The organism is Streptomyces sp. HD (assembly GCF_028369295.1).
Taxonomy (GTDB): Bacteria; Actinomycetota; Actinomycetes; order Streptomycetales; family Streptomycetaceae; genus Streptomyces.
In genome coordinates this window covers 1-57671 of sequence record NZ_JAQMYP010000052.1, presented here as the reverse complement: position 1 = coordinate 57671, position 57671 = coordinate 1, and the positions used below count along the sequence as shown (strand labels likewise).

At 70.1% G+C, this 57671-nt stretch carries 40 protein-coding genes (1 of these 40 running past the window's edge); 22 read left to right on the top strand and 18 right to left on the bottom strand.

Annotated features, from left to right (window positions below; translation table 11 throughout):
- The 3 genes from POF73_RS36600 to POF73_RS36590 all read right to left on the bottom strand — a co-directional run.
- Positions 1–834, bottom strand: partial view of a 6-phosphofructokinase gene (locus tag POF73_RS36600; protein WP_272123529.1) — the 5' portion only. 192 nt of this gene lie to the left of the window's left edge; only the first 834 of its 1026 coding nucleotides appear in the window; the start codon lies at positions 832–834; its stop codon lies off the left edge, out of view.
- 191 nt (positions 835–1025) lie between these two features.
- A complete protein-coding gene (locus tag POF73_RS36595; protein ID WP_272123528.1) occupies positions 1026–1754 on the bottom strand; it encodes a type 1 glutamine amidotransferase in 729 nt (242 codons plus the stop codon).
- Between the two features lie 23 nt (positions 1755–1777).
- Positions 1778–3016 (bottom strand): MurT ligase domain-containing protein, encoded by a 1239-nt coding sequence (locus POF73_RS36590; protein WP_272123527.1) that lies wholly within the window; start codon positions 3014–3016, stop codon positions 1778–1780.
- Positions 3017–3128: 112 nt separating this feature from the next.
- Here POF73_RS36590 and def point away from each other — a divergent pair, with 112 nt between their 5' ends.
- Positions 3129–3668, top strand: coding sequence for a peptide deformylase (gene def, locus POF73_RS36585; protein WP_272123526.1), 540 nt, complete (start codon positions 3129–3131; stop codon positions 3666–3668).
- 70 nt (positions 3669–3738) lie between these two features.
- Here def and POF73_RS36580 read toward each other — a convergent pair whose 3' ends face one another.
- Positions 3739–4383 (bottom strand): TetR family transcriptional regulator, encoded by a 645-nt coding sequence (locus POF73_RS36580; protein ID WP_272123525.1) that lies wholly within the window; start codon positions 4381–4383, stop codon positions 3739–3741.
- 185 nt (positions 4384–4568) lie between these two features.
- Between POF73_RS36580 and POF73_RS36575 the strand changes: the two genes are divergently transcribed.
- Positions 4569–5795 carry an acyl-CoA dehydrogenase family protein gene (locus POF73_RS36575; protein WP_272123524.1) on the top strand — a complete coding sequence of 409 codons (1227 nt, stop codon included), beginning with the start codon at positions 4569–4571 and terminating at the stop codon, positions 5793–5795.
- A 107-nt stretch (positions 5796–5902) separates the two neighbouring features.
- Entirely contained in the window at positions 5903–6523 is a 621-nt protein-coding gene (locus POF73_RS36570; protein WP_272123523.1) for a transcriptional regulator, read from the top strand.
- 63 nt (positions 6524–6586) lie between these two features.
- Here POF73_RS36570 and POF73_RS36565 read toward each other — a convergent pair whose 3' ends face one another.
- The 5 genes from POF73_RS36565 to POF73_RS36545 form a co-directional block, all read right to left on the bottom strand.
- Positions 6587–6823 carry a DUF6213 family protein gene (locus POF73_RS36565; protein WP_030054037.1) on the bottom strand — a complete coding sequence of 79 codons (237 nt, stop codon included), beginning with the start codon at positions 6821–6823 and terminating at the stop codon, positions 6587–6589.
- A gap of 25 nt (positions 6824–6848) precedes the next feature.
- Complete coding sequence (locus POF73_RS36560) at positions 6849–8243, bottom strand: NADP-dependent succinic semialdehyde dehydrogenase (RefSeq protein ID WP_272123522.1); 1395 nt, start codon at positions 8241–8243, stop codon at positions 6849–6851.
- 253 nt (positions 8244–8496) lie between these two features.
- Entirely contained in the window at positions 8497–8970 is a 474-nt protein-coding gene (locus tag POF73_RS36555; RefSeq protein WP_272123521.1) for an NUDIX domain-containing protein, read from the bottom strand.
- A 16-nt stretch (positions 8971–8986) separates the two neighbouring features.
- Positions 8987–10525, bottom strand: a complete 1539-nt coding sequence (locus tag POF73_RS36550; RefSeq protein ID WP_272123520.1) for an ATP-dependent DNA ligase — start codon at positions 10523–10525, stop codon at positions 8987–8989.
- Between the two features lie 141 nt (positions 10526–10666).
- Positions 10667–11602, bottom strand: coding sequence for an NAD(P)/FAD-dependent oxidoreductase (locus POF73_RS36545; RefSeq protein WP_272123519.1), 936 nt, complete (start codon positions 11600–11602; stop codon positions 10667–10669).
- A 76-nt stretch (positions 11603–11678) separates the two neighbouring features.
- Between POF73_RS36545 and POF73_RS36540 the strand changes: the two genes are divergently transcribed.
- From POF73_RS36540 to POF73_RS36515, 6 genes are all read left to right on the top strand, one after another.
- Entirely contained in the window at positions 11679–12251 is a 573-nt protein-coding gene (locus POF73_RS36540; protein ID WP_272123518.1) for a helix-turn-helix domain-containing protein, read from the top strand.
- Positions 12252–12354: 103 nt separating this feature from the next.
- Positions 12355–13332, top strand: a complete 978-nt coding sequence (locus POF73_RS36535; RefSeq protein WP_272123517.1) for an NADPH:quinone oxidoreductase family protein — start codon at positions 12355–12357, stop codon at positions 13330–13332.
- A complete protein-coding gene (locus tag POF73_RS36530; protein WP_272123516.1) occupies positions 13329–14510 on the top strand; it encodes an acyl-CoA dehydrogenase family protein in 1182 nt (393 codons plus the stop codon). The genes POF73_RS36535 and POF73_RS36530 overlap by 4 nt, the downstream gene beginning before the upstream one ends.
- Positions 14507–15610, top strand: a complete 1104-nt coding sequence (locus POF73_RS36525; RefSeq protein WP_272123515.1) for an acyl-CoA dehydrogenase family protein — start codon at positions 14507–14509, stop codon at positions 15608–15610. Before POF73_RS36530 ends, POF73_RS36525 begins: the two co-directional genes overlap by 4 nt.
- Before the next feature lie 196 nt (positions 15611–15806).
- A complete protein-coding gene (locus POF73_RS36520) occupies positions 15807–16670 on the top strand; it encodes a phosphatidylinositol-specific phospholipase C/glycerophosphodiester phosphodiesterase family protein (RefSeq protein ID WP_272123514.1) in 864 nt (287 codons plus the stop codon).
- A gap of 126 nt (positions 16671–16796) precedes the next feature.
- On the top strand, positions 16797–16991 hold the full coding sequence (locus POF73_RS36515; protein ID WP_031485866.1) for a hypothetical protein: 195 nt from the start codon (positions 16797–16799) through the stop codon (positions 16989–16991).
- A 3-nt stretch (positions 16992–16994) separates the two neighbouring features.
- Here POF73_RS36515 and POF73_RS36510 read toward each other — a convergent pair whose 3' ends face one another.
- Entirely contained in the window at positions 16995–18233 is a 1239-nt protein-coding gene (locus tag POF73_RS36510; RefSeq protein WP_272123513.1) for a phosphodiester glycosidase family protein, read from the bottom strand.
- A 75-nt stretch (positions 18234–18308) separates the two neighbouring features.
- Positions 18309–18686: a DUF779 domain-containing protein gene (locus tag POF73_RS36505; RefSeq protein WP_272123512.1), complete on the bottom strand. Its 378-nt coding sequence runs from the start codon at positions 18684–18686 to the stop codon at positions 18309–18311.
- 76 nt (positions 18687–18762) lie between these two features.
- On the opposite strand from POF73_RS36505, the gene POF73_RS36500 reads away from it, so the two are divergent.
- A complete protein-coding gene (locus POF73_RS36500) occupies positions 18763–21906 on the top strand; it encodes an ATP-binding protein (protein WP_272123511.1) in 3144 nt (1047 codons plus the stop codon).
- Here POF73_RS36500 and POF73_RS36495 read toward each other — a convergent pair.
- From POF73_RS36495 to POF73_RS36485, 3 genes are all read right to left on the bottom strand, one after another.
- Positions 21896–23155 (bottom strand): cytochrome P450, encoded by a 1260-nt coding sequence (locus POF73_RS36495; RefSeq protein ID WP_272123510.1) that lies wholly within the window; start codon positions 23153–23155, stop codon positions 21896–21898. The two genes, POF73_RS36500 and POF73_RS36495, sit on opposite strands and share 11 nt — an antisense overlap.
- Before the next feature lie 203 nt (positions 23156–23358).
- On the bottom strand, positions 23359–28356 hold the full coding sequence (locus POF73_RS36490) for a family 43 glycosylhydrolase (protein WP_272123509.1): 4998 nt from the start codon (positions 28354–28356) through the stop codon (positions 23359–23361).
- A 203-nt stretch (positions 28357–28559) separates the two neighbouring features.
- Positions 28560–29192 carry a DedA family protein gene (locus POF73_RS36485; protein ID WP_272123508.1) on the bottom strand — a complete coding sequence of 211 codons (633 nt, stop codon included), beginning with the start codon at positions 29190–29192 and terminating at the stop codon, positions 28560–28562.
- Between the two features lie 41 nt (positions 29193–29233).
- Between POF73_RS36485 and POF73_RS36480 the strand changes: the two genes are divergently transcribed.
- Both POF73_RS36480 and POF73_RS36475 read left to right on the top strand, forming a co-directional pair.
- Entirely contained in the window at positions 29234–29443 is a 210-nt protein-coding gene (locus POF73_RS36480; protein WP_272123547.1) for a hypothetical protein, read from the top strand.
- A gap of 98 nt (positions 29444–29541) precedes the next feature.
- On the top strand, positions 29542–29865 hold the full coding sequence (locus tag POF73_RS36475; protein ID WP_272123507.1) for a hypothetical protein: 324 nt from the start codon (positions 29542–29544) through the stop codon (positions 29863–29865).
- 127 nt (positions 29866–29992) lie between these two features.
- On the opposite strand, the gene POF73_RS36470 is transcribed toward POF73_RS36475, so the two are convergent.
- Positions 29993–31672, bottom strand: coding sequence for a glycosyltransferase family 2 protein (locus tag POF73_RS36470; protein ID WP_272123506.1), 1680 nt, complete (start codon positions 31670–31672; stop codon positions 29993–29995).
- A 427-nt stretch (positions 31673–32099) separates the two neighbouring features.
- On the opposite strand from POF73_RS36470, the gene POF73_RS36465 reads away from it, so the two are divergent.
- The 5 genes from POF73_RS36465 to POF73_RS36445 all read left to right on the top strand — a co-directional run bounded on the left by POF73_RS36465 (position 32100) and on the right by POF73_RS36445 (position 39864).
- A complete protein-coding gene (locus tag POF73_RS36465; RefSeq protein WP_272123505.1) occupies positions 32100–33443 on the top strand; it encodes a UDP-glucose dehydrogenase family protein in 1344 nt (447 codons plus the stop codon).
- On the top strand, positions 33440–34402 hold the full coding sequence (locus POF73_RS36460) for a UDP-glucuronic acid decarboxylase family protein (RefSeq protein WP_272123504.1): 963 nt from the start codon (positions 33440–33442) through the stop codon (positions 34400–34402). The genes POF73_RS36465 and POF73_RS36460 overlap by 4 nt, the downstream gene beginning before the upstream one ends.
- 5 nt (positions 34403–34407) lie before the next feature.
- Positions 34408–36027 carry a right-handed parallel beta-helix repeat-containing protein gene (locus POF73_RS36455; protein ID WP_272123503.1) on the top strand — a complete coding sequence of 540 codons (1620 nt, stop codon included), beginning with the start codon at positions 34408–34410 and terminating at the stop codon, positions 36025–36027.
- Between the two features lie 112 nt (positions 36028–36139).
- Positions 36140–39391 (top strand): M36 family metallopeptidase, encoded by a 3252-nt coding sequence (locus POF73_RS36450; RefSeq protein WP_272123502.1) that lies wholly within the window; start codon positions 36140–36142, stop codon positions 39389–39391.
- Between the two features lie 5 nt (positions 39392–39396).
- The gene (locus tag POF73_RS36445) at positions 39397–39864 is read left to right on the top strand and encodes a hypothetical protein (RefSeq protein WP_272123501.1); all 468 of its coding nucleotides are present in this window, start codon (positions 39397–39399) and stop codon (positions 39862–39864) included.
- On the opposite strand, the gene POF73_RS36440 is transcribed toward POF73_RS36445, so the two are convergent.
- Positions 39845–40117, bottom strand: a complete 273-nt coding sequence (locus POF73_RS36440) for an alpha-amylase (RefSeq protein WP_272123500.1) — start codon at positions 40115–40117, stop codon at positions 39845–39847. The two genes, POF73_RS36445 and POF73_RS36440, sit on opposite strands and share 20 nt — an antisense overlap.
- 268 nt (positions 40118–40385) lie before the next feature.
- Between POF73_RS36440 and icmF the strand changes: the two genes are divergently transcribed.
- Positions 40386–43610, top strand: a complete 3225-nt coding sequence (gene icmF, locus POF73_RS36435; RefSeq protein ID WP_272123499.1) for a fused isobutyryl-CoA mutase/GTPase IcmF — start codon at positions 40386–40388, stop codon at positions 43608–43610.
- 384 nt (positions 43611–43994) lie between these two features.
- Here icmF and POF73_RS36430 read toward each other — a convergent pair whose 3' ends face one another.
- Complete coding sequence (locus POF73_RS36430; protein ID WP_272123498.1) at positions 43995–44600, bottom strand: HAD family hydrolase; 606 nt, start codon at positions 44598–44600, stop codon at positions 43995–43997.
- Complete coding sequence (locus POF73_RS36425) at positions 44597–45829, bottom strand: MFS transporter (RefSeq protein ID WP_272123497.1); 1233 nt, start codon at positions 45827–45829, stop codon at positions 44597–44599. Before POF73_RS36425 ends, POF73_RS36430 begins: the two co-directional genes overlap by 4 nt.
- Positions 45830–45994: 165 nt before the next feature.
- On the opposite strand from POF73_RS36425, the gene POF73_RS36420 reads away from it, so the two are divergent.
- The 4 genes from POF73_RS36420 to POF73_RS36405 all read left to right on the top strand — a co-directional run.
- The gene (locus tag POF73_RS36420; RefSeq protein WP_272123496.1) at positions 45995–46759 is read left to right on the top strand and encodes a DeoR/GlpR family DNA-binding transcription regulator; all 765 of its coding nucleotides are present in this window, start codon (positions 45995–45997) and stop codon (positions 46757–46759) included.
- Between the two features lie 957 nt (positions 46760–47716).
- On the top strand, positions 47717–48508 hold the full coding sequence (locus POF73_RS36415) for a ParB/RepB/Spo0J family partition protein (RefSeq protein ID WP_443049697.1): 792 nt from the start codon (positions 47717–47719) through the stop codon (positions 48506–48508).
- A gap of 807 nt (positions 48509–49315) precedes the next feature.
- A complete protein-coding gene (locus POF73_RS36410) occupies positions 49316–50608 on the top strand; it encodes an MFS transporter (RefSeq protein WP_272123545.1) in 1293 nt (430 codons plus the stop codon).
- 235 nt (positions 50609–50843) lie between these two features.
- The coding region (locus tag POF73_RS36405) for a non-ribosomal peptide synthetase (RefSeq protein WP_272123495.1) at positions 50844–57671 on the top strand (6828 nt) is incomplete at its 3' end.

Genomic DNA, 57671 nt, shown 5'->3' with positions numbered 1-57671 from the left:
CGTACCACCGCGCTGCACATGCCCCAGAATCACCGGCCGCGCCTCCTTGCCGAGGCGCTCCTCCAGCTCGATGGACAGCTGACGGGCGATCCCGGCGAACCGCTCGTGCCCGTAGATGTCCTTGCCGCCCTCGTCGAACGCCATGGATCCGGGCTGCGGCTTGGCGCCCTCGGCCGCCACGACGATCGCGAAGCGCTTGCCCGCCTCGAACCGCGCACCGACCACCCGGGTCAACTCGTCGATGTCGAAGGGTCGTTCCGGCACGACGATGGCGTGCGCGCCGGCCGCCATGCCGGAGTGCAGCGCGATCCAGCCGGTGTGCCGTCCCATGACCTCGACGACGAGCACCCGCTGATGGGACTCGGCGGTGGTCTTGAGGCGGTCCAGCGCCTCGGTCGCCACCGTCACGGCGGTGTCGAAACCGAAGGTGACATCCGTGACCGCGATGTCGTTGTCGATGGTCTTCGGCACCCCCACCACGGGCAGGCCGCTGTCCGACATCAGCCGGGCGGCCTTCAGCGTGCCCTCACCGCCGATGGGGATGATCGCGTCGAGGCCGAGCTCCTCGACATGGCCCTTGGCTCGCTCCACACCGTCCCGCAGATGGGAGGGCTGGACCCGGGAGGAACCGAGGATCGTGCCGCCGCGGGCGAGGATGCCGCCCACCGCGTCGAGGTCGAGCTTGAGGTAGTCGCACTCCAGGAGGCCCTTCCAGCCGTCCCGAAAGCCGATGACCTCGTCGCCGTGGTCGACGACGGCGCGGTGCACGACGGACCGGATGACGGCGTTCAGGCCGGGGCAGTCGCCGCCGGACGTGAGGACACCAATGCGCATAGCCCGAAAAACCTTCTCAACGTGGGCCGGGACCGGACCACGCTGTCCGGCTTGAATCCCCGCCACCCTAGCGGCATCGGGTGGCGGGGCCGAACCGTGCGTCCGCCTGCTGGACGACCCCGCTCACCTGTGCGGACACCCCGTCAGACGGGCTGGTGACGGCGGGGCCGGCACCCGGCTGAGCGATCCCGTCAGGCAGGCTGCTGCGCGGCCGCGATGCGCTCGCCCCGCAGCGCCTCGTACCAGCGGTCGTCCGTCGGGGGCAGCGCGTTCACGTCGAGCGCCAGCTTCAGCAGGTGGTCGGCGATCAGCGGGTTCCGCGCCAGCACCGGCCCGTGCATGTACGTACCGAAGACGGTGTCGTTGTACGCCCCCTCCGTGCCGTCCCCCGTGCCGTTGCCGTTGCCGAGGCGGACCTGGGCGAGAGGCCGGGCGGTCGGGCCGAGGTGGGTGACGCCCTGGTGGTTCTCGAAGCCGGTCAGCGGGGGCAGACCGAGGCGCGGGTCGATGTCGGCGAGCACGTCACCGACGCACCGCTCGCCCTCGCCGCGCACGGACACCACGTCGATCAGGCCGAGGCCCGGTTCACGCTGGCCGAGGTCGTTGATGAACTCGTGCCCGAGGATCTGGTACCCGGCGCACACGGAGAACACGATCGCGCCGTTCTCGACGGCCCGGTGCAGCCCGCCGTCCCGGCGCAGCCGCTCGGCCGCCAGCCGCTGCGGGCGGTCCTCGCCGCCGCCGATCAGATAGATGTCCCCGGACGTCGGGATCGGCTGGTCGCTGCGCACGTCGAGGCGGGCCACGTCGAGACCGCGCTGCCGGGCCCGGCGCTCCACGACGAGGACGTTGCCCTGGTCGCCGTAGGTGCTGAGCAGGTCCGGGTAGATCCAGACGACCCGCAGTTGGTTGTCGCTCACTTAAGTCCCCTGAAGTCTCGTGCTCAGTTGCCGACCCGGCGGCGCAGGTCCTGGAACGCGGTGTAGTTGGCGATGACCTCGATCCGGCCCGGCGGGCACGCCTGCACGGCCTGGTCGAGGTTCTCGCAGACCTGGAACTGCTGGTTCGCGACCTCCAGGCGCACCGCGAGGTCGAGTCTGCGGTCGCCGATGACACAGATCGGGTGCCCGGTCAGCCGCGTGTAGTCGACGTCCCACAGCCAGGAGGTGTCGGTGCCGTCGGCGCCGCGTGCGTTGACCGAGAGGATCACCGGGGTCGGCGGCGGGTCGATCAGGGAGAACGTCTCCAGCCAGCCGGCCGGGTTCTTGGCGAGCAGCAGCCGCAGATCCCGTCCCTCGAACTGCACGACGTCGTACCGGCCGGCGACGGCCTGTACCTGGTACATCCGCTCCAGGGCGACCTGCGGCGGTACGCCGAACACGGCGGCGACGGCGGCCGAGGACGCGGCGTTGGCCTTGTTCGCACGGCCGGGCAGCTGCAGATGGATGGGCCAGGCGGACCCGTGCGGGTCGAGCACATGGTCACCGGAGAGCGCCCAGCTCGGCGTGGGACGGCGGAAGCCGCAGTCACCGCAGAACCAGTCGTCCCCGGGCCGCTGCATCACGCCGCCGCAGGACGGGCAGGACCAGGCGTCGTCCTTCCACATCTGGCCGGCGGCGACCCAGACCACATTGGGGGAGGAGGAGGCCGCCCACACGACCAGCGGGTCGTCGGCGTTGGCGACGACCACGGCCTTCGAGCCCGCGAGCCCCTCGCGCCAGTTCTCCGCGAGCATCCGGGTCTCGGCGGCGCGGTCCAGCTGGTCGCGGGAGAGGTTGAGAAGCGCGATGCACTTCGGATCCGTGTCCCGGGCGACCCCCGCGAGGTACTTCTCGTCGACCTCGATGACGCCGTAGCGAGCCTCGGAGCCACCCGCGAGCGCCGAGGTGATGCCGGCGGGCATGTTGGCGCCGAGAGCGTTGGACACGACCGGCCCGGCGGCCCGCAGGGCCTCGGCGATGAGCCGGGTCGTCGTGGTCTTGCCGTTGGTCGCCGAGACGAGGACCACGTCCAGGTTCTGCGCGAGTCGCGCGAGAAGGTCGGGGTCGAGTTTGAGCGCCACCCGGCCGCCGATCACCGAACCGCTGCCGCGCCCTGCGGCGCGCGATGCCGCCGCGACCGCCTTGCCCGCGGTCACGGCGATCTTGGCCCGCGGCGAGAGCGGGTCCGAGTTGCCTGCCATCAGTTCTCGATCCTCCTTGCGTACGCGCCGCGCCTGAAGCCCTACGGCAACGTGGTGGTGGTCAGCCTATCGAGATCCATTCGCACTCCCGAATCGCCGTACCCTTGCCGTCATGCGTAACGGCTCCATTCCGGGCACCCGCGGGCGTGTTCGGCCTCTCACTCTGCATGGTGCTCCCCTGTTGCACGAGCCCTGCCGCGAGGTGACCGACTTCGGTCCGGCACTCGAAGCCCTCGTGGAGGACCTGTTCGCAACGATGTACGCCGCGCAGGGCGTCGGTCTCGCCGCGAACCAGGTGGGGGAGTCGCTACGGGTGTTCGTGTACGACTGCCCCGACGACGAGGAGGTCCGCCACCTCGGACATGTGGTGAACCCGCGGCTGGTGGAGGCGGACGGGGTGGTGATCCGAGGGCCGGAGGGCTGTCTGTCCCTGCCTGGCCTGGAGGCGGGGACGGAGCGGTACGACCATGCGGTGGTCGAGGGGTTCACGGTGACGGGCGAGCCGGTGACGATTCACGGGACGGGTTTCTTCGCACGCTGCCTGCAGCATGAGTGCGACCACTTGGAAGGCGCGGTGTACGCGGACCGCGTGACGGGCCGGCGTCACAGACGCCTGATGCGACAACTGGCCCGAGCGCCCTGGCGCCGGTGAGGGAGACGCCCCCAGGGGCGCGGGGAACTGCGCGACCAGCCCCCACGCACCCGCACCCGGGATACGACTGTCAGAACCCCGGACCCCCCATTTTGTCCCCCGCAGCCGCAAGCCGACCCCACAGCAGGTCAGCCAAACTACGCACCAACTCCGCGCGTGAGCACGGCCGTTCGCCGAGCCACCAGTCCCCGGCGGCATGCATCATCCCGACGATCCCGTGCCCCCACACCCGGGCCAGCTGCTGACTGCCGGGGCCGAGGTCCAGCCGCTCCTCGATGACGGTGGCCAGCTCCTCGCCCATCCTGCGGAGCAACGGCGCCGAGTGTTTGCCGACGTCGAACCCCTGGTCCGCCGCCTGCCCGGCCTCCGCCGGATGCATAAGGAACCGGTAGACCTGAGGCCGCACCTCGATGGCGGCGAGGTAGGTGTCCAGCGTGGCCTCGACGCGTTCGCGCCGTTCCGCGGGAGCGTCCAGCGCGGCCCGCAGCGAGTCCAGCAGCGCATCCGTGTGTCTCTTGGCGAGCGCCGCGTAGAGTCCGCCCTTGTCGCCGAAGTGCCGGTACAGAATCGGCTTCGTGATGCCGGCCTCCGCCGCGATCGCGTTCATCGAAGCCTGTGGGCCGTCGCGCAGCACCACCCTGTCCGCGGCCTCCAGCAGCTCGCGCCGACGGCGGTCGGCGGACTTCTGCTGATCGGTCCGCTGCGTGGTGTCCATGAGCTCTCCCCACCCGTGCTGTTTCGATGACGCCTGCGCAAACTAACACTCATACGGCCCTGTCCATCGAACGGGCTGCCGACGAGGCATCGAGAGTTGACTTTACCTACCGACGGGTAACAAACTAGGGTTACCGCAAGTAACAAGCATGCGCGAAGCCATGCACGTACGCCGCTGGAGGGGACATGGCCGAGTTCACCATGGAGCTCAACGACGAACAGAAGGAAGTCCGCGACTGGCTGCACGGCTTCGCCGCCGATGTGATCCGCCCCGCGGCCGCCGAATGGGACGAGCGTGAGGAGACTCCCTGGCCGGTCATCCAGGAGGCCGCGAAGGTCGGCATCTACTCGCTCGACTTCTACGCCCAGCAGTACTTCGACCCGACCGGTCTCGGCATCCCCATGGCGATGGAGGAGCTGTTCTGGGGCGACGCGGGCATCGCCCTGTCGATCGTCGGCACCGGCCTCGCGGCCGTCGGTGTCCTCGCCAACGGCACCGAGGAGCAGATCGGCACCTGGGTGCCCCAGATGTACGGCGACGCGGGCGACGTCAAGCTCGCCGCGTTCTGCTCCTCCGAGCCCGACGCTGGCTCCGACGTGGCCTCGATGCGGACCCGTGCCGTGTACGACGAGGCCAAGGACGAGTGGGTGATCAACGGCACGAAGACCTGGGCGACCAACGGCGGCATCGCCAACGTCCACGTGGTCGTCGCGGTCGTCGACCCGGACCTGGGCTCCAAGGGCCACGCCTCCTTCATCATCCCGCCGAACACGCCGGGGCTGTCCCAGGGGCAGAAGTTCAAGAAGCACGGCATCCGTGCCTCGCACACCGCCGAGGTCATCCTCGACCAGGTGCGCGTGCCGGGCTCCTGCCTGCTGGGCGGCAAGGCGAAGCTGGACGAGCGGCTGGCGCGGGCGCGCGAGCGGGCCAAGGCCGGTGGGGAGCGGGTGAAGAACGCGGCGATGGCCACGTTCGAGGCGAGCCGCCCCGCGGTGGGAGCCATGGCGGTGGGTACGGCTCGGGCGGCTTACGAGGTTGCCCTCGACTACGCGAAGACGCGTGAGCAGTTCGGCCGGCCGATCATCGACAACCAGGGTGTCGCCTTCGAGCTCGCCGACATGCGGACGCAGATCGACGCGGCGCGGCTGCTGGTGTGGCGTGCGTCCTGGATGGCGGTCAACGGGAAGCCGTTCACCGCGGCCGAGGGGTCGATGTCGAAGCTGTACGCGAGCGAGACCGCCAAGAAGGTCACGGCTCAGGCGATACAGATCCTGGGCGGTAACGGCTACACCCGGGAGTACCCCGTGGAGCGGATGCACCGGGACAGCGCCATCTACACGATCTTCGAGGGGACGAGCGAGATCCAGCGGCTGGTGATTGCCCGTACGTTGGCGGGTATGCCGATTCGGTAGTGCCGTATGGGATCTGCGCGATTCGGTCCGCGGGTTGGTTGTGGCTGGTCGCGCAGTTCCCCGCGCCCCTAGGGGGTGTCCGCAGCCGAGTTCATGGAGGAACGCCGATGAGCGACCTGCAGGGCAACCCTCTCGTAACTCTGATCGCCAGTGGCGAGGCCGACCGGACCACCACTCTCGCCGCCGTCGCCCTGGAACAGAGCCGGGTCATCCCCGCTGACCGTCGTGCCTTCCTTCACCTGGCTCAACGCGCCACCCTCGACGCCCCCGAGTCCGCAGCCTTCTTCACCCTGCTGGCCGAGGGCGAGGTACTCGCGGGGGAGCGCCTGAGTGCGTTCGCGGTCGCGTGTGGGGTGACGGAGGCGCGGGCGGCCGCCTACGAACCGCTGCCGGGGTGCCAGGCCTACCCCTCGTACGTGGCCTGGCTCGCCCTGAACGCCTCGCCGCCCGAGGCGGTACTGGCCCTCACGGCCAACTTCTCGACCTGGGGCGGCTACTGCGCCACCATCGCCGAGGCCCTGCGCCGCCACTACGGCTTCACGGACGAGGCCTGCGCCTTCTTCGACTTCTTCGCGGAACCGTCCCCGGAGCTGGAGCAGAGGGCAACGGCCGCGGTCCGGGCGGGACGGGATGCCGGCCGGCTGGACGAGGAACGCGCACACCGGTACGGCGGACTGCTTGAGCACTACGAGGCGATGTTCTGGGCAACCCTGAGCGAACGCCCTTGAAGGGGCGCGGGGAACTGCGCGACCAGCCACGAACCGCCCGCACCCGGCGCCGCACCGCCACTCCTACGGCGTAGTCCCGCTGCTGTGCGCGATGCACGCCACGTCGATACGATCCGCGAGCTTCGCCAGCTCGATGGTCAGCGCGGCCACCGTGTCCTCGTCGAGTCCGTCCTCCCCGGCCTCGACCAGGTGCAGCCACCGACCACCCACAGTACGCAGCAGCTTGCTCACATCGGCGGCAGCGACCTGCAGCGTCCCCCGGTCATCGACGATCAGCGGCAGAGTAACTTCGCGGTTCACACCCGGGATCGTAGTCGCGCGGTGCTCACGCACCGTGCCAAACGGTGGTGATGTTGCAGAACTCCCGGATTCCGTGCCCGGACAGCTCACGGCCGAATCCGGACCGCTTCACTCCGCCGAACGGGAACGCCGGATGGGACGCCGTCATCCCGTTCACGAACACGCTCCCCGCCTCCAGATCCCGGACGAAACGGTCCACCTCGGCCTCGTCCCGCGTCCACACGTTGGAGCTCAGACCGAACAGCGAGTCGTTGGCGATGAGCACCGCCTCGTCCAGGTCACCCGCCCGGTACAGCGTGGCGACCGGCCCGAACGCCTCCTCCCGGTGGATCCGCATCTCACGGGTGATGCCGGCGAGGACGGTCGGCGCGTAGTACCAGCCGGGCAGCTCGGGACGGCGCAGCTGGTGACCGCCGCACAGCACCTCCGCTCCGCTGCGCCGGGCGTCGTCGACCAGTTCCTCCAGATCGGCCCGCCCCTTCTCGCTCGACAGCGGGCCGACGTCCGTCCCCTCCTGCATCGGATCGCCGACCACCAGCGCCTTCATGCCCTCGACGAACCGCTCGGCGAAGGCGTCGTAGACGTCCGTGTGCACGATGAACCGCTTGGCGGCGATGCACGACTGCCCGGTGTTCTGCACCCGCGCGGTCACCGCGATCCGCGCGGCGCGGTCGACGTCGGCCGACGGCATGACGACGTACGGGTCGCTGCCGCCGAGCTCCAGCACCGTCTTCTTGATCATCTCCCCGGCGGTGGAGGCGACCGCGCGGCCCGCGGGCTCGCTTCCCGTCAGCGTGGCCGCCCTGACCCGCTCGTCGCGCAGCACCTCGTCGACCTGGCCGGAGCCGATGAGCAGGGTCTGGAAGCAGCCCTCGGGGTATCCCGCGCGATGGAACAGGTCCTCGATGTAGAGCGCGGTCTGGGGGACGTTCGAGGCGTGCTTCAGCAGGCCGACGTTGCCCGCCATCAGCGCCGGGGCCGCGAAGCGCACGACCTGCCAGAGGGGGAAGTTCCACGGCATCACCGCGAGTACCGGCCCCAGCGGCCGGTACCGCACCCGCACCCGCGACGCGCCCGAGTCCTTCACGTCGGACTCGGCCGGCTCCTCGTCGGCGAGCAGTTCCTCGGCGTGGTCGGCGTACCAGCGCATCGCCTTGGCGCACTTGGCGACCTCCGCGCGCGCCTGCTTGATGGGCTTGCCCATCTCGGTGGTCATCATCCGGGCGACGTCCTGCTGGTCCTCTTCCAGGAGATTCGCGGCCTGGAGCAGCAGGCGGCCGCGGTCGACGAAGCTGGTCGCCCGGTAGGTGCGGAACGTGGCCTCGGCGAGCTGGAGCCTGCGCTCGATCTCCTCGGTACCCATGGCCTCGTACGTCTTCAGCGTCTCGCCGTTGGCCGGGTTCACCGTTGCGATGGGCATCCCTGAACCTCCTGGGAGCGGGCTTGTGCTTCGACCTTCCCGCGCGGCGGTGGGTACCGCAACGCGTGTACGGCTGCGAGAGCCTGTGAAGAGGCCCCCGTCGTCCGCCCGGAGGGCGGGCGCCGCGGCGTCTGGTGCGTGCGATCGCAAGGCGCCGGAGCGCCCTCGTGGCGGAGCCACGTGGGCGTTTCGGTAACGCGGCGAGCGTGCGTGCCAGACGCCGCGGCGCAGGCGGGGGCCTCTTCACAGGCTCTCAGGCCGAGTGCTCCGCCAGCCGGTCGAGAAACGCGGCCTGGGCCTTGACGACGACCTCCCGCGCCCGCTCGACGGCCAGCCACTCCACCCGGTCCAGCTCCGGGAACTCCTGCGTCCGGCCCGAGCGCGGCGGCCACTCCATCCGGAAGGTGCCCGGGACCACCGCCGCCGGATCGAGGTCGGCCTCGATCGCCCACGCCGTGACGATCTTGCCGCCTGTCTGCCGGATCTCGCCGAGCGGTACGGCCGCACCGTCGGGCGGCGGCAGCCCGAGCTCCTCCCGGAACTCGCGGCGGGCGGCGTCCCAGGCCGGCTCGTCGGGTTCGTACTCGCCCTTCGGGACGGTCCACGCCCCGGCGTCGCGCTTGGCGAAGAACGGGCCGCCCATATGGCCGAGCAGCACTTCCAGGCCGTGGTCGGTGCGGCGGAAGAGCAGCAGGCCCGCGCTGCGCTTCTCGCGGGACGCGCTCACGGTTTCCTCCTCGCGGTCACGGCTTCACCTCCGGGTGGGCGGCCAGCAGCGTCTCGACCGTGTCGGCCTCCTCGGGCCGCTTGTCCTCGCGGTAGCGGACCACGCGGGCGAAGCGGAGGGTGACGCCGGCCGGATAGCGGGTCGAGCGCTGGAGGCCGTCGTAGGCGATCTCCACGACGAGCTCGGGGCGTACGGTCACCACCCAGTCGCCGGTCTCGACGGCCAGCTCCTGGAGTCGCTCGGTCTGCCAGGTCAGCATCGCGTCGGTCATGCCCTTGAAGGTCTTGCCGAGCATGGCGAAGCCGCCGTCGGCCGTGCGTGCCCCCAGGTGGAGGTTGGACAGCTTGCCGGTCCTGCGGCCGTGGCCCCACTCGGCGGCCAGCACCACCAGGTCGAGGGTGTGGACGGGCTTTACCTTGAGCCAGGAGGCGCCGCGCCGGCCCGCGCTGTACGGGGCGTCGAGGGCCTTGACGACGACGCCCTCGTGGCCGCGCCCGAGGGTCTCGGCGAGGAAGTCCTCGGCCCGGGCGAGGTCGTCGGGACCGGCCACCAGCGTGCGGCGCACCCGCATCGGCTCGGGGACCAGCCGGGCCAGTTCCGCGTGCCGGTCGGCGAAGGGCAGGTCGAGCAGGTCGCGGTCGTCCACGGACAGGGCGTCGAAGAAGACGGGGGAGAGGGGGACCTCCTCGGCCGCCGTCGCCACGTCCACGCGGGAGCCCACGCGGCCGGCGGTCTCCTGGAAGGAGCGGGGCCGGCCCGCGTCGTCGAAGGCGATGACCTCGCCGTCCAGGATGAAGCGCTCGCCCCTCAACTCCAGGGCGGCCGAGGTCAGTTCGGGCAGACGGTCGGTGATGTCGTCCAGGGTGCGGGTGTAGATCCGTACCGTCCGGCCCTCGCGGTGGACCTGGACCCGGATGCCGTCCAGCTTCTCCTCGACCGCGCAGCCGCCCAGCTTGCCGACCGCCTCGGACACCGAGGATGCGGTGTGGGCCAGCATGGGCAGGACCGGGCGGCCGACGGTGAGCCGGAAGCGGTGAAGCGACTCCGGCCCGTCCGCGAGCAGCGCCCGGGCGACGTTCTGGAGCGAACCGGCGAGCATCACCGCGCGGCGTACGTCGGCGGGCGGCGCCCCGGTCGCCACCGCCAGCCCCTCCACCGCGACCGCGTCCAGCGCTCCCTGCCGGACCTCGCCGGTGATCAGCCCGAACAGGAAGCGCTGTTCGTCCTCCGTGGCCGCACCCATCAACTCGCCGACCAGCCGGGCCCGTTCGGCCTGCGACCCGGCCCCCGACACCTTGCCGAGCTCGGTGAGCCGGGCGTCCACCAGGCGCACGGTCAGGGTCGGCTCGGCGGCCGGGGCGACCGGTCGGCTCAGCACCTTCCAGCCGATGCCGAGCCGGCCCTGCGGCAGCCGGCCCGCCAGATACGGGATCACGATCGGCACGTCGTCCGCCTCGGCGTCCCGGAAGAGCTCAGCGAGCAGAGCGATCTTCCGGGACCGCGCCGAGGTCGCGGCGATCTCCTGGGACACGCGGGCCAGCCGGGTGAGCAGCATGCAGCCATGGTGCGACGCGCTCCGCGGGTTTACACCCCGACGAACGGTTGTTGCCGCGGTGGGCAGTCATTCGGGTGCGGCGCCGTTGGGGCTGGTCGCGCCCACGCGGCGGAGCCGCATATCGATACAGCCCCGCGCCCCTTACAGGGCCGCGTCCAGGTCGCTCATCAGCAGCTCTCCGTTAATGAAGGCTCCCGCCCGGTAGCCTCCCGCCGCAGCGTTGATGACCTGCTCCGAGAAGCCCATCGCGTTGCCTACCGCCCAGACGCCCGGCACGGAGGTGAGCCCTGTCGGGTCGACCACCGGGTACGCACCGAAGGGGGTCTCGTGGAGGTCGGCGCCGAGCTTCTCCAGCAGCCCGGTCTGCGGCACCGCGCGGGGGGCGACGAACAGCACCTCGCGTGCGTGCACCGTGCCGTCCGCCAGGCGTACGCCGGTCAGCCGGTCGTCCTCGATCAGCAGCCCGGCCACCGTGCCCGGGAGCACCTTCACGCCGGCCGCCGCGAGCCTGCGCAGGTCGTCGTCCGAGAGGTCCGACTCGGCGACCTCGTGCAGGAAGAAGGTCACGTCCTTCGACCACTGCGACACCATGAGCGCCTGGTGCACGCTCATCGGAGTGGTCGCCAGCACGCCGAAGGCCTGGTCGCGGACCTCCCAGCCGTGGCAGTACGGGCAGTGCAGCACGTCCTTGCCGAAGCGCTCGGCGACGCCGGGGACCTCGGGAAGCTCGTCCTTGAGGCCGGTGGCGATGACGAGACGCCGGGCGTGCACATGCCGGCCGCCGGCCAGTGTGATCGCGAAGTCCTCGCCGCGCTCGACGTCCACCGCCCGGTCCCGGACCAGCTCCACGCCGTAGCGCGCGATCTCCTCGCGTCCGGCGGCCAGGAAATCGGCGGGTGACATGCCGTCGCGGGAGAGATAGCCCTGCATGTGGGCGGCGGGCGCGTTGCGTGGCTCGCCCGCGTCGACGACCAGGGTCCGGCGCCGGGCTCGGCCCAGGACCAGGGCTGCGGACAGGCCGGCCGCGCCGCCTCCGACGATCACGACCTCGTACTGCTCGGTGTGCTTCTCGTTCATGGTGAACACCTCCACCACGACAGTCGCCCCGCGGCACGGTATTGACAAACCAACTTGCTGATTCTGCAATACAGACATGAGCACCGACGACGTTCTCGCCGAAGTGGGGCCACGGCTCAGAAGGCTGCGCAAGGACCGGGAGGTGACGCTCGCGGCGCTGTCCGAGACGACCGGCATCTCCGTCAGCACCCTGTCCCGGCTGGAGTCCGGTCTGCGCAAGCCCAGCCTGGAGCTGTTGCTGCCGATCGCCCAGGCCCACCAGGTGCCGCTGGACGAGCTGGTAGGGACCCCGCCGGTGGGGGACCCCCGGGTGCGGGCCAAGCCGATCGTGCAGCACGGGCGCACCTACTGGCCGCTCACCCGGCAGCCCGGTGGCCTCCAGGCCTTCAAGGTGCTGGTGCCGCAGCGCGGCGAGGAGCCCGAACCGCGCACCCACGAGGGCTACGAGTGGCTGTATGTGCTGTCCGGCCGGCTGCGGGTCGTGCTGGGCGAGCACGACGTGGTGCTCACGGCGGGAGAGGCGGCCGAGTTCGACACGCGGGTGCCGCACTGGTTCGGGTCGACGGGGGAGGGGCCGGCCGAGTTCCTGAGCCTGTTCGGGCCGCAGGGGGAGCGGATGCACGTGCGGGCGCGTCCCCGGAAGGCGTGACGGATGCGACTGTTGCCCGCGGACTGTTCCCTGATTGGCAAGCGACCGCTTAGTATGCGAACCGACCCCGGTCAGACGAAGCAGTCCCCCGTGGAGGCACCGCATGCAGGCATGGCAAGTGCACGAGAACGGCGAGCCGAGCGAGGTGATGCGCCTCGAAGACGTCGAGACGCCCACGCCCGGTGACGGCCAGGTCCTGCTGAAGGTGCGTGCCGCGAACATCAACTTCCCGGACGCGCTGCTGTGCCGGGGGCAGTACCAGGTCCGGCCGCCGCTGCCGTTCACGCCGGGAGTGGAGATCTGCGGCGAGACCGAGGACGGACGCCGCGTCCTCGCCAACCCCGCCCTGCCGTACGGCGGTTTCGCCGAGTACGCCGTAGCGGACGCCCGTGCCGTCCTGCCCGCCCCCGAGGCGCTGGACGACGCCGAGGCCGCCGCCCTGCACATCGGCTACCAGACCGGCTGGTTCGGCCTGCACCGCCGGGCCGCGCTGGAGGCCGGGGAGACGCTGCTCGTCCACGCTGCCGCAGGAGGGGTCGGCAGCGCGGCCGTGCAGCTCGGCAGGGCGGCCGGCGCCCGGGTCATCGGCGTCGTGGGCGGCGCCGACAAGGCGGCCGTGGCCAGGGAACTGGGCTGTGACGTCGTCATCGACCGACGCGCCGAGGACGTCATCGCCGCCGTGAAGGAGGCCACCGGAGGCCGGGGCGCCGACGTCATCTACGACCCGGTCGGCGGCGAGGCCTACGTCCAGTCCGCCAAGGTCGTCGCCTTCGAGGGCCGGATCGTGGTCGTCGGCTTCGCGAGCGGCACCATCCCCAGCCCGGCGCTCAACCACGCCCTGGTGAAGAACTACTCGATCCTCGGCCTGCACTGGGGCCTGTACAACACCAAGAACCCGAAGCTGATCCAGCACTGCCACGAGCAGCTCACCGAGCTGGCCGCCCGGGGCGCGATCAAGCCGCTGGTGAGCGAGCGCGTGCCGCTGGGCGGGGCCGCCGGCGCCGTGCAGCGGGTCGCCGACGGCGTCACCACGGGGCGCGTCGCCGTGATCCCGGGACTCACCGAAGGAGGCGCGGCATGATCGACGCCGCAGAACTGCGACGCCGTACGGCGGAGCTGCTGGCCGCACACCCGCCGGCCACCACCGAGCGCCTGGACTTCCTGCGCGCCCGCTTCGACGCCGGGCTGGCCTGGGTGCACTACCCCGAGGGCCTCGGCGGCCTCGGCGCGGCGCGCTCCCTCCAGGCGGTCGTGGACACCGAGCTGGAGGCCGCGGGCGCCCCCGACAACGACCCCCGGCGCAACGGCATCGGCCTGGGCATGGCGGCGCCGACGATCCTGAAGTACGGCACCGAGGAGCAGAAGCAGCGCTATCTGCGGCCCCTGTGGGTGGGGGAGGAGGTCTGGTGCCAGCTGTTCAGCGAGCCCGGCGCCGGATCCGACCTCGCCGCGCTCGGCACCCGGGCCGTCCGTGAGGGCGACGAGTGGGTGGTCAACGGGCAGAAGGTGTGGACGTCCGGCGCCCACAACTCCCGCTGGGCCATCCTCATCGCCCGCACCGATCCGAGCGTGCCCAAGCACGCGGGCATCACCTACTTCCTGTGCGACATGACCGACCCGGGTGTCGAGGTCCGGCCACTGCGCCAGATCACCGGCGAGGCCGAGTTCAACGAGGTCTTCCTGACCGACGTCCGTATCCCGGACGCGTGCCGCCTCGGCGAGATCGGCAACGGCTGGAAGGTCGCGCAGACCACACTGAACAACGAGCGCGTCGCCATCGGCGGCATGCGGCTGCCCCGTGAGGGCGGCATGATCGGCCCGGTCGCCAGGACCTGGCGCGAGCGCCCCGAACTGCGCACCCACGACCTGCACCAGCGGCTGCTCACGCTGTGGGTCGACGCCGAGGTCGCCCGGCTCACCGGCGAACGCCTGCGCCAGCAGCTCGCCCTGGGCCAGCCCGGCCCCGAGGGCGCCGGCATGAAGCTGGCCTTCGCCCGCCTCAACCAGGAGATCAGCGGCCTGGAGGTCGAACTCCGCGGCGAGGAAGGGCTGTTGTACGACGACTGGACCATGCGGCGCCCGGAGCTCGTGGACTTCACCGGCCGCGACGCCGGCTACCGCTACCTCCGCGCCAAGGGCAACAGCATCGAGGGCGGGACCAGCGAGGTCCTGCTGAACATCGTCGCCGAGCGCGTCCTGGGCCTGCCGTCCGAGCCGCGCACCGACAAGGACGTCGCCTGGAAGGACCTGGCCCGATGAAGACGCCGCCAGCACAGAGCACACAGCCCGACCTGCTGTACTCGGAGGAGGAAGAGGCGCTGCGCGCCGCCGTGCGGGACCTGCTCGCCGACCACTGCGACGCGCCCGGCGTCATCGCCCGCACCGAGTCGGACACCCCGCACGACCTGGCGGCGTGGAAGGCGCTCGCCGACGGCATGGGCCTGGCCGGGCTGCTGGTCCCGGAGGCCGAGGGCGGCCAGGGGGCCACGCACCGCGAAGTCGCCGTCGTACTGGAGGAGCTGGGGCGCGCGGTCGCTCCGGTGCCCTATCTGACGAGCGCTGTCGTGGCCACCGAGGCACTGCTCGCCTGCGAGGCGGAGGGGGGCCTGCTCGCCGAGCTGGCGTCCGGGCGGAGGATCGGCGCTCTCGCCGTCGCCCTGAACGTCGCTCCGGGCGGCGCCTACAAGGTCGTACGCCATGAGAACGGCGCCCTGCACGGGGAGCTGACCGGTATCGCGGACGCGTCCGCCGCCGATGTGCTGCTCGTGCCCGCGGACGACGGCGGGCTGTACGCGGTGGACGCCGACGCGGTGACCGTCACCCCGCAGGCCTCCCTGGACCTGACCCGGCCCGTCGCGACGGTCACCCTGGACGGTGCGCGCGGCCGGCTGCTCGGGGACGCCGAGCACGCCGTACGACGCGCCCTGTGCGCCGGGGCCGGGCTGCTGGCATCCGAGCAACTCGGGCTCGCCGACTGGACGTTGACCGAGACGGTCCGCTACTTGAAGGACCGCAAGCAGTTCAACCGGCCCGTCGGCGGCTTCCAGGCCCTCAAGCACCGGCTCGCCCAGCTGTGGCTGGAGGTCGTCAACCTGCGCGCCGCCGCCCGCAACGCGGCCGACGCGCTGGCGACCGGCGAGGACGTCGAGGTGGCGGTCGCCGTCGCCCAGGCGTACGCGGCCCGCGTCGCCGTGCACGCCGCCGAGGAGGCTCTTCAGCTGCATGCCGGCATCGGGATGACCTGGGAGCATCCGATCCATCTGTACCTGAAGCGGGCCAAGGCCGACTCGATCGCGTACGGCACCGCGGGCGCCCACCGCGAGGCACTGGCCGAATTCGTCGACCTCCAGGCTCCCTGACGTACACCTGAGCGAACCACGCGAAAAGCCCGCCCCACCTGGGGCGGGCCTTTTCGTGTGCCCTGCACGGAGGAAGTGAACGCAGGACGGCGGTCCGGCCAACTCCCCGCCCGGGCACTGCTGTTCGGACCCCTCGGAATCGCATACTCACAGCGGTTCCCTCCGTCCGGATCGCCCCTGTCAGGGAGGCAAACGCATGGCCCTCACCACCCGTCGCAGAGCCCTCACCACCCTCGGCGCCGCCCTCGCGGGCGCGGTCGCCCTGCCCGCCACCAGTGCGCGGGCGGGTGAACACAAGCACCACCCGCGTCCGTTGTGGCGGGCGCACGCCCACAACGACTACGAGCACCCGCGCCCCCTCCTCGACGCCCTCGACCACCGCTTCGGCAGCCTCGAAGCCGACATCTACCTGGTCGGCGACCAGCTCCTCGTCGCCCACGACCCCGAGGACCTCGACCCCACCCGCACCCTGGAGTCCCTCTACCTCGACCCGCTGGCCGCCCGCGTACGGGCCAACCACGGCTCGGTCTACCGGGGCTACCGCAAGCCCGTCCAACTGCTCATCGACATCAAGACCGAGGGCTCGTCGACGTACCTCGAACTCGACAAGCACCTCAGCCGCTACAAGCACCTGTTCACGACCTACGTCCACGGCCGCGTCCTCCCGGGCCCCGTCACCGCCGTGATCTCCGGCGACCGTGCCGCCCGGGTGCCGATGGAGGCCCAGAAGGTGCGCCGCGCCTTCTACGACGGCCGGCTCGCCGACCTCGGCACCGCGGCGCCCGCCTCCTTCATCCCGCTGATCAGCGACAACTGGACGCTGAACTTCACCTGGCTCGGCGAGGGGACCTTCCCGGACGTCGAGCGGCAGAAGCTGCGGGGCATCGTCCGGGCGGCGCACTCGCGCGGCCAGAAGGTGCGCTTCTGGGCCACCCCGGACGCGGCCGGCCCGGCCCGCGACGCGCTGTGGAGCGAACTGCTCGCCGCCGACGTCGACTTCCTCAATACCGACGACCTCGCCGGCCTGGAGGCGTTCCTGGACGCCCACCGGACGGCCTAGCCGCGCCGCGCGGGAACACCACACGTTCGGAGGACAGGTCAGCCGCCCGGACGAACCCTCCGCTACGCCACACTTACGGCCGAACGCCATGAACCAGGCAAGTCGGCGTGGCGGAGGAGGTTGACGATGGCCATTTCCATCTCAGTGGTGTTGCTCTTGTTCGTACTGGCGGTGATCTTCGTCCGCAACGGCGGACTGAAGATCACCCACGCGATCGTGTGCCTACTGCTCGGCTTCTACCTGGCCAGCACCAGCATGGCGCCCACCATCCACAGCGGTCTGACGGCCACCGCGGACATCGTCAGCAGCCTCAGACCGTGACCGTCAGGGAGCCGAGAAGACTCCGATGCCGTTGGGGACGGGGCGTTCCCGTCCGTCGGACGGATGGTTCCGTACGGAGACCGCCGTATCTCCCGGCGCGCGGGCGACCAGCGTCGACGAACCGCCGCCGTCCAGGCTGAAGGCGTCCACCGAGCCCAGCTCCCGCATGACGGACGCCACCTCCGCGATGGTCAGTCCGGTGCGGTACGCGACCGCGCCGTCCAGCGCGAGCAGCACCAGACGCCGTCCGCCGTCCGCGATGCCCACCGCGGTACGCACCGCCGAGGTCCTGTCGTCCAGACCCGGCAGCGGCTGACCGTCATCGAGCACCGGGTAGCCGCCGAGAGCGAAGCGGTACGGGATCCGTGCCCCCGACGCCACCAGCCGGTGCCGTACCCGTACCGGCTCGCCCGCGTAGAACTTCCGCAACTGCTGCGCGCCCGCCTCCCGGCCCACCAGGACGGTGGTGCCCGGCGCGATCGGACCGCTCCCGGGGTGGTCGGCGGTCGACACGACCCTGCCGTGGCTGACCGTGACCTCGAAGGTGTCGGTGCTGCACGGGGCCGCCCGGTCCGTGTCCGTGCCGCAGGTCGCGCGCACCCGGGAGACACTGCCCCACTCGGGCGTGAACGCCCCGATCGAGTCCACCGGCAGCGCGTACTGGTTGAGCCCGCGCAGCGGCAGCCGGCCCTCGGGCGTACGGACCGAGCCGACGAGGCTCAGACCGTCCAGCCGGGCCCGGCGGTCGGCTCCCACGCCGAGCACGTCCTCGGTGCTCGTGCCGGGCGGCAGCGCCGGCCCGAAGCGCTGGCCGTCGGGCACCGCCGCCTTCAGGGCCCGGCCATGCGCGATCGCCGGTCCCACGCTCGCGCCGGTCGCCTCCACGCCCGGGTGCTGGGTCTCGGAGATGTTGAAGAAGTCCCCGTTCACCCCCGCCACGGCGCCCTGCGCGGTGGCCTGCTGCGAGATGGTCGCCCGCGCCGCCACCGCCCCCGGGTACAGCAGATCGAGGCGTACGCGCGGATCGCGCAGGTCGACGGTGAGGACATGGGCGTGTGCCGGGCCCCTCGCCGCCGCGATGTCGAACTCCTCGTACCGGACACCCGGCGCGATCGCGCCGGGCCCCGGCACGGCGCCGGCCGGTGCCGCCCCCACCAGGGCCGTACCGGCCAGCGCACTGAGTGCCGTGAGCAGCGTGAGTGCCGCTCTGCCCGCTCCGAACCGTTTCCGACGACGCGTCACAGTCCCCCCTGAAGTCTCGTCAAATGTCCCAGGGCTCAGGGGGATTGCACCAGACGGCGATGACCCGCGGGGTTGCTAGGCGCCGACGACCCGCGAACGGGTGAGGAAACGCACTCCCTCGGGTGCCTCCAGCGAGAAGCCGCTGCCCCGGCCCTCGACCACGTCGACGATCAGCCGGGTGTGGCTCCACGCCTCGTACTGACTGCGCGACATCCAGAACGTCACCGGCTCCGCCACCCCCTCGACCTCCAGCTCCGCGAGCAGCACGTCCGAGCCGCCCGTGCGGAACTCGCCCTCCGGGTAGCACATCGGCGCACTGCCGTCGCAGCAGCCGCCGGACTGGTGGAACATCAGCGGGCCGTGCGTCGCACGCAGACGGCGCAGCAGGTCGGCGGCCGCGGGGGTGAGTTCGACGCGCGGGGTCTCCTCGTACGGCGGGATCTCCTCATCCATGGGGCAAGGGCAGCACGGGGAACGTTGCGAGAGGGTTGCACCGGCTCTGACCACCCGCTCTGACTAACCTGCACGGGTGACCATCGAGTTGACGCTGCTGACGTCCGTCTCCCGCCGGGGCAAGGAGATCACCGCGCCCCGGCTGCGTGCCCTGCTGGCGCTGCTGGCCGCGGAGCCGCGGGCGGGCTGCGGCACCGGGCGGCTGGTGGACGGGCTGTGGCCGGACGAGCAGCCGGAGAACCCGACCAAGGCCCTGCAGATCCTTGTCTCGCGAGCCCGGTCACTGCTGGGCGGCGAGACCATCGCGAGCACGCCCACCGGTTACCGGATCGCCCTGCGCGAGGAGCAGGTCGACGCCTGGGCCGCCCAGCTGCATGCCGCCGCGTGTGCGGAGAAGGCACGGGCCGGGGACCATCACGGCGCGGTCGCCGAGGCCGACGCCGGCCTCGCACTGTGGGACGGGGGCCCGGTGGACGGCGGGCTCCTCGACGATCCCTTGGCGAGGCTACGCCTCGAACTCGCCGCGGCACACCGGGAGTTGACACGGTTGCGGGCGCTCTCGCTGGCCCGCTCGGGGCGCCGGGAGGAGGCGCTGGGGCCGCTCGGCGAGCTCGTGACCGCCCGTCCGCTCGACGAGGAACCGCTGCTGGAGCTGATGCGCTGTCAGGCGGCCACGGCGGGAGCGGCGGCCGCGCTGGCCGCGTACGACACGTACCGTCGCCGGCTGCGCGACGAGCTCGGGACCGATCCGGGACCCGCCCTGCAGGAACTGCACCAGGAGCTGCTGCGCGGACAGGCGCCCGTGGTGCGGCGCGGAGTGCCGCACGAGCCGAACCCGCTGCTCGGGCGGGAGGCCGACGTCGCCGCCGTGACCCGGCTGATCCACAGCTCCCGGGTCACCTCCATCGTCGGGCCGGGCGGCCTCGGCAAGACCCGCCTCGCCGGTGCCGTCGCGCGTGACGCCGAGCACCGGATCGTCCATCTGGTGCCGCTCGCCGGGGTCGGCCGGGACGCCGACGTCGCGGGCGAGGTCGCCTCCGCGCTCGGCGTCGGCGAGAGCCTGCGGTCCCCGTCCGGCGAGGCCGGGCCGCTCGCCGGCATCGTCGGGGCCCTCGCTCCCGGGCCCGCGCTGCTCGTCCTGGACAACTGCGAGCAGGTCGTCTCCGGCGTCGCCGACCTGGTGCGGGCCCTGGTGTCGATGACCCGCAACGTCAGCGTCCTCACCACCAGCCGCGCCCCGCTCGGCCTGACCTCCGAGGCCGTCCACCCGCTGCCCGAGCTGGACGCCGGGACCACGGTCGAGCTGTTCGTGCAGCGGGCCCGTGCCGCCCGCCCCGACGCCGAGCTGCCCGCCGACGCGGTGGCCGACCTGTGCCGCCGTCTCGACGGGCTGCCGCTCGCCACCGAGCTCGCCGCCGCCCGGGTACGGGTGATGTCGGTCGCCGAGATGGCCCGTCGTCTGGAGGACCGGTTCGCCCTGCTGCGCGGCGGGCCCAGGGACGCACCGCAGCGGCACCGCACCCTGCACGCCGTCGTCGACTGGAGCTGGAACCTCCTCGAACCGGAGGGCCGGGCGGCGCTGCGCGCCCTGTCGGTCCTCCCCGGCGGCTTCACCGCGCAGGCCGCCGAGCATCTCGTCGGCGGCCCAGACGTACTGGACGTCCTGGCGGACCTGGTCGACCAGTCGCTGCTCAAGGTGACCGACACGCCGTACGGCACCCGGTTCCGGATGCTGGAGACGGTGCGGGAGTTCGCCGCCGCCCACCGGGAGCGGGCCGGTGAGGACTCGGCGGTCGGCGAGCGGTTCCTGCGCTGGGCGGGGGACTTCGGCGTCGCTCACCACGACGCGGTCTTCGGCGCCGAGCCGTTCCGGTCCTGGCAGCTCATCCGCGCCGAGCAGGACAACCTCGTCCAGGCGCTGCGGCTCGCGCTGGCCCGCGACGACGCCGACACCGTCGCCCCGGTCACCGCCGTCCTGGCCGGTCTGTGGATCACCGAGGCCAACCACACCCGGCTGATGGCCCTCACCGAGGACACGGCCGCCCTGCTGTCCCACTACCGGCCCGGACCCGCCCACGTCGAACCGGCCCGCAGCGCCGCCGCCCTGACGACCGCCTGCAACTTCCTCGGCGTGGGCTCCGGCACCGTCCGCACACTCGTCACCCTGCGACGGCTGCCGCCCGCCGAGCCGGACACCCTGGTCCGGGCGACGGCGACGGTGCTGTGCGCGCTGCCCGAGGTGCTCGGCGACCACGACGCCCTCGACGCCCTGTGCGACAGCGACGCACCCCTGCTGGCCGGCGTCGCCAACTGGGCGGCCGGCTACGTCTGGGAGGGCGAGCGCGACACGGAGCGGGCCCTGGACGCCGCCCGCCGGACCGTGGCCGCGCTCGGCGACCGGGACATCCCGCTGCTCAGGATCTGGCCCGCCTCCCGACTGGCCGAACTGTGCCTGGAGACGGGGCGCGGCGCCGAGGCGCTCGTCCACACGCGGGCCGCGCTCGACGCCCTGGAGGGCTACGGCGAGTGGAGCGACATGGTCGGGCTGCGCTGGGGCATGATGCTCGCCAACCTCCAGACGGGCGACCTCGACGCCGCCGAGCACTGGCTGGAGCAGGCGCTGCGGCACGCCCCGGAGGGTGCCGGCCAGGATCCCTTCACGCCCGACCTGGGCGCCCGCGCCGAGATCGCCCTCGCGCGCGGCGACATCGACACGGGACTCGGCCTGTGGCGCCGGGCCGTCCAGCGGCTCGACCACACCGCTGCCCCCGTTCACGGCGACCGACTCCTCATGGAGGGCTGGGTGCTGGAGCTGCAGTCGGTCGCCCTGACCGCACACGCCCGGCACGGCAGAACCCACCTCGTCGCACCCCTCGCCGCGGCGCTGCCCGACCGGCTCACCACCCTGCTGACCGACGCCCGGGCACCCCACCATGTGACCGTCGACTTCCCGGTGTGCGGCGCGCTGCTGCTCGCCCTCGGGGCGGTCGCCCTGGCGGACGGCGAGGGCGAGCGAGGGGCCCGGCTGACCGCCCTCGCCGAACGGTTCCGTGCGCTGCGCAACTTCCAGCCGACGATGTCCTCGGCCCGGACCCGTGAGGACGCCGAGAAGGCCGACAGGGCGGCGTACGAGGACGCGGTGTCCACGTACGCCGCCCTGGACGGGGACGGACTGCGCGAGGCCGCCCTCGGCCTGGTGCGCGGGAGGATCACAGCCTGACGGGCAGGCTCAGCAGGTGGAATCCGTCGCCGGGCCAGTGTCCGAACCGCACCTCGGCGCGGTCCACGGCCAGTTCCGGCGCCGCGGTCCGCCGCACCAGCAGCTCGTCGAAGACGACGCCCGTGACCAGCCGGCCGAGGGCCGCGCCGATGCAGTAGTGCGGGCCGTGCCCGAAGGCGAGGTGACCGTCGCCCCGGCCGAACTCCCTTGTCACGTCGAGGCGTTCGGGGGCGTCGTAGGCGGCCGGGTCGTGGTCGGCGCTGAACAGGGCGATCGTCACGGCCTCGCCCTTCCTCAGCAGGGTGCCGGCGAACACGAAGTCCTCGGCGGCGTACAGCGTGGCGCCCATGCGCACCAGCGTGACGTACCGCAGGAGTTCGGGCACCGCCCGGCCGAGCAGCTCCGGCTCGGCGCGCAGTCGCGCCAGCTGGTCGGGGTGGTCCAGCAGGGCGAGCACGGCGTGTGCGAGGAACAGGGCGGGCGGGGTGATGCCGGTGTTGATCAGCAGGAAGAACATGGTGACGATCTCGTCGTCGGTCATGCCGCCGTCCGCCAGCAGTGCCGACACCAGATCGTCCGCGGGCTCGGCGCGACGCCGTGCCACCAGGTCCTTCGTGTACCGCACGACACCGCCGAGCCCTTCCACGACACGGCTGCCGTCGCCGTACGCGAAGTCCCGGATCCATCCGCACACCCGGTCCTGGTCGGCGGCGTCGACCCCGACCAGCTCGCAGATCACGGCCGTGCTCAGCGGATAGGCGAACTCGCCCAGCAGATCGGCCTCTTCACGCTCGGCGAGCGAGGCGATCAGCTCCCCTGCGGTCCTGGCCACGAAGGGCCGCAGCGCGGACACACGCCGGGCGGTGAAGGCGCGGGTGAGTGGCGAGCGGCGCCGGGTGTGCTCGTCGCCGTCGAACAGCGCCAGGTGCCCGGACAGATACGGGACGTACTCCTGGGGGAGGCCCTCGAAGCCCTGCGCCAGCAGCTCGGCCTGCGGGTCCGGCATGTCGGAGTCGGCGATTGTCGAACGGTCCCGGACCAGGCGCGGCTCGCTCAGCGCGGCCTTCACCTCCTCGTGCCGGGTGACGAGCCGCACGGGCGTGTCCAGGCCGGGCAGGACCACATGGCCGAGCCCCGGACGGGCACGCAGCTCGGCGTAGGCGCCGACGGGGTCCTCGACGAGCTCGGGGGTGAGGTGGAGGGCGTCGGGGGCGGTCGTCGTGACGGGGCACTGCCGTGGTGTGTTCATGCCCCAGAGCGTGCGGTCGCCCGGCATCGGCGCGGTTTCAGCGCGGTTTCAGGGGTGGCGGCCGGCTGCCGGCGGGGCGGGACGGCCGTACGGACATGCGCGTGCGTACGGGCATGCGTGCCTATGGGCATGTGAGGGCGTCCGGACATGCACGTGCCCTGGGCCGGTCCGCAGGCGCGGGGCCGGTCCAGGGCACGTGGGTGTTATCGCCGGTCGTTGCCGATCTTGATCACGCCCGCCGTCCGCGCGCCGCCGCCGTTGTCGTAGACGACGTCACCGGTGGACTTCTTCCAGATGCGGATACGGAAGGTGTCCGGTCCGTCGGTCGCGGTGATCCGGAAGCCGTAGCCGCCGTTGCCGCTCACCGTGCCGGAGCCCTGGTAGACGGCCTGGGTGCCGGTGACCACGAGCCAGTCGGAGCCGGTGGAGCGGAACTTCAGCCTGGCCGGGCCGAAGTCGAGGGTGGCCCTGCCGGTGGGGACGGTGGCCCCCTTGGCGTACGCGGCGGCGAAGGAGAAGACCGCCTTGCCGGCCAGGGCCGGCCTGGCCGGGTAGGCACCGGCCGGGGAGGTGATCGGGCCGGTGCCCAGCGCGGGTCCGGCGGCGCGGTCGTAGACGATCTGCTCGGGAAGCGTCGTGCGGTCCGAGCCGCCGTCGTTGTCGGTGACGGTGACGACCGGGCGACGGATGCCGGGCACGGCGTAGGTGTGCTCGGCTCGGCAGGTCGTACCCTCGACCGTGCCCGCCACCGGCTCGGTGCCGTCCTTCCAGTCGACCCGGCAGGTGTGGGTGTCGCCGACGTCGGCGTCCCGGAACCCGGCGGTGACGGTGGCGCGGTGGCCGGCCGCCATGGGGGCCGTCGGGCCCGTGGCCGAGGCGATCGCAGGGCTCCGGTTGACGATCGGGTCGATGCCCGTCAGCGTCGGGGCGACCTTCTTGAGCAGGCCATCGGAGTCGAACTCCAGCTTGTCGACGGTCGTTTCACGATGGGTGCCGTCACCGCCGGGGATGGCGAAGCGGTGGTAGGCGATGTACCACTCGTCCGTCTTCGGGACGTACACCGCCGAGTGGTGGCCGGGCCCCTTGATCCCGAGGGAGAGATCCTTCTCCAGGATCACGCCGTGCTTGGTCCACGGGCCGGTCGGGGAGGGGCCGGTGGCGTAGGCGACGCGGTAGTTCTCGTCGCGTGTGTCGTTCTCCGACCACATGAAGTAGTAGGTGCCCTTGCGCTTGATGACGAAGGACCCCTCGTTGTAGCCGCTCGGGGTGATGTCCTTGACCTTCGAGGTGTCGATGGACGTCATGTCGGCGTTCAGGGGAGCCACGTACGCGTGCCCGTTGCCCCAGTAGAGATACGACTGGCCGTCGTCGTCGGTGAAGACCGCCGGGTCGATCATCTGGCCGCTGTACTGGCCCGCCTTGAGCAGCGGCTTGCCCAGCGCGTCCTTGAACGGTCCGGTCGGCGAGTCGGACACCGCGACCCCGATGTTGGCGTCGGCGCAGAAGTAGAAGTAGTACTTCCTGTCCTTCTCGGCGATCGTCGGCGCCCACGCCCTGCTGTCCGCCCAGGAGACGTCCGGCCCGAGGTCCAGGATGACGCCGTGGTCCTTCCAGTGGACCAGGTCGGTGGAGGAGTACGCCTTGAACCGGGTGCCGCTCCAGCCCTCGAAGCCGTCGGTGGTCGGGTACAGGTAGTAGGTGTTGCCGAAGCGGACGATGTTCGGGTCGGCGTTGAGGCCGGGCAGGACGGGGCTGCGCATGACGAGCGCCGAGACGGTCCAGGTGCGCTTCTTGCCGTCGGAGCCGGTCACCTCGTACGCCACCGGCTTGCTGAGGTCCTGCACGCTGCCGGAGGCGGGGCTGATCGCCGCGCCGTGGGCGAGGGTGAACTCCGGGGCGAGGGCGGTGAGATCGGTGCCCTCCTTCATCGGCAGAGTGATCCGGCTGCCGGCGTTGTCGATGAGCGCGTCGACCTTCAGCGCCGGGTGCGTCGCCTTCGCGATGCCCGCGGTGTTGCCGCTGAGCTCCATGACCTCGGCAGCCGAGACGGCCCGGTCGTAGACACGGAAGTCGTCGACCTCGCCGCCGAAGTACGGGTCGGCCGAGTACAGGGACCGGCCGATGTAGCCGGAGTGGTCCTTGTTCGCGTCGTACAGCTCGGACGGCTTGATGGTGGTCGTCGTGCGGGCCGCCTCGATGCCGTCGACGTAGAGGACCATCGCGCCGGTCGAGCCGTCGAGGGTGACGGTGACGTGTCGCCACTCGCCCGGCGTGAGCCGCGAGCCCGCCGTCAGCTTCGACTCCGCCGACCAACTGGCCTTCGTGATCGCCGAGTAGAGGCTGGAACCGCCGTTGGACGGAGTGGCGAAGAGGTACCTGTCGCTGTCGGGCCCGAGCCCGAACAGCCACTGGAAGTTGTCGCCGCCCTTCCACTTGGCGTACGTCGAGACGGTCACGCTGTCGGCGTTCCTCAGCACGCCGTTCGGGATCTTCACATACGGCGAAGCCGAGTCGCCGGACATCTTGAACGAGCCGCCCTCGACGCCGGTACCGAAGTCCGGCGTACGGACGTAGGTGCCGTGGTATCCGTGCCCGCTGGAGTCACGGGCGATGTTGCCGCCCGTCTCGTCGAAGTCGTACCGCAGGAGCAGGTCGGCCGGGACGTCGGCGCCGTCCTCCGACACGGTGACCTCGGCGCGGACCGGTGTCGCGGCGCCGTCGGGCAGGCCGCCGGTCACGGTGAAGGTGCCGGCCTGGGCGTACTTCGAGGCGGGGACGTCCTCCCAGCCGACCGGGACGGGACGCCTGACGCCGTCCGCGTACGTCGCGATCACGGTGGCGGGCAGGACGGGGGCCTGGCCGATGCCGGTCTTCACCTCGACGTCCTCGACGCTCTGCACCAGCTGGTCCGGCTGGTAGGCACGCAGGAGGCGGTCGTACTCGGCCTGGGTGACCGGGAGCACGGTGCCGTGGCGGGGCTTGGCCGGGAGGTCGTAGCCGGTGGACGGGGTCCAGGTGCCGGAGGCCAGGTCGGTCGTCTCGAAGGGGAGGTAGCCGCGGCCGCCGAACTCGTCCAGGAAGGCGTACCACTTGTCCTCGGTGTTCGACTTGAACACCAGCGGTCCCTCGGCGGCGCTCATCGCGCCCTTGCCGATGCCCTCCGCGACCGCCGTCCAGGACGGGTCGAGGATCGAGTCGCTCTTCTCCTCGAAGATGAACTTGCTGTTGGGAGTGGAGGAGGAGTTGTTCCGCTCGTCCTTGGAGAGGCGGAAGTACGTCCCGTCGTGCTGGATCACCGTGGAGTCGATGACGGAGTAGCCGCGGTCGATCCAGACCTTGGGCTCGCTGAAGGTGTAGAAGTCGCGGGTCGTCGCGTACATCATGCGGTTGTACGTGTCGCCGGAGTGCGCCTCGTTGTCGTACAGCTTCGACGCCCAGAAGACGACGTACTCACCGCGCCGAGCGTCATAGAACGCCTCCGGCGCCCAGGTGTTGCCCGCGCTGTCGGGGGAGACCTTCACCAGCCGCTGGTTCGTCCAGTGGACGAGGTCGGTGGACTCCCACACCATGATGGACTTGCTGCCGGTGCGCTGCGAGCGGTCCCAGTCGCCGTTGCCGTAGATCCTGAGGTCGGTGGCGATCTGGTAGAACTTGTCGCCCTCCGGGGAGCGGATGATGAACGGGTCGCGCAGGCCCTGCTCGCCGAGAGTGGAGGTCAGGACGGGCTTGCCGTCGTTCAACTCCCGCCACTTCAACGGGTCGTTGCCCTTGCTGAGCGCGGCGTGGAGCTGCTCGCCGTCGGCCGTGCCCTCGCCGGTGAAGTAGCTGAACATGTAGCCCCTGAGGGCCTCCTGCTTCGGCAGCTCGGGCACCTTGGCGGTGAAGGCGCGGGTCGTCCTCGCCTCGCCCTTGGTGACGGTGGCGGTCAGCTCGACGGTGGTGTCGCCGGTGCCGTGCGCGGGGCGGTGGACCACGCCGTCGGCGGTGATGACGTCCGGGTTCGCGGAGGACCAGGTGACGTCCGTGCTGTAGGAGCCGGTCGCCGGGAGGGTGAGGTTGCCGCGTGCGTCGTCGAGGTTGTGGACGGTGAGGGCTTCGGCGGCCTGTTCGGCGGCGGTGCGGTCGTCGAAGGCGGGGAGCACCGTGACGTCGAACGTCCTGGTGTCGGTCACGGTGCCCTTCTTCAGGGTCGCCGTGAGTCTGGCGTGGGCGGCGGGCTGACCGGCGGCGGGGCGGGTCACCCTGCCGGTGTCGGACACGGCGGCGGGGTTGTCGCTGGCCCAGCTGATGGCGGAGCCGCCGGCCGTGCCGGCCTTCGGCAGGTCGAGGTCGGCGGTGACGGCGGTCGTGTCACCGAGGCGCAGCGCGGCCTTGTCGTCGGCGACGCCCTGCGTGGCGACGGGGAGGGCGAGTTGCTCGACCTCGGAGCCGGTGAGGGCGCGGTCGTATACCCGGAAGTCGCGGATCCGGCCCTTGAAGAGCTTGTCGCCGGAGTAGACCGACCTGCCGATGTAGTTGGCGGTGGTGGTGCCGGAGCCGATGGCGCCGGGCGTGATGCCGACGGACGTGTTGCGGCCGACCTCGATGCCGTCCTCGTACAGCACGCCCGTGTCGCTGGTCTGGGTGTAGGTGAGGTGCTTCCAGACCGAGCGGGTGAGGTTGTGGGAGTCGGCGGGCCTGGTCGTCTGCTCGGTCGACCAGTTGCCGCTCGCGATGGATGTGCGCAGGGAGTTGCCGGTCGCGAACAGATAGCCATTGCCGTTGCTGCCGCTGGAGTTGCCGAAGCCGTAGATGAAGTACGGCGTGGTCTGGTCGGAGTCGACCATCACGTCCAGCGAGACGGAGATCGAGTTCATGCCCTTCATGACGTCGTCCGGCACCTTGACGTAGGTGTCGGAGCCGTTGAAGGCGAGCCCCTGACCGGTGCCCGACCAGCCGGCGGTGCCGTTCACGGTCGCGTCCCGGCCGTTGCCCGAGGCGTCGGTGACGGTGTTGCCGGAGGCGGCGTCGAGCTTGTACCAGAGGGCGAGGCCGTCGGTGACCCCTGCCGAGGCGGCCGTGGCGGCGGTGTCGGCCGTGTCGGCGGCCTGTGCGGGAAGGGCCGGGGCGGCGAGCCCCAGCAACAGCGACGCGGTGGTCAGCCCGGCGAGGCGGCCCGCCAGGCGTCTCGCGCGAACACGGACGCGTGCGATGTACGGCATGTGGAGTTCCCTGCTGAGGCATGGCGGGGCCTCGGCCGTGGGCACCCTGCCGTTTCGGCTGTGTGACGTCGTGTTGCGAGAGTGTCAGCCGGGGTGTGGGGCAGCGTCAAGGGTTTTCGAACGATGTCCGACGGGTCGAACGCAGACCTTTCCGGCCCTTCAACTCCCTTCTGTTTCAGGGACGGCAAGTGCGGGTGAGCCGGTCAGCGATCGCGGCGCGCGCGGCGTGACTCGGTCAGTACGGGCAGCAGGGGCAGCAGCGAGACCACGACGACGAGGGCGACCATCGGCAGTAGGTATTCGTCGATGTCGGGGACGGACTCGCCGAGCGTGTAACCGGCCAGGACGAGGCTCTGCGACCAGAGCAGGCCGCCCACGATCTGCCAGACGGTGAAGCTCCGGGTCGGAACACCGAGCGCACCGGCCGCCGGATGCAGGACCGTCCGCACCATCGGGACGAACCGGCCGATCACCAGGGCCTTGCCGTAGCCGTAGCGGGCCAGGAGCCGCTCCGCCCGTACCGCGGTCTCCCGTACGCGGCGTCTCTCGGTGCGGGCCAGCAGTGTCCGCCCACCGTGCCGCCCGATCAGGAACCCGACCTGGGCGCCCGCCACGGCGCCGACGGCCGCGCACAGCAGCACCTGCCACAGCACCAGCCGGGGCGCCTGCTCGGCGGTTCCCGCGCACAGCACGCCGGCCGGGAGGAGCAGGGTGTCGCCGGGAAGGAAGAAGCCGACGACGAGCAGACCGGACTCCGCGAAGATCACCACGAGGACGCCGAGGGCACCGAAGGCCGCCAGCACCGAGGCGCCGTCCATCGGGTTGACGGCGATCATCGCCATCACCTCCCGACCGTGCTCGCCGGTGGCTCTGTCCGTTGCCCACCATCAAGCATCCCGTGGACGGGACGCGCGCGCCTGTCCCGGCCGTGTGTCACGGCGAGGATCCGGAGGCGTCCGGGCGTCAGCGGCTGAATTTCCAGGTCAGATGGGATTCCGTCGCCTTGATCACGGTGACCGGGATGTCGACGGTGGTGCCGTTGTTCCGCTTGCCGGTGCAGGTGATGCTGGTGCCGGCGACTGCCTAGAGGGCGGTGGGACAGGTGACGTGGACCTCCTGGCCGACCCAGGGCAGCGGGGGGGTGCCCCTATGTGTTTGGTCAAGGTGGTGGGTCAGGATGGCGGCATGACGATCTGGTTCCGGACCTACTACGAGGACGAAGATCTGTGGCTGTATTTCGAGGCCGATGACGAGGGCTGGGCAGCGCGACAGGTTGAGGTCCGGGGGAAGGACTCGGGGGCGGTGACAGCGGCCTCCTTGGAAGAGGTGCTGCACTTGCGTGATCATGCCGATTTCGCGGCGATGGGCCGCTATGAACGGCAGTACGGCGTCCTCGCCGAAGGGCCCATGGACGGCTGGGAGGACCAGCCCGAGGCAGCCGAGATCTCCGCGGAGGAGTTCGAGCGGCTGTGGACTGAAGCAAGGCGGGCTCTCGGTAATTCAGCCTGACCTGGCGGGTTGGGGTTCGTACAAGGCCCCGTTGCGGAGCCACGAAAAAGGTAACGGGGGGACCTTGCTGCGCGGCGGAGACCGCTCCTGTCCGATCTCGCTCGCTCCCCGTCAAGACGCGACCGTCTCACCAGCCGAGAGCCGCAGTGACGTAGGCGGGGAAGACGGAGACGGCCAGGCCGAGGGGGAGCAGTGGGGCCAGCGCCAGGAGGAGGGGCGTGCGGGCTGTGATCATGGCGGAGCGCAGGCGGGTTCCCGCTGCCTTGGCCGCCTCCGTGACGTGCAGGACGGACACGGCGATGCCGACCACCGCGTATGCGCAGGCGCCCATGATGCAGAGGAAGACGTAGCCGACCGCCGGGCCGGTCATCTCGCCGACGAGGGCTGCTCCCGAAAGGATCGCAACGATCACTCCGTACGGCAGGACCAGCCGCTTCGGCAGCACCTCCGAACCGCTGCGGTCCTTGGGGGTCACCTTGAAGTAGATCGGCCGGCGGAAGGTCTCCTGCACTATGGCCCCCAGCACGCCCCACGCCACCCACGGCCACCGGGCCAGCGTGAAAAGCCACAGCTCCCAGCTGACCACCGGTGCCGTATGCGGACGCAACAGACCTCGGCGCCGCAACAGCAGCAGCAGAAGCACCATGCAGGCGCCCATGGCGAAGAAATTGGCAAGGAATGCGAGGTAGTTGACGCTGACCCATACGCTGCCGGTCACGGCCGCCACCGCGGGCAGGACCAACCCGGCTATCGCGGCAAGCGCCAGGAGCGGGTAGTAGATCAGCACGATCGCGAACCGGATGCGCAGTCGCATGGGCAGCCGGTGCATGTGGCGCGGGATCATTCCGAACATCATCGCCACGAGACTGCGCGACCACTGGTATTCCTGCGTCACCATGTCCGCGAACGTCATGGGGCCCAGACCGTGCGCCTCCGCGTCGATGGCGAACGCGCCCTGCCAGCCCGCGGAGTTGAAGAGGAAGGACGTGGTGAAGTCCTCCGCCAGATCGGGCCCGAGGCCTCCGATGTCGCGCAGGGCCCGGGTGCGCACCCCGTAGTGGGACCCGATGCAGACGGGGGCGAGGCGATTCGCGTGCCCGAGCTGGAAAGGCCCGTGGAAGGGGGCCTCCCGGTACAGGCGGCCGCGGGCCGCCCATGACGTGCGGGCATTGGCGTCACAGATGCTCGGTGCCGCGACATAGCCGATGGCCTCGTCAGAGAAGGGGCGCACCACTTCCGTCAGATAGGTCGGGGACGGCTCGTGGTCGCAGTCGAGTTGGACGACGACGTCGTACAGCCAGTAGCCCCAGTGATCGTAGAAATAGGCGAGGTTGCCCTCTTTGCATCTGGTGCGGCGCGGCCAACTGCTCCGGTTGTACCCCGGCACCCCTTTCCGCGTCGAGATACGGACTTCGTGGCCCGCGCACCACTCCTGGATCTCCGGGTACGGATCCTCGTCGCACAGCCAGACGTCGTACGCGTACGGGAATTCCTGTGCCTTCATCGCCTCCAGGGTGCGCCGCGCCATGGCCCAGGGCTCGGAAGGCGCGCGGGTCACCGCGATGGCCAGCCGCACTCTCGGAATCCGCAGTGACGGTCGCACGCGGGGCAGGCGGGCCACGGCGAGGAGGAAGTAGCACGCCTGGGTGGACAGGTAGAAGAGCAGCACGCTCGTGATGATCATCCCGGCCCAGGACACCAGATGCGCCGGCTCCAGCCACCACAGCCAGAACCAGGCGAAGGCGCCCGCCCACATGGCGGCGATGCCGGCCATGATCGCCCTGTCGCGGCGGGAGAGGGTGGCCACGAATGTGCTCCGGGCGGCCCGGAGGGATCGCGGCGGCCGGGCGAAGAGCGGTCCGTGCGGCGTGATCCGGCCGACGTTGCCGTCCGAGAGATCCCTGAGCTGCAGTTCGAGGTTCCGTCGTTCCTGCTCGTCGGGCTTTCTCCCGTGACGCTTCCTGCGGCGTCGCGGATCTTCTGTCTGTAGGTGCTTCATCGGGCCCGTCCCAGCTTGTGCGTGGGATTACCGGCATTGCGATCGGTGAATTCCGGGGAATCCCATCGGTCGGTCGCCAATTCGCATTTGCGTCGTATGTTTACACCGTACACTCCTTTCGTGCGGGCGCAAGCCCCGCGCTTGACGCCATGAAACGACGGGTGCAGAGTGTCTATATACGACGTAAACATACACATAAGGATCTTCGATTCGAGCCGTACAAAGGAGCCACGCCATGCGATTGACCGTCATCGGAACCGGATATGTGGGCACGGTGCACGCCGCCTGTATGGCGGACATCGGCCACGAAGTGCTCGGCATCGACATCGACGCAGAGCGGATCGCCTCCCTGTCCGCGGGCCATGCCCCTGTTCATGAACCCGGTCTGAGCGAACTGCTCGCGCGAACCGTCCGCTCGGGGCGCCTGCGCTTCACGACCTCGCTGGCGCAGGGCTCCCGGTTCGCCAGAACCCACTTCGTCTGCGTGGGCACGCCGCAGCGCCCCGACGGCAAGGCGGCCGACCTCCGCCATGTCGACGCGGTCATCGACGGTCTCGTACCGCATCTGCGTCCGGGGAGCCTGGTCGTCGGCAAGTCGACGGTCCCGGTCGGCACCGCCGCCCGGCTCGGCAGGCGCGTCGCGACAGCGGCGAGCGACTGCCAGGTCGCCTGGAACCCGGAGTTCCTGCGCGAGGGCTCGGCCGTCCACGACACCATGCACCCGGAGCGGATCGTCGTCGGCGTCACCTCCGAGCGCGCCGACGCGGTGCTGCGCCGGGTGTACGGGCACATGCTGCGTGCCGGGGCGCCCTACTTCCGTACCGACCCGGCCACGGCGGAGTTGGTGAAGGTCGCGTCGAACTCCTTCCTCGCTGCCAAGATCTCGTTCATCAACGCGATGGCCGAGGTCTGTGAGGCCGCCGGGGCGGACGTCAGGCTCCTGGCCCGCGCCGTCGGCGCCGACTCCCGCATCGGTCCGCGTTTCCTGGCACCGGGGCTCGGCTTCGGCGGCAGCTGCCTGCCGAAGGACATCCGCGCCTTCACGGCCCGCGCCGAGGAACTGGGCGCGAACGAGGTGGTGGCCCTGCTGAACGAGGTCGACCGGATCAACACCCGCCAGCGGGCGCGCACCGTGGAACTGGCACGCAAGCTGGTCGACGGAGACTTCACGGGCCGTCGGATCGGTGTCCTGGGCGCCTCCTTCAAGCCCGGCAGCGACGACGTACGCGACTCGCCGGCGCTCGCCGTCGCGGAGGCGATGCAGGACGAGGGCGCCCACGTACGGGTCCACGACCCCGAGGCCCTGGACTCGGCACGCGCTGCCCGCCCCGGCCTCGGCTACGCGCTCGACGTGCACAAGGCGTGCGAGGAAGCCGACCTGGTGCTGCATCTGACGGCGTGGCCCGAGTACGGGCGCCTCGACCCCGCCGCCCTCGCCGCCGTGGTGCGCCGGCCGCTGCTGCTGGACGCGCGCAACGCCCTGGACGAGGAGTCCTGGCGAGCGGCGGGCTGGCACCTGCACGCACTGGGCCGCCCGCTCCGGCATGAGGCGGACCTCGCCGTGGACGGTGTGTCATGAGGGTCGTGGTGACCGGCGGCAGCGGCTTCCTGGGATCCCATCTGTGCGAGGCGTTGCTGCGCCGCGGCGACACGGTCTGGTGCCTGGACAACCACTGCACCGGTGAACCCGTGAACGTGATCCACCTGCTCGGCCACGCCCGGTTCAACCTGGTGCGCGCCGACGTCACCCACGCCTTCACCGTGCCGGGCCGCGTGGACGCGGTCGCCCACCTCGCGAGCCCGGCCTCACCGCCCGACTACGACCGGCTGCCGCTGGAAACCCTGACCGCGGGGAGCCACGGCACCAAGAACGCGCTGCTGCTGGCCCGCCGGCAGGGTGCCCGCTTCCTGCTGACCTCCACCAGTGAGGTCTACGGCGACCCACTGGTGCATCCGCAGCCCGAAGGCTACTGGGGCAACGTCAATCCGGTCGGACCGCGCAGCGTCTACGACGAGGCCAAGCGCTATGCCGAGGCCCTCACCATCGCGCACCGCCGCACGCTCGGCGTCGACGCGGGCATCGTACGGATCTTCAACACCTACGGTCCCCGGATGCGCCCGCACGACGGACGCGTCGTCTCCACCTTCGTCCGCCAGGCGCTGGCCGGCGCCCCGCTCACCATCTACGGCGACGGCAGCCAGACCCGCAGCTTCTGCTACGTCGACGACCTGGTCCGCGGCCTGATCGCCATGCTCGACAGCCACCACGCCGGGCCGGTCAACCTGGGCAACCCCGCCGAGTGCACCGTCCGTGAACTGGCCGCGCTGGTGCTGGCGGTCACCGGCTCCGCCTCCCGTCTCGACCACCGGCCACTGCCCGTCGACGACCCCGCACGCCGCTGCCCCGACATCTCCCGCGCCCATGAACTCCTCCGCTGGGCGCCCGAGATCGACCTGGAGGAAGGGCTGCGCCGCACCGTCGACTGGTTCCTCAAGGTCCTCGGCGGGGGACGGCTCAGGCAGCCGTTGGCGAGCTGATCCCCATGTGGCGCGCCCGCACCCTCACGTCCGCGACCGCGGTCGCCCTGGTCCTGGTCGGTGGCTGCACCGCGGTACCCCACTACGGGCCCCCGTCGGCCAGGACGTACTACGTCAGCGCCCGGGGCGACGACTCCGCGCAGGGAACCTCGAAGGACCATGCCTGGCGGTCCCTGGCCCGCGCCGAACGGACGCAACTTCGTCCGGGCGACCGGCTCCTGCTCGCAGGCGGGGACCGCTTCACCGGCACGATCACGGTCAGCGGCGACGAGGCCGGGAGCGCCGAGCGGCCGGTGGTCCTCGGCTCCTACGGCAGCGGTCGTGCGACGATCGTCGCCACCGACTCCGCCGGCATCTCCGTGCACAACACGGCAGGCGTCGAGATCCGCGACCTCGTCCTGCGCGGCCGCGGCACGGCGCGCTCCGACCAGGCGGGGGTCAACCTCTTCCACGACACCTCCGACGACGGGCGGCTGCGCCACGTGACCGTCTCCGACATCGACGCATCCGGTTTCCAGGTCGGCATCGGGGTCGGCTCCACCCACGCGGGCACCGGCTTCGCCGACGTGGCGATCCACCGTGCGGAACTGCACGGGAACCAGGACGCGGGGCTGCTCACCTACGGGCCGGACTTCGTCCCCGCCCGCCCCGCCTACGCGCACGAGAACATCGACATCCAGGACGTCAACGCGTACGACAACGCCGGCGACCCCGATGCCGTCTCCCGCCCCACCGGCAGTGGCATCGTCCTCGGCGGCGTACAGGACGCCAAGGTGCGCGACTCCAGCGCACACGACAACGGCACCCGTGCCCCGGCCAACGCCTACTACGGTCCGGCGGGCATCTGGACCTGGGACTCCAAAGGCGTGCTGATCGAGCACAGCGCCGCCTACCGCAACCACACCGGCACCAGAACGGACGGCGGCGGGTTCGGCCTCGACACGAGCGTGTTCGACTCGACCATCCAGTACAACCTGTCGTTCGAGAACGACGGCGGGGGCTACTACGTCTTCTCCCGCTGGCAGCACCCGCACCGCGACAACGTGATCCGCTACAACATCAGCAGCAACGACGGTCGCAAACTGCCGTACAACGGCGCGCTGACGGTGAACGGATCGCACATCGGCAATCTGCAGATCTACCAGAACACGGTGGTCATGGGCCGCTCGGCCGGGAGTATCGGCGCCGTCGTGCGACTGCGTCCGCACAACAGCGGCGTGACGATCCGCAACAACCTCTTCGTCTCCGGCGGATACCCGTTCGTCCTGGCGGACACGGACCTCTCCACCAACCAGGTCCTCTTCCAGGGGAACCAGTTCCACGCGGCGACGGGCCAATGGACGGCACGTTGGGGCGACCGCCTGTACCTGGACTTCGCGACCTGGCGCAACGGCACCGGCCAGGAACGCCTGGACAACCGCCCCACGGGCACGACCGCGTCCCCCTGCTTCGACGCGGGCCCGCTCCCCACCGTCGCCTCGCCCTCCGACGCCCACCGCCTCGTCCCCGACTGCCCCCACGCCGGACTCGACCTGCAGGCCCGCTTCGGCATCGCCCAGGCTGCCGACGACTACTTCGGGCGCCCTGTCACCACACCCCCGAACACGGGAGCGGCACAGCCGTGACGGCCCAGTCGGCCGCTACGGCGGCGTTGCACGCACTCTTCCGTTGATTTGTCATGCGCACGTACCGTGTCCCCCGTCCGCATCCAGGATGCCAACGGACGGGGGAGAGGGAATGCCATCCACACGCTTATCCAAGCGCGCAAGATCCCTGCTGATAGGGGCGGTTCTGCTCGCACTCCCGGCGGTCACGGTCACACCGTCGGCCGCCACCGCCACCGCCACCACCACCGCCGGCGAGCAGTCCGGGGCGCAGAAGACGCCGGCCCAGGAACAGCGGGACATGCCGTACCCGAACATCGACGTACGCGGTGACAAGCGCGTCGCGCCCACGGCAGGGCAGCTGCGGGCCGCGCAGGAACTCGACGGGACGGCGGTCCGCTGGAGCAGGTTCGGTACGCCGAAGCGGCTCACCCCGCAGGGGCGCAACGCCCTCACCGGCAGCAGTGACGCCGACCCGCGCACCCTCGCGCTGGACCACATACGCGACCACGCGGCCCTCTACGGCCTCTCCGCCGCGGAGTTGGACGCCCTCAGCGTCGTCAAGTCGTACCGCACCGAGCACAACGGCGTACGGCATGTCTTCATCGGTCAGAGCGACGGGGGCGTTCCCGTCCACGGCTCGCGTCTCTCGGTCGCCGTCGACAAGGCCGGCCGTATCCTCACCGTCGCCGGCAGCCTCGTCCCGGATGCCCGCGCCACCGGGAGGGTCACCCTCGACAAGGGCGACGCGCTGGACCGCGCCGCGGCATCCGTCGGCACCGACACCCCGCCCGACGGCGCCACCGCCACGAGGGTCACCTTCCCGCTCGCCGACGGCACCGCCCGCCCGGCCTGGCGGACCACGCTCACCGCCGACAACGACCATCTGTACGACACCGTCGTCGACGCCGGGAACGGCACCGTCCTCCTGCGCACCGACCGCACCAGCAACGAGGGCCCCGAGGGCCGGGTCTTCACCGGCCAGAACCCCACCCTCGGCAGTGCGACGACAGTCCCCTTCAGCGGCCTCGGCCGTTCCTGGGTCGGCGGCCGGGTCACCACCGGCAACAACGCCGAGGTCTCCCAGGACCTCGACGGCAACGAGACGCTCGGCCACCAGCCGCAGACCCCGGACGCCTCGGACCCGGCGTACCAGCACTTCGACTACACGTTCACGGACGCCTTCCGCACCAGCGGCGGCACCGACCTCACCACCGACCGGGACGCGGTCGTCACCCAGGCCTTCTACTACACCAACCGCATGCACGACCACCTCTACGGACTCGGCTTCGACGAGGCGTCGGGCAACTTCCAGGAGGACAACCTCGGTAACGGCGGCTCCGGCGGCGACCGTGTCAACGTCCACGTCGACTTCGACGCCAACGGGGACTCCGCCTGCAACGCCAACTTCAGCACCCCCGACGACGGCCAGAACGGGACCATGCGTCTCTTCGTCGGCCGCACCTCCTGCAACAACCACAACACACACCGGGCCATGAACGGCGACACCATCGCCCACGAGTACAGCCACGGCCTGTCCAACCGCCTCGTCGGCGGCGGCGACATGGGCGACGGCGAGCAGACCGGCGCGCTCGGCGAGGGCTGGAGCGACGCGGTGGCCACCTCGCTGTGGAACGACCCGGTGTACGGCGAGTACAACAACGGCTCGGCCACCGGCGTACGCCGCGTCGCGTACAACGACAGCGACCTCACCTACGGCGACCTCTGCGACGGCGGCACCTGCGAGGTGCACGACGACGGCGAGATCTGGGCCACCGCCATGTGGGACATGCGCACCGCGCTCGTCGGCGCGTACGGCTCCGCCACCGGAAAGCAGCGGCACGAGCAGCTGATGGTCGACGGCATGAAGCTGACGCCGTCCTCGCCCGACTTCCTGGACGCCCGTGACGGCATCCTCGCCGCCGACCGGGCCGACCACGGCGGCGCCGATCAGTGCCTGCTGTGGGGCGTGTTCGCCCGCCGCGGCATGGGTGCGAGCGCCACCTCGCCCAGCCAGAAACAGGCCAACCCGGCGACCGACTACCCCGCGAGCTGCCGGCCCACCGCCGACGCGGGCGGCCCGTACGCCACCAAGGAGGGCACCGACGTACGGCTCGACGCGAGCGGCTCCACCGTCCCCGGTGGCGGCGGCAGCTACAGCTGGGACTTCGACGGCGACGGCGCCTACGACGACGCGACCGGCGTCAGCCCGCTCTTCGACCGGGTCGGCCAGGACGGCACGTACACCGTCGGCCTGCGCGTCGGCAACGCCGCCGGGGCCGACACCGACACGGCGACCGTGACCGTCGCCAACGTGGCGCCCACGGTTGCCTTCACTGTCCAGGGCCCGCGTGAGGAGGGCGGCAAGCTCACCGTCTCCGGCACGGTCACCGACCCGGGCTGGCTCGACCCGCTCACCGCCACCATCGACCCCGGCGACGGCAAGCCCGTCCCCCTGCCCGGACAACTGGAGAACAGTCGTCCCGACGCCACCCTCACCTTCAGCCGTGAGCTCGTCTTCGGCGACAACGGCACCTTCACCGTGAAGGTCTGCGGCAGCGACGACACCACCACCACCTGCCGCGACGCCGAGATCACCGTCGCCAACGTCGACCCGGCCGCCGCCATCGACAAGACGGGTGCCGTCAAGCTCGCGGGTGGCCGGACCCTCGTCGTCCACGCGGGCGAGGAGAAGCGGTACACCGCCCGGGTCACCGACCCCGGCAGCGACGACGAGACCATGAGCTGGGCATGGGGCGACGGGACACCCGCCACCACGACCACCTCGCTCGTCAACCCGCCCGACCCCGACCCCGCCCGCAGCCCCAGCGTCCAGCCGCGCGACCTGACGGACGCCCGGGCCCACACGTACGCCAAGCCGTGCCTGTACGACCTGTCCTTCACGGCACGCGACGACGACGGCGGCACGGGGACCGACGCCATGCCCGTCATCGTCCAGGGCAACGCCCCGCTGTCGCTGCTCGCCGACGTCTGGTACGTCAAGTACCTGACCGGCGATCTCACGGGGCTCGGCAAGAAGACGCTGGACTGCTATCTGAAGATCGTCCAGCACGCCAGCGCGGTGTTCTCCGAGCAGGTCGACGTGTCCACCCAGGGCAAGGCCGCGGACGTCCTCTTCCTCAACCTGCTCCTGGACCCGAAGCGTTCCCTGGACCGCCAACTGCTCGCCGCCTGGCTCAACTTCGCCAACGGGGCCTTCGAGCCGAACGAACTCGTCGACACCGACAGCGACCTGAAGCCGGACACCCCCTTCCTGGAGGCCGTCCAGAACGCCGAGAAGGTACGCCTCGACCCCAACGCCACCACAGAGCGGCTCAAGGCCCAGGCGGCCATCCTCACCTGCATCAACATCCCACTCGTATGACACGCATGACGCTTGTGCCGCGCGCCGCCGTCGCCCTGTTCCTCGGGGTGGCGGCGGCCGCGTGCACCGACGACCCGGAACCGCGCAGCCCGGCTCCGCCCACGCATTCCGTCACGCCCACCGCCAGTTCCCCGGCGGTACCCCCCGCCCCCACACCCACGCGCACCCCGACTTCCACTCCCGCGACGACAACCGCCGCCTCCGTGCCGCCCGCTCCTGACGTCCTCACCCACGACGACACGGGCCGCACCGTCACCCTTTCCGTCGGCGAGACCACCCAGCTGCGGTTCTCCGGCCGTTGGCGGGAGGCCACTCCCGCCGTCGACGGCACGGCGATCGTCCTCGTACCGGTCGACTACGAGAGCGATCCGGGTTTCCGGGCCTGGGACGTCCGGGCCGCAGAGCCCGGCGAGGCGGTGCTGCACGCGGCCGGACCGCCGGGCCCGGTGCGGATCATGTTCCGGGTTCGGTGAGACACAGAACGGCGCCCAGCACCTCATTGCCCTGAGTTCCCCGCCCCGGGAAGGTGATCCGGGTACCGGGAGCCGCCGTCCGGCAGGGGACCTCGGTTCCGTCCAGGTAGACGACCGTCAGGGTGTAGTCGCTGGAGCAGTCGTTGCTGACGTAGGTGTAGCGCCAGTCCACGGTGAGGTGCACACAGTCGGGCGCGGCCTGGGGTGGTGCGGCATACGCCGCCGTGCCGGTCGTCGCGGCGAACAGAGCCACCGCAATAACGGTGAGAGTTGAACGCACAAACGGCGCCATCGCACTGCTTCCCTTCACTTCGTGAACGACTGGGCTTCAGCCTAGGAGGCGCCGGAAGGGGGATGAAAGCTTTTGCTGAAACTTTCGCAAGATGGCTTGCAATGGTCTGTCGGGATACTAGACGTCCTACTAATTGTGGTTCTCCTCACATCACTCACTCCGAAATTACTAGGACGTCCTACTATTTTCTCATCAGCGTTCCCCGCCGCACCCTCGGGAAGGCCCCGCCATGAAGGATCTGCACCGCCCCGCGCACCCCGTCCGCCTGGTCACCGCCTCGGCCTTGTTCGACGGGCATGACGCGTCGATCAACATCATGCGGCGGATCTTCCAGTCGCAGGGCGCCGAGGTGATCCATCTCGGGCACAACCGTTCCGTGCGCGAGGTGGTGGACGCGGCGCTGGAGGAGGACGCGCACGGCGTGGCGGTCTCGTCGTACCAGGGCGGGCACGTCGAGTACTTCGAGTACCTGGTGGAGTCGCTGCGGGCGCAGGGCGCGGAGCATGTGCGCGTGGTGGGCGGCGGGGGCGGCGTCATCGTGCCGGAGGAGATCGCCCGGCTGCGCGCGAGCGGGGTGACCATCTTCTCTCCCGAGGACGGGCAGCGGATGGGCCTGGCCGGGATGGTCAACTCGGTCGTCAAGGACTGCGACTTCGACCTGTGGGACGGCAAGCCGTCCGACGTCGACGCGGTGATCGCCGGCGACCGGTTCGCGATCGCCCGGGCCGTCACCGGCGCCGAACTGGGCAAGCTGCCCCCGGAGTTCCTGGCGCGGCTGCGGGAGTCCGCGCGTGTGGTGCCCGTGCTCGGCATCACCGGCACCGGCGGTTCCGGGAAGTCGTCCCTCACCGACGAGCTGGTGCGCCGCTTCCGTGTCGACCAGCAGGACAAGCTGCGGATCGCGGTCATCGCCGTCGACCCGACCCGGCGCCGCGGCGGTGGCGCGCTGCTGGGGGACCGGATCCGGATGAACTCCCTGGACGGCAACCGGGTGTTCTTCCGGAGCCTGGCCACCCGTGGCAGCCGTGAGCTGCCCGAGCACCTGTCCGACGTGATCGATGTCGTCAAGGCCGCCGGGTTCGATCTGGTGATCGTGGAGACGCCGGGCATCGGGCAGGGCGACGCGGCGATCGTGCCGTTCGTCGACACCTCGCTGTATGTGATGACGCCGGAGTTCGGCGCCGCCTCGCAGCTGGAGAAGATCGACATGCTCGACTTCGCCGACGTGGTCGCCATCAACAAGTTCGAGCGGCGGGGCGCCAAGGACGCGCTGCGTGACGTGGGCCGCCAACTGGTGCGCAACCGCGAGGCGTTCGGTCGGCGGCCGGAGGACATGCCGGTGTACGGCACCTCGGCGGCCACCTTCAACGACGACGGCGTCACCGCGCTCCACCAGCACCTCAAGCCCCTCCTGGCGGAGAAGGGGCTGCCGCTCGTCGAGGGCGCGCTCGCCCCGGTCGACGTACGGCACTCCTCCGGCATCCGGCAGGTGGTCCCCGCCGACCGGGTCCGCTACCTCGCCGAGATCAGCGACACAGTCCGCGCCTATCACGCCGGAACCATGCAACTGGCCGAGGCGGCACGGCGGGTGCAGCGCCTCGCGGCCGTCGAGGGGGAGCTCCTCGACGCCGGATCCGACGCCGACAACGTACGGTCGCTGCTGACGGAGGCGCGGCGGCAGCTGCCGTACGAGATCACGGAGCAGATCGAGAAGTGGCCCGCGATCGTCGCTTCCTATTCCGGTGACGAGCAGGTCGTGAAGGTGCGGGACAAGGAGATCCGCACCAAGCTCACCCGGGAGTCCCTCTCCGGGAACAAGATCCCGAGGGTCGCCCTGCCCCGTTTCGCCGACCACGGTGAGCTGGTGCGGTTCTGGCGCGCGGAGAACCTGCCCGGCCACTTCCCCTTCACGGCCGGTGTGTTCCCGTTCAAGCGCGACGGGGAGGACCCGGCCCGCATGTTCGCGGGCGAAGGGGACCCGTTCCGCACCAACCGGCGCTTCAAGCTGCTCTCCGAGGGCCAGCCCGCCACCCGCCTGTCCACCGCCTTCGACTCGGTCACCCTCTACGGCCGCGACCCGGACGAACGCCCCGACATCTACGGCAAGGTCGGCACCTCCGGCGTCTCGGTGGCCACCCTTGAGGACATGAAGGCGCTCTACGACGGCTTCGACCTGGTCGCGCCCACCACCTCGGTCTCCATGACGATCAACGGACCCGCGCCGACCATCCTGGCCTTCTTCCTCAACACCGCGATGGACCAGCAGATCGACCGCTTCCGGGACGCCGAGGGTCGCGACCCGTCGCCCGAGGAGGCGGCCGAGCTGCGCGCCCACGCGCTGGCGACCGTACGCGGCACGGTGCAGGCCGACATCCTCAAGGAGGACCAGGGGCAGAACACCTGCCTGTTCTCCACCGAGTTCTCGCTGCGGATGATGGCCGACATCCAGGAGTGGTTCATCGCGCACAAGGTCCGCAACTTCTACTCGGTGTCCATCTCCGGATACCACATCGCCGAAGCGGGCGCGAACCCCATCAGCCAGCTCGCCTTCACCCTGGCCAACGGCTTCACCTACGTCGAGGCCTACCTGGCCCGGGGCATGCACATCGACGACTTCGCGCCCAACCTGTCGTTCTTCTTCTCCAACGGCATGGACCCGGAGTACTCCGTCCTCGGTCGCGTGGCCCGCCGTATCTGGGCGGTCGCGATGAAGGAGAAGTACGGCGCGGGCGAGCGCTCCCAGAAGCTGAAGTATCACGTGCAGACATCGGGCCGCTCGCTGCACGCCCAGGAGATGGACTTCAACGACATCCGCACCACCCTGCAGGCGCTCATCGCGATCTACGACAACTGCAACAGCCTGCACACCAACGCCTACGACGAGGCGGTGACCACCCCCACCGAGGAGTCCGTGCGGCGGGCCCTGGCCATCCAGCTGATCATCAACCGGGAGTGGGGCCTGGCGATGAACGAGAACCCCCTCCAGGGTTCGTTCATCATCGACGAACTCACCGACCTGGTCGAGGAGGCGGTCCTCCAGGAGTTCGAGCGGATCAGCGAGCGCGGCGGGGTCCTCGGCGCCATGGAGACCGGCTACCAGCGCGGCCGCATCCAGGACGAGTCGATGCTCTACGAGCAGCGCAAGCACGACGGCACCCTGCCCCTCATCGGGGTCAACACCTTCCGCAACCCGCACGCCGACACCGCCGAACCCGGCGCGATCGAACTGGCCCGCGCCACCGAGGAGGAGAAGCGCTCCCAACTGGACCGCGTCCAGGACTTCCAGGCCCGCCACCAGGAGCCGGCGCACGCCGCCCTGGCCGCCCTCAAGGACGCGGCGGTGAGCGGCGACAACGTCTTCGCCGTGCTCGTGGACGCCGCCCGCGTCTGCTCGCTGCAGCAGATCACCGACGCCTTCTTCGAGGTGGGGGGCCAGTACCGACGCAACGTCTGAGTGGACGGGGTGGCGGCCGGACGTCCGAGGCCGAGTCCGGCCGGCGCCGGCGGGGGCGAGGGCCCCCGTCCGGCAACGTCCGTGACGGCGGGGGCGGGGCGGGGGTCAGCCACGGGTCAAGCCCAGTCCGGCGGCCCGTACGCCGGCCTGGAGGCGGGGTCCGCGTTGAGGGCGACAAGCAGCTCGGCACCCGGCGGCGGTAGCTGCGCAGGGACATGCCCAGCTCGCTCGCCGTCGCGTCGGTGACACCGGAGCCAGGCGCGTGGAGGACCGCGCGGGCCTGCCCGTCGATCCGGGGCCGGGGCCGCGGCCGGGATCACGCTCACGGAGGGGATCTCGCGGATCTCGCGTGACGCGGGTTGCGCCGAGGACCGCGGGTCGGCGTCACCCGGTTTTCTCCTCCTCCAGTGCCGCGGCGAGGGCGCGGACGCCGGTGAACACATGGCCGCGCATGCCGACCTCGCGGGCCGCGAGAACGTTGTCGGAACGGTCGTCCACGAAGAGGATCTCCTCGGCAGGCAGCCCCAGTTCGCGGCTGCACCACGTGTAGGCGGCCGGTTCCGGCTTGGCGCTCCCGATCCGGCAGGACATTCCGACCACGCTGAAGTGCCCGAGCCACTCCTGGGTGGCCTCGTAGTGGACGGCGAGTTCCTCCGGGATGTTGGAGAGCAGCCCGAGGCGCACGCCGCGGCCGGCCAGCTCGGCCAGGAAGTCCACGCTCTCCTGGTCGACCTCGCTCCAGCCGGCCAGGTCGGCGCCGATCAGATCGTCGATCTGCCGGCCGGTGAACGGCGTGCCGAGCCGTTCGCCCACGTTCTCCCAGTAGGCGGGGCCCATGACGTCGCCGCGGTCGTACGGTGGGCGTAGCGACCAGTACGCGTCCCAGAAGCGCTCTCCGCTCACCCCGGCTGTTCGTTCGATCACTGCTCGCGACTCTGTGGACTGGACACGGGCCAGGACTCCGAACATGTCGAAGAGTACGGCCTTCATACCTGCACCTCCGAGGTCCTGGTTGTCCCCGTGGATCCGGGGCTCGATGCGGACAGTCCGTTCGGATCGGGGGCGTTGCCGCGCAGCCAGAAACTGAGCACCAGGCAGACGCCGGCCAGAGCGAACAGCACGACCGGGAGCGCCTTGACGTCCAGCCCGTCGATGACCACGCCGAGCAGTGGCGGGAAGGCGACGCCTCCGATCATCGACGCTGCCATCACATAGGCGCCGGCCGCGGCGACGCTCGGCACCGCCCGGTTCAGCCAGGGCAGACACGTGGGGAAGATCGGCGCGATGGCGAGCCCGACACCGAAGTAGGCGTAGGGCGCCACCGAGGGGAGGGTCGCGAGGAGCAGGAACCCTGCCATGCCCACGCAGCACACGGTGAGGATCGCGGGCGCCGAGAAGCGCAGGCAGAGCGGCACCACGACGAAGCGCCCGATGGTCATGGCGGCCCAGTACGCCGACGTGGCGGTGGCGGCGGTCGCGGCGGTGTAGCCCACGGTCTCCAGATGAGTGGGCTCCCATCCGCCGACTCCGGTCTCGATGGCCACGTGCAGCACGTAGATACCGATGAACGCGGCGATGATCGGCGCGACGCGCGCACCAATGCCGGACGTGGCCCCGGTGACAGGTGCGGGCTCCCGGGTGGCCACGCCGCCGAGGGTGAACAGGATGAGCAGACAGACGCCGGCGACGCCGACGAAGATGCCCGGGTAATGCTCGGAGCCGAGCCGTCCCACCAGGGCGGGTCCCGCGATCGCGCCCACGCCGAAGTGGCCGTTGAGCAGGTTGAGCATCGCGGTGCTGCGGCGTCCGAAGGCGACGGCGAACAGGTGGTTGAGCCCGTAGTCGACGCCACCGAAGCCGAGGCCGATGACGAAGGTGCCGACCAGCGCCAGGGGCCAGTTGGGCGCGGTGGCGAAGATCACCGAGCCCAGCGCCATGAGCAGGTACGAGGCTCCGAGCAGGACCCGGTGGCCCAGCCGTGTGCACAGCAGGTGGTAGACGAGCACGCCGATCACCGCGGCGGCGAAGTGCCCGCTCAGGCTGAGTCCGGCGACAGCGGGGCTGATGCCGTATTCCTTGCGCAACGCGGGGATCGCGGGACCGTACAGGGCCTGGAGGGCTCCGATCACCACGAACGCCATGCACGCGGCGACGATCGCCACGGTCGTGAGGAGCGGCTGCGGGCTCCCGGACGGATCAGGTCTGCGGGCTGTGGACATCGAACTCCTCAAGAGGCGGCAGCTGAATGCACATCAAACGAACACACGAAGATGCAGGTCAGGTGAGGGTTGTCGCCTGACTCTCTCATGAATCTTGTCATCTTGAACATAATGCATGTTCATCTGACCAGCCGTCTTGCGAGAATGGCCGATACCCTCACTGGCATGAACGTGATGGAGAGGCACAACTTCGTGATCGAGCGGCTCATGCGCGAGAACCGCGCGACCGTCGCGGACCTGGCCGGCGCGACGGGGGCCTCGGAGATGACGATCCGCCGGGACCTGGAGCTCCTGGAATCGCGCGGTGCCCTGCGCAGAGTGCGCGGCGGCGCGGTGAGCAATCTGCCGGGCGGCGTCGAGCCGCCGTATGCGATCCGCGCGATGTCGGGCATGGAGACGAAGGAGCGACTCGCGCGTACCGTGCTCTCGCTGCTCACGGACGGCGAGACGATCGCCCTGGACACCGGTACGACCCTGGTGGCCGTCGCAAAGGCCATGGAGGACCGGCAGTTCACCGTCACCCCGCTGTCGCTGCACGCGGCCTTCGCCCTGTCCTCGTACCCCGGCATCCAGTTGCTGCTGCCGGGTGGCCAGGTCCGTTCCGGAGAACTGTCCTTCTATGGCCAGACGCCCGCCGAGACCTTCAAGGACCTGTGCTTCGACACCTTCGTGCTGGGCTGCTGCGGGGTGGATCCGGTCCGCGGAGCCACCGCATACAACCTCGACGACGTCCGGGTGAAGCGGGCGGCTCTCGAATCCGCCCAGCGGGTCATCCTGGTGGCCACGGCCGAGAAGCTGGGCCGCACGGCGCTCGGGCGTATCTGCTCACTGAAGGAGATCACTCTGGTCGTCACGGACGCGGCGCCGGACAATCCGGTGGTCGAGGCGATGCAGGCACGGGGCGTGCAGGTGGTTCATCCGCAACCCTGAGCGCCGCGGGCATCTCTTGCGGCAGGTCGTGCCTGCCGTCGAGATCCCGTCCCGGGCCGCGTCCGTGCACCCCTTCAGTAGTCGCCGGATGGCGGCCGAGGCGCAGTCAGGGATCAACGTCCGGTCTCGGCAGAATCGTCGCCAAAGGATCTGCGCGGGCCGGGTCGGGACAATTTGTGCCACTGGTACGTGCAGTCTGCCTAAAGCAAATAAGGCCCACAGTATTCAGCCGGGATTCCTGGTTCGGTAAATAGTTCGCCAGGAGCTTGCCAGGAGCTTGTCAGGACACTTCAGGCCTGCTGACCTCGGCCAGGTGGCTGGAAATCGCGCATGTGCAAGCGAGGTTGGGCCGGGGCATCCCATTCCATCCCCCTTGTCGCGCAGCGCTCGAATGTACTGTCTGCGTCCCACGGAGCCTTCACTTCGTCCGCCCCCGACCGGGCGACTCCAGTGGCCCCCCTCGGCCAACTGGCCACACCGCTCGCCTCGAAGCCCGCCGCTCGGTATCGCGGGCGGCAATTCGCACGCAATTGTTGCGATGTTCAACTACGTTACGCTTTGGGCTCCTGCTGCTCTCGCTCATTTCGCGCCACTTCCGTCAAGTGATTGATCGTCAATGGTGGGACAGTCGCACACTTGACAAACTCGCCGATTGATCTTTGAGTGGTGCGGCGAGAAAATGATCTATGCGTGAAGACGAGACAGGGTGGCATGACGAATGCCACACGGGGGCTAGGGGGCTGTGTTGTCGAAGGTGCCCGCAAAAAGGGGGCGAGGCTGTCCGTGAGCGGGAGTGGTCTGCGGTCTTCGCCGCACCCGGTGTCCCGGGTCTCGATGGACTCCCTGCGCTCTGGTGAGTCGCCTCGGCTCGGAGGCATCGACCCGGCGCATGTCGAAATGCTTGCGCAGTCGTGCCAGGAGTTCGAACCGATCCTCGTACACCGTGCCACTCGTCAAGTGGTCGACGGAATGCACCGGTTGAAGGCGGCGATGATGCGCGGCGAGCGTGAGATCGCCGTCCGTTACCTGGATGGGTCGGCTGACGACGTGTTCGTGCACGCCGTGGCGGCGAACATCACCCATGGCCTACCGCTCACCCTCAAGGACCGCAAGGCCGCGGCCGAGCGGATCCTGCGTACGCACCCGGACTGGTCGGACCGAGCGATCGCGCGGATCGCCGGCTTGTCACCGAAGACCGTGGGCGCGGTCCGCAGACGTTCGAGCGAGGAAGTTCCTCAGTCGAACACCCGGGTGGGCCAGGACGGCCGGGCCCGCCCCCTGGACCTGGCCCGGCGGCGAGAGGTCGCCAGGGCCCTGCTGGCCCAACGACCTGGTGTACCGCTGCGTGAGGTGGCGGCCCACGCGGGGATTTCCGTCAGCACCGCCCATGACGTACAGCGCCGCATGCGGCACGGTGAACCCGAGACGGCAGATACTCGCCGGACCACCACGGCCGCGGCATGGGCCGGCATCGACGCGCAGGCGGATCGCGACAGCAGGGCGGCGGTACTGCGGAGCCTGACCAACGACCCCTCGGTCAAGCTCACCCAGTCGGGTCGAGCTCTGCTGCGCTGGCTGACCACCCAGGCCCCGGACGTCGAGGCGGGTGGGCGGCTGCTCGCCGACGTCCCGCCGCACTGCGCCGTCACCGTTGCCGGACTGGCCCGGTCCTATGCCCAGGAATGGGAGCGGTTCGCGCGTGAGGCGAGCCAGATGCACGAGACGCCGACAGGGCGCCGCGCCGACTGACCGGACACGAGGCCCGGCCGTGCCGCGCCCCTGAGGGGCCGTCACCTGCGTTTCCGGGTGTGCGCGGCCACGCCCCGTGTCTCCGGGGACGTGCGCTCCCGCGGCATGGTGCCACCACCCAACGCGGCCCCGGCGGGGAGTCCCGTCGTGCGGCAGGCCGGGGACTCGCCCGGACCAACGCGGGGCTGGCGGCGCCGCGGAGAACACGCTGCCCGCGACGAGTTACGACTTAGCGTCTGCCGACGGCACGACACACAGGCTTCTTCGGCCAGGCTCCTTCGGCCGCGCTGCGGCGGTGATAGGAGCGGGCCACGACTCTGCCGAATCACCATGGCAATCACCTCGGTGTTGATGGCGCCGCCGCTGTGCTCGGCGGCGCCGGGGACCACGACCTGCTGATCGGCGAGCTTTGGAGTTGCACTCCGGCCCTGACGTGGTCCTTTTTGTGGAAATGGCCTCGGAGCCATTCCAGGTGGCAGCGGTCCGATGAGTGTGCGTGGAAGCCGATTCAGCGACGGCCTGCCTGGCATCCCTGCGGCCGGCGTCGGCTCCGCCCCTGAATCCGGACGTAATACTCCTGTAATTTGACAGAAAATTACCAAGCAAAGACTGAGTGTTCGGCGTCGCTGCGGTCGAGGCGAAAGAATTGCCGTGCGACAAGCCGCAGCCAACCGGGTCACATTGGGCACGTAAACGGCACGCTATCGAACCGCAAATCGGGCATCGTCAGGCAAGGGGGTTTGGGTTTCGCTCAAACGTGATCCGGGTCACTTGCACCTGTTGATCGCCCTTGATAAGTTCCGTTTCATGATACAGGTTGGCCGAAGTGGAGATTCACGAACTGGCGATTCTTTATTGAGGGACGGGGGATTCAGGAATCTTTTTTCGGCTACTGCCGTAAGTGCCGCCAGTGTCAGTGTGGCTAGAATTGCCATTCCGCTTGTTGCCGTCCTCGCATTGGATGTCGGGGAATTCGAAGTAGGGCTTGTCTCAACCTTCTTGACGCTTCCCTTTCTCCTTGTGGGGCTTCCGGCCGGCGTCTGGGTCGATCGCTTGCGGCGTAGGCCAGTTCTCCTTTTCTCTCAGCTGGCCAGGGCGGTCATTCTTCTCTCGATACCGCTGTCCTGGTGGGGTGGCTTCCTGACAATTTGGCAGGTGTATGCCACCGTTCTGCTTTTCGGTATCTGCAATGTGTTCTACGACGTCGCCTACCAGACATATCTGCCGACCGTGGTGGGGCGGGAGCGGGTACTGGAAGCGAATGCGAAGATCACCGGAGTCCAGCAGGTCTTCGCCGTGGGTGGTCCCTCGCTGGGTGGCCAGATCGTCGCGCTGATGACTGCCCCGGTCTCGTTTCTGGTGACCAGTGTCGGGCTGGCGGTGTCCACGCTCTGCATCGCTCGGATCAGAGTGGAGGAGCATTCCGTCGCGCGCACGGAGCGTTCTCGGATGCTGCCGGAAGTGGCTGCCGGTCTGCGTCTGGTCTTGCGGGACTCGCGACTGCTGGCGATCGCCGGATCGACCGCCTGGTTGAATCTGACGTCGTATGCCGTCTATACGGTGACGATGCTTTTCCTGGCGCGAACCCTCGAACTCTCGCCTATGCTGATCGGGCTCTTCCTCAGCGTTTCCGCGGTCGGCGGGCTGCTGGGCTCCTTTGTTTCGAAACAAATTTCCGAGAAGGTCGGTCCTGGTCCCGCCATGTGGCTGATCTTGCTACTCGGGTCTCCCTTCGCTCTGGTTTTGCCCGCGGTCGGGGCGGACTGGATGCTGTGGGTCGGCGCTCTTGCCAATGGAATCGTCGCTTTCATGACGGTGGTCTACAATGTCACCCAAGTCAGCTGCACGCAGGCGCTGACTCCGGACGGTTTCCTCGGTCGAGTCAATGCCAGTATGCGATTTCTGACCTGGAGTGTCATGCCGCTCGGCTCCATGCTCGGTGGAGTGATCAGCGGTTGGCTGGGGGCACGTGAAGCGCTCTTCGTCTGCGCTGCTGCCGGCTGCCTGGCATTCATCCCGATCCTTTTCTCTCCTTTGCGTGTCATGCGGAAGTTCCCGCTGCAGTCGACCGGTCTTGAAGAGACCCTCCAAGAGGCCTGACCCGTCGGTCCTGACTCCCGACATTCGTTTCGTGCTGTTTTCTCACCGGCTCGGTTCTCGCGACTTCCTTGAGTCGCCGACCCCTCGATTCGGTGTGTCCACCTGAACAGAACCTGCTCACTGCGCGCCTGGCATGGCCGACGTCCGGTGGTGGGGTGATCCGTCATGCGTAGGAAGGTTTCTCCAAGTGCCCGCTGTGGGAAGTGACGACTTCGCTGTATCGATCACGTGCTCGGTGGATCCCCAACTCAAGTCGGCGGCAGAGGAGTTCGCTCAGACTTGCGGCCTGCGCCTTTCCGAACTCGTCGAGCGTGTGGGGCTGCTCCTGCTGTCCCGCCTTGGACATGACCACGGTTCGGAGCCGGCCGCGGAGACGTCGGTGGCCGCGTGGTTGGCACAGCCGATCGACCAGGACGGCACCGCAGCCGGCCCCCTCCCACTGGCCGTCACCCTGAGCCCGGACGGCCAGGCACTTCAATACCGCTGGCGCACAGACGTGTTCGACCATTCGATCGCTGATCGACTGGCTGGACATTTCCAGACGCTGTTCGCCGCGCTCATCGTGGACCCCGCCGCCCGCATCGGCGAGTTGGAGATTCTCACCCATGCCGAGCGACGGCAGCTCCTCCTCGACTGGAACAACACGGCGGTGGCGCATCCGGCGGGCAGCATGGTGCAGAGGCTGATCGCCCAGCAGGCCGCGCGCACCCCGCAGGCGACGGCCGTCATCGCAGGTGAGCTTCGGCTCTCCCACCGCGAACTGGATCAGCGGGCGAACCGGCTGGCCCGTCATCTGCAAGATCTCGGAGTCGGCCCGGGAAGTCTTGTAGCGGTCTGCGTCGAGCGCGACGAAGGCGTTCTCGTGGGAATGCTGGCTGTGCTCAAGGCCGGCGGCGCGTATGTGCCTCTCGATCCGGAGACCCCGGCGGATCGACTGGCCTTCATCCTCGACGACACCCGGGCCACCGCGGTCATCACCCAGCAAGCCCTGAGGAACCGCCTGCCCTCCGAAGGCCCGCGGGTCGTCTGTCTGGACAGCGACTGGCCCGCCATCGCCGAACTGTCCGCCGAAGAGCCGACATCTGAGGCAGGACCGGACGACTTGGCCTACATCATCTACACCTCCGGGTCGACCGGAATCCCCAAAGGTGTACAGGTTGCGCACCGAAACTTCGCAGACTTCATGCACAGCGCCGACGCTGCCTTCCCGCCGACCGGGCGCGGACACGGTTCGGTCCTGCTCTCGTCCATTGCCTTCGACTTGCCGATTCCGTCCCTTTTCCTTCCGCTGATGCAGGGCGAGTCGGTGGTCATCATGGGGGAGTCGGGCGCCGACGGCGTGGCGATGCTCGCGGACGCCTTCGTACGGGGCGAGTCCTTCAGCACGGTCAAGCTCACCCCCTCCCACCTCGAAATCCTTCTGGAGCGCCTGGAGGGAACCGATGCTCGGCTGAACGTCGGCACACTCGTTGTTGCAGGCGAACCCTTCGGTGCGGATCTGGCGCGGTCGGCGGTCGAGAGGCGCGCGCCCGGTGCGGTGGTCCTCAATGAGTACGGGCCCACGGAGACCACCGTGGGGGCCACCCTCTACGAAGTCGATCCCGCCACGCTCACGCCGGGCACCACACTGCCGATCGGCCGTCCCATGGCCAACACCGAGACCTATGTCGTGGACCGGTTCGGATGTCCCGCCCCCGTCGGGGTCACAGGGGAGCTGTGGATCGGCGGAGTCGGCGTCGCCCGCGGTTACCTGGGAAGCCCCGAGCTCACCGCACGGAGCTTCCTGCCCCATCCGTTCTCCCGCGACCCTGACGCGCGGATCTACCGGACCGGTGACCTGGCGCGATGGACGCCGGACGGAAACATCGAGTTCCTGGGGCGGTCCGACCACCAGCTCAAGATACGAGGCCACCGGGTCGAACTCGGGGAGATCGACGCCGCCGTCACGGCGTACCCAGGCGTGGCCCAGGCGGTCACCGTGCTGCGGCAGGAGCAGCCCGGAGACAAGCGCCTGGTTTCCTACGTGGTCCGCGACCAGCCGGGCACGGCCGCACCGGACGCCCGAGCCACCATGCGCGCCGACCTGCGCCGGTTCCTGAAACAGCGGCTCCCCGAGTACATGGTCCCCAATGCCTTCGTGTTCCTGGAGCAGCTGCCGCTGTCGGCCAACGGGAAGATCGACCGCCAGGCGCTGCCGGAGCCCAGCGGACTGCGGGCGGAATTCGACGAACACTACGTCGCGCCGCGAACGGACGCCGAGAACACGCTCGCCCGTATCTGGGCCGACGTACTCGGCGTCGACCGGGTGGGAATCCACGACCGCTTCTTCGACCTGGGCGGGCATTCGCTCCTGGCGATGCGCGTGGTCAGCCGCATCGCCCGGGACCTCGGATCGGACATGTCCGTCGGAGAGCTGTTCAGCCACCCCTCGGTCGCCGCACTGGCCGGTCACCTGGAGGCAAGGAGCGACTCCGCGGCCGTGGAACTGCGCCGGCGCGGCCCCTTGGACAGGGACGCCCCGCTGTCGTTCGGCCAGCAGCGGTTGTGGTTCCTGCACCAGCTCACGCCGGACAGCGGACAGCTGCTGACCCACCGAGTGGTACGACTGGTGGGAGCCGTGGACGCCGAGGCATTGGAAGCGGCTTTCACCGGCCTGATCGAGCGGCACGAGGTCCTGCGCACGAGGATCGGCGTGGCGAGCGACGGACAGCCACACCAACTGATCGACACGAAGCCCGCGTTCCGGCTGGAACACCGGGACGCGCGCGACCACGACGAAGCCCTCCGGATCGTGCGCGAGGAATCGGCACAGCTCCTCAGCCCGGTGGACGGGTCTCTCGTCCGAGCCGTGCTCGTGCCGGCCGGTGCCGACGCTCACCTGCTTCTGCTGGCCATGCACCACATCGTCACCGACGACTGGTCGGTCCAGATCCTCGCCGGCGAGCTCGGGGAGCTGTACTCCGCCGCGCTCACCGGCCGGGAACCGGCGCTCCCGCCGCTTCCGATCCAGTACGCGGACTTCGCGGTCTGGGAGCGCCAACGACTCGGAGACGAGCGACTGAAGGCGGACATCGACTACTGGCGCGCGCAGTTGGCCGACATCGAACCCCTGGAGCTGCCCACCGACCGGGTGCGGCCGCCCCAGCGCACGGGAAAGGGCGCCAGTGTCGAGTTCGCCGTCCCGGACACCGTGACCCGCGCACTGTCCCAGCTGGCGAGTCGCACGAGCGTCACCCCGTTCATGGTGCAACTGGCGGCGTTTCAACTGTTTCTCGGCAAATACAGCGGCCAGGACGACATCGCCGTCGGCATACCGACCGCCGGGCGGCACCGGCCCGAGACCGAGAGCCTGATCGGATTCTTCGTCAATACGCTGGTCATGCGTGCGGACTTGTCGGACGATCCCACGTTCGAGGAACTCCTGCACCGTGTCCGTGATGTCGCCCAGGCGGCCTACACCCACCAGGACCTGCCCTTCGAGCGGCTGGTGGAGGAGCTCGCGCCGGAACGGGACCTGAGCCGTACCCCCCTCTTCCAGGCCATGCTCACCCCGCAGAACCTGGCCGCCGAAGTCTGGAGCTTCCCCGGTCTGGAGACCGAAGCGCTGCACACCGGCATGAACGCGGCCCAATTCGATCTCACGCTTGTCCTGCAGACGTCCGGAGAGACGCTACGGGGACTGCTCAGCTACAGCACCGACCTTTTCGACCGCACGACCGCGGAACGCATGGCCGGCCACTTCCAGAACCTGCTGGCCCAGGCGGTACAGACCCCCACAGCATGGCTGAGCGAACTCGACCTGCTCGGCGAGGCCGACCGCCACCAGTTGCTCGTGGAGTGGAACGACACGGCCCACGAAATGCCGGCGGAAAGCGTGCCCGCGCTGTTCGAGCGGCAGGTGGCGCAGACACCGGACACGTCCGCACTGATCCACGACGGCACCGAGTGGACCTACCGCGAGCTCAATGAGCGGGTCAACCGGATCGCCCATCTGCTGATTGAGCGGGGTGTCGGGCCCGGGCACGTGGTGGCCCTGGCCCTGCCGAAATCAGGGGACCTCATCGCCGCGCTGCTCGCGGTGGCCAAGACCGGAGCCGCCTACCTTCCGATCGATACCGGGTATCCCGCCGAGCGCATCAGGTACATGATCGAGGACGCCGAGCCGGCCTGCGTCCTCACCGACACCACCGTGCGGGGCATCCTCCCGGACGACGGGCCCTCCTTGATCGTCTTGGACGCACCGGAATGGGCCGCGGCACTCGCCGCTCGTTCCGCCGCCAATCCGACGGCCGATCAGTTGCACGGGCCGGTCACCCAGGACACCCCGTTCTACGTGATGTACACCTCGGGCTCCACCGGCCGCCCCAAGGGCGTGGTGATGCCGGGGCGTGGGCTGATCAATCTGACCTCCTGGCTGCGCACCGCGACCCCGGGCGAGCCCAACGGCCGGATCGCCCAGTTCGCGACCATCAGTTTCGACATCGCACCCTATGAAATCCTCAGCGCCCTGCTGTACGGGAAGTGCCTTGTCGTCGCACCGGAGAGCATCCGGATCGATCCGGTCGCGCTCGTGAAGTGGATGCAGCGGTACGAGATCCATGAACTGAACGCCCCCAATCTCGTCCTGGAGGAGTTCTATCGCGCGGCCAACGCCGCCCGTGCGGTTCTTCCGGAGCTGCGCGTCATCGCCCAGGGCGGCGACACCCATGTGCTGGGCGACTCCGCCCGGGCCTTCCACGCGCGCCACCCCTGGTGCGTGCTGCACAACGGCTACGGACCGACCGAGACCCACGGCGTCACCGACCACATGCTGCCGACCGATGTCCGGCTCTGGCCCGGCATCGCACCGATCGGCGTCCCCGCCGGGAACACCCGCCTCTACGTCCTCGATCGCCACCGCCGACTGGTACCACCAGGCGTTCCGGGCGAACTGTACGCAAGCGGGGTCGGAGTCGCCGACGGTTACCTGAACCGTCCGGAGCTCACGGATGAGCGCTTCCTGCCGGATCCCTACGGCCCCGAGGGCGCACGGATGTACCGCACCGGCGACCTGGTCCGGTGGCTGCCCGACGGCACGCTGGAGTTCCTCGGCCGCATCGACAAGCAGGTCAAGGTGCGGGGCATCCGCATCGAGCTGGGCGAGATCGAGTCGGTGCTGATGGAGCATCCGGACATGGCTTCCTGTGTGGTCGTCGACCGGGAAGACGAACGCGGAGGCAAGCGGCTTGCCGCGTACTGCGCGCCCCTGGCCGGCCGGCGACCGCAGACCGCGGCACTGCGGGAGTGGTGTGGGCACAGGCTGCCCGAGTACATGGTGCCCAGCGCCTTCGTGCTGCTGGACCGGCTGCCGTTGACGACCAACAAGAAGGTGGACCACAAGGCCCTCCCGGCGCCCGAATGGGACCGCGCCGAGACCGCGGCACGGTACACGGAGCCGCGCACCCCGCTGGAGGGGATCGTGGCCGAGGTGTGGGCCGACGTGCTGGGCGTGAGCCGGGTCGGGATCCACGACAACTTCTTCGAATCGGGCGGTCATTCGCTGCTGGCGATGCGCGTCGTCAACGGACTGGCCGACAGGCTGAAGAGGGAGGTACCGGTGCGTGAGCTGTTCGCCCACCCCACGGTGGCGGGGTTCGCCGGGAGGCTCGACGCGTTCTCGACGGAGATGGTTCCGCTGCTGCCGCGGGAAGCGGAGGCGCAGGTCCCGCTCTCCTTCGGGCAGCAACGGCTCTGGATCCTGGACCAGTTGCTCACGGACTCCGGTGAGTATCTGCTGCCCCTGGTGCTCCGTCTGCGGGGTGACGTGGATGCCGGGGCGTTGGAGACGGCGTTCGCCGAGCTGGTGTCACGGCACGAGGTGCTGCGGACCCGCTTCGTGGCTGGTGCCGACGGCGAGCCAGGACAGGTGGTAGACGAACCGAACGGCTTTCGGCTGGAGACGCTGGACGGGGCCATTGACCCGTGGGCCGTGGTACGGGATGAGGCGTACCGGCCGATGGATCTGGCGTCGGCAGCGTTGCTGCGGGCGGTACTGGTCCGGGTGGCGGCGGATGAGCACCTTCTGCTGATAGTGGTGCACCACATCGTCTCGGACGGCTGGTCGATGCGAGTCATCGCGCGGGAGCTGCCGCTTCTGTACTCGGCCGCTGTACAGCAGCGCCCGGCGGACCTCGCACCGCTGCCCGTGCAGTACGGGGACTTCGCGCTGTGGCAGCGACGACAGGCGACGGCTGCGTCGCTGGAGCCCCAGCTGGCGTACTGGCGAGGGGCGTTGGCGGGACTGGAGCCGCTGGAGTTGCCCACGGACCGCGTGCGACCGCCGGTGCGCTCGGGCCACGGCGCGAGCGTGGAGTTCGAGGTGCCGGGTGAGGTCCTCCAGGGGCTGCGGAACCTGGCCCGCACCGAGGACTGCACGCTGTTCATGGTTGTGCTGGCCCTGTTCCAGGTGTTGTTGAGCAGATACTCCGGCCAGTCGGACGTCGCCGTCGGGGTACCCATCGCCGGCCGTAACCGAGCCGAGACCGAGGGCCTGATCGGCTTCTTCGTCAACACGCTGGTGATGCGTGCGGACCTGAGCGGCGATCCGACCGTGCGTGAGGTGCTGGCCCGGACCAGGGACCTTGCACTGGAGGCATACGGCAACCAGGACGTGCCCTTCGAACGCCTGGTTGAGGAACTCGCCCCCGAGCGAGACCTGTCCCGCACCCCGCTCTTCCAGGTCATGCTCTCCCCTCAGGAAGACCACCAGTGGGGCCGGTTCGAGGGACTGGCGGCGGAGCCGCAGCGGCTGGAGTCCTCGACCGCCGCTTTGGACATGAGCGTGTCCGTCCAGGAGCACGGCGACCGCCTCGCGGCACGCGTCGAGTACTCCACCGACCTCTTCGACCGCACCACCGTCGAGCGCCTGGCCGGGCACTTCGTGGTCCTGCTCGGCGCCGCCGTGGACGCGCCGGATGAGCGGATCGGCACCCTGGACATCCTCACCGACGCCGAGCGCGGTCGGCTGCTGGCCGAGTGGAACGACACCAAGGTCCCCTATCCGGTCGACCGAGCCGTCCCCGAC

Excerpts from the sequence above, each read along its gene's own strand:
- POF73_RS36590 (WP_272123527.1), bottom strand. The coding sequence starts at position 3,016 with ATGGCAGGCAACTCGGACCCGCTCTCGCCGCGGGCCAAGATCGCCGTG.
- def (WP_272123526.1), top strand. The coding sequence starts at position 3,129 with ATGCGTAACGGCTCCATTCCGGGCACCCGCGGGCGTGTTCGGCCTCTC.
- POF73_RS36580 (WP_272123525.1), bottom strand. The coding sequence starts at position 4,383 with ATGGACACCACGCAGCGGACCGATCAGCAGAAGTCCGCCGACCGCCGT.
- POF73_RS36575 (WP_272123524.1), top strand. The coding sequence starts at position 4,569 with ATGGCCGAGTTCACCATGGAGCTCAACGACGAACAGAAGGAAGTCCGC.
- POF73_RS36570 (WP_272123523.1), top strand. The coding sequence starts at position 5,903 with ATGAGCGACCTGCAGGGCAACCCTCTCGTAACTCTGATCGCCAGTGGC.
- POF73_RS36560 (WP_272123522.1), bottom strand. The coding sequence starts at position 8,243 with ATGCCCATCGCAACGGTGAACCCGGCCAACGGCGAGACGCTGAAGACG.
- POF73_RS36550 (WP_272123520.1), bottom strand. The coding sequence starts at position 10,525 with ATGCTGCTCACCCGGCTGGCCCGCGTGTCCCAGGAGATCGCCGCGACC.
- POF73_RS36545 (WP_272123519.1), bottom strand. The coding sequence starts at position 11,602 with ATGAACGAGAAGCACACCGAGCAGTACGAGGTCGTGATCGTCGGAGGC.
- POF73_RS36540 (WP_272123518.1), top strand. The coding sequence starts at position 11,679 with ATGAGCACCGACGACGTTCTCGCCGAAGTGGGGCCACGGCTCAGAAGG.
- POF73_RS36535 (WP_272123517.1), top strand. The coding sequence starts at position 12,355 with ATGCAGGCATGGCAAGTGCACGAGAACGGCGAGCCGAGCGAGGTGATG.
- POF73_RS36530 (WP_272123516.1), top strand. The coding sequence starts at position 13,329 with ATGATCGACGCCGCAGAACTGCGACGCCGTACGGCGGAGCTGCTGGCC.
- POF73_RS36525 (WP_272123515.1), top strand. The coding sequence starts at position 14,507 with ATGAAGACGCCGCCAGCACAGAGCACACAGCCCGACCTGCTGTACTCG.
- POF73_RS36520 (WP_272123514.1), top strand. The coding sequence starts at position 15,807 with ATGGCCCTCACCACCCGTCGCAGAGCCCTCACCACCCTCGGCGCCGCC.
- POF73_RS36515 (WP_031485866.1), top strand. The coding sequence starts at position 16,797 with ATGGCCATTTCCATCTCAGTGGTGTTGCTCTTGTTCGTACTGGCGGTG.
- POF73_RS36505 (WP_272123512.1), bottom strand. The coding sequence starts at position 18,686 with ATGGATGAGGAGATCCCGCCGTACGAGGAGACCCCGCGCGTCGAACTC.
- POF73_RS36495 (WP_272123510.1), bottom strand. The coding sequence starts at position 23,155 with ATGAACACACCACGGCAGTGCCCCGTCACGACGACCGCCCCCGACGCC.
- POF73_RS36490 (WP_272123509.1), bottom strand. The coding sequence starts at position 28,356 with ATGCCGTACATCGCACGCGTCCGTGTTCGCGCGAGACGCCTGGCGGGC.
- POF73_RS36485 (WP_272123508.1), bottom strand. The coding sequence starts at position 29,192 with ATGATCGCCGTCAACCCGATGGACGGCGCCTCGGTGCTGGCGGCCTTC.
- POF73_RS36475 (WP_272123507.1), top strand. The coding sequence starts at position 29,542 with ATGACGATCTGGTTCCGGACCTACTACGAGGACGAAGATCTGTGGCTG.
- POF73_RS36465 (WP_272123505.1), top strand. The coding sequence starts at position 32,100 with ATGCGATTGACCGTCATCGGAACCGGATATGTGGGCACGGTGCACGCC.
- POF73_RS36460 (WP_272123504.1), top strand. The coding sequence starts at position 33,440 with ATGAGGGTCGTGGTGACCGGCGGCAGCGGCTTCCTGGGATCCCATCTG.
- POF73_RS36455 (WP_272123503.1), top strand. The coding sequence starts at position 34,408 with ATGTGGCGCGCCCGCACCCTCACGTCCGCGACCGCGGTCGCCCTGGTC.
- POF73_RS36450 (WP_272123502.1), top strand. The coding sequence starts at position 36,140 with ATGCCATCCACACGCTTATCCAAGCGCGCAAGATCCCTGCTGATAGGG.
- POF73_RS36445 (WP_272123501.1), top strand. The coding sequence starts at position 39,397 with ATGACGCTTGTGCCGCGCGCCGCCGTCGCCCTGTTCCTCGGGGTGGCG.
- icmF (WP_272123499.1), top strand. The coding sequence starts at position 40,386 with ATGAAGGATCTGCACCGCCCCGCGCACCCCGTCCGCCTGGTCACCGCC.
- POF73_RS36430 (WP_272123498.1), bottom strand. The coding sequence starts at position 44,600 with ATGAAGGCCGTACTCTTCGACATGTTCGGAGTCCTGGCCCGTGTCCAG.
- POF73_RS36425 (WP_272123497.1), bottom strand. The coding sequence starts at position 45,829 with ATGTCCACAGCCCGCAGACCTGATCCGTCCGGGAGCCCGCAGCCGCTC.
- POF73_RS36420 (WP_272123496.1), top strand. The coding sequence starts at position 45,995 with ATGAACGTGATGGAGAGGCACAACTTCGTGATCGAGCGGCTCATGCGC.
- POF73_RS36410 (WP_272123545.1), top strand. The coding sequence starts at position 49,316 with ATGATACAGGTTGGCCGAAGTGGAGATTCACGAACTGGCGATTCTTTA.